Annotated in this window: 61 protein-coding genes, 1 rRNA gene, 1 other RNA gene, 2 pseudogenes and 1 riboswitch (1 of these 66 running past the window's edge); of the genes and pseudogenes, 16 read left to right on the top strand and 49 right to left on the bottom strand. The window is 43.5% G+C overall.

Annotated elements, in window-relative coordinates; genetic code table 11:
* The 11 genes from G343_RS0105245 to G343_RS0105295 all read right to left on the bottom strand — a co-directional run.
* Positions 1 to 142, bottom strand: a 16S ribosomal RNA gene (locus G343_RS0105245); the annotation flags it as partial.
* A gap of 521 nt (positions 143 to 663) precedes the next feature.
* Positions 664 to 1,260 carry a recombination mediator RecR gene (recR, locus tag G343_RS0105250; RefSeq protein ID WP_020007072.1) on the bottom strand — a complete coding sequence of 199 codons (597 nt, stop codon included), beginning with the start codon at positions 1,258 to 1,260 and terminating at the stop codon, positions 664 to 666.
* Positions 1,261 to 1,584 (bottom strand): YbaB/EbfC family nucleoid-associated protein, encoded by a 324-nt coding sequence (locus G343_RS0105255; protein WP_020007073.1) that lies wholly within the window; start codon positions 1,582 to 1,584, stop codon positions 1,261 to 1,263. It lies immediately after the preceding gene.
* An 80-nt stretch (positions 1,585 to 1,664) separates the two neighbouring features.
* Positions 1,665 to 3,305, bottom strand: a complete 1,641-nt coding sequence (dnaX, locus tag G343_RS0105260; RefSeq protein WP_020007074.1) for a DNA polymerase III subunit gamma/tau — start codon at positions 3,303 to 3,305, stop codon at positions 1,665 to 1,667.
* Between the two features lie 124 nt (positions 3,306 to 3,429).
* Positions 3,430 to 3,696: signal recognition particle sRNA large type (gene ffs, locus G343_RS15125), an RNA gene on the bottom strand.
* A gap of 47 nt (positions 3,697 to 3,743) precedes the next feature.
* Positions 3,744 to 4,466, bottom strand: a complete 723-nt coding sequence (treR, locus tag G343_RS0105265; protein WP_245541934.1) for a trehalose operon repressor — start codon at positions 4,464 to 4,466, stop codon at positions 3,744 to 3,746.
* Between the two features lie 63 nt (positions 4,467 to 4,529).
* Entirely contained in the window at positions 4,530 to 6,173 is a 1,644-nt protein-coding gene (locus G343_RS0105270) for an alpha,alpha-phosphotrehalase (protein ID WP_020007076.1), read from the bottom strand.
* 24 nt (positions 6,174 to 6,197) lie between these two features.
* Positions 6,198 to 7,655: a PTS system trehalose-specific EIIBC component gene (treP, locus tag G343_RS0105275; RefSeq protein WP_020007077.1), complete on the bottom strand. Its 1,458-nt coding sequence runs from the start codon at positions 7,653 to 7,655 to the stop codon at positions 6,198 to 6,200.
* A 154-nt stretch (positions 7,656 to 7,809) separates the two neighbouring features.
* A complete protein-coding gene (locus G343_RS14960; protein ID WP_020007078.1) occupies positions 7,810 to 8,754 on the bottom strand; it encodes a carboxypeptidase-like regulatory domain-containing protein in 945 nt (314 codons plus the stop codon).
* Between the two features lie 650 nt (positions 8,755 to 9,404).
* Positions 9,405 to 10,040: an NAD(P)H-binding protein gene (locus tag G343_RS0105290; RefSeq protein WP_020007080.1), complete on the bottom strand. Its 636-nt coding sequence runs from the start codon at positions 10,038 to 10,040 to the stop codon at positions 9,405 to 9,407.
* An 87-nt stretch (positions 10,041 to 10,127) separates the two neighbouring features.
* Entirely contained in the window at positions 10,128 to 10,529 is a 402-nt protein-coding gene (locus tag G343_RS0105295; RefSeq protein ID WP_020007081.1) for a hypothetical protein, read from the bottom strand.
* Between the two features lie 104 nt (positions 10,530 to 10,633).
* On the opposite strand from G343_RS0105295, the gene G343_RS0105300 reads away from it, so the two are divergent.
* Positions 10,634 to 11,518, top strand: coding sequence for an SAP domain-containing protein (locus tag G343_RS0105300; protein ID WP_020007082.1), 885 nt, complete (start codon positions 10,634 to 10,636; stop codon positions 11,516 to 11,518).
* A gap of 22 nt (positions 11,519 to 11,540) precedes the next feature.
* Here G343_RS0105300 and G343_RS0105305 read toward each other — a convergent pair whose 3' ends face one another.
* The 8 genes from G343_RS0105305 to G343_RS0105340 all read right to left on the bottom strand — a co-directional run bounded on the left by G343_RS0105305 (position 11,541) and on the right by G343_RS0105340 (position 18,745).
* Complete coding sequence (locus G343_RS0105305; protein WP_020007083.1) at positions 11,541 to 11,891, bottom strand: DUF2200 domain-containing protein; 351 nt, start codon at positions 11,889 to 11,891, stop codon at positions 11,541 to 11,543.
* Between the two features lie 59 nt (positions 11,892 to 11,950).
* Positions 11,951 to 13,654: an ABC-ATPase domain-containing protein gene (locus G343_RS0105310; protein ID WP_020007084.1), complete on the bottom strand. Its 1,704-nt coding sequence runs from the start codon at positions 13,652 to 13,654 to the stop codon at positions 11,951 to 11,953.
* A 173-nt stretch (positions 13,655 to 13,827) separates the two neighbouring features.
* Complete coding sequence (locus G343_RS0105315; protein ID WP_020007085.1) at positions 13,828 to 15,120, bottom strand: S8 family peptidase; 1,293 nt, start codon at positions 15,118 to 15,120, stop codon at positions 13,828 to 13,830.
* 48 nt (positions 15,121 to 15,168) lie between these two features.
* Positions 15,169 to 15,687, bottom strand: a complete 519-nt coding sequence (locus G343_RS0105320) for an O-acetyl-ADP-ribose deacetylase (protein ID WP_020007086.1) — start codon at positions 15,685 to 15,687, stop codon at positions 15,169 to 15,171.
* Positions 15,688 to 15,847: 160 nt separating this feature from the next.
* Complete coding sequence (locus tag G343_RS15350) at positions 15,848 to 15,988, bottom strand: serine hydrolase (protein ID WP_211211832.1); 141 nt, start codon at positions 15,986 to 15,988, stop codon at positions 15,848 to 15,850.
* 198 nt (positions 15,989 to 16,186) lie between these two features.
* Entirely contained in the window at positions 16,187 to 17,008 is an 822-nt protein-coding gene (locus G343_RS0105330) for a TIM barrel protein (protein WP_026366281.1), read from the bottom strand.
* Positions 17,009 to 17,061: 53 nt separating this feature from the next.
* Positions 17,062 to 17,979, bottom strand: coding sequence for a hypothetical protein (locus G343_RS0105335; protein WP_033426543.1), 918 nt, complete (start codon positions 17,977 to 17,979; stop codon positions 17,062 to 17,064).
* Positions 17,980 to 18,190: 211 nt separating this feature from the next.
* On the bottom strand, positions 18,191 to 18,745 hold the full coding sequence (locus G343_RS0105340) for a cysteine hydrolase family protein (RefSeq protein ID WP_026366282.1): 555 nt from the start codon (positions 18,743 to 18,745) through the stop codon (positions 18,191 to 18,193).
* A 118-nt stretch (positions 18,746 to 18,863) separates the two neighbouring features.
* Here G343_RS0105340 and G343_RS0105345 point away from each other — a divergent pair, with 118 nt between their 5' ends.
* Entirely contained in the window at positions 18,864 to 19,304 is a 441-nt protein-coding gene (locus tag G343_RS0105345) for an Lrp/AsnC family transcriptional regulator (protein WP_020007090.1), read from the top strand.
* 205 nt (positions 19,305 to 19,509) lie between these two features.
* Here G343_RS0105345 and G343_RS0105350 read toward each other — a convergent pair whose 3' ends face one another.
* Both G343_RS0105350 and G343_RS0105355 read right to left on the bottom strand, forming a co-directional pair.
* Positions 19,510 to 20,679 carry a serine hydrolase domain-containing protein gene (locus G343_RS0105350; RefSeq protein WP_020007091.1) on the bottom strand — a complete coding sequence of 390 codons (1,170 nt, stop codon included), beginning with the start codon at positions 20,677 to 20,679 and terminating at the stop codon, positions 19,510 to 19,512.
* A 34-nt stretch (positions 20,680 to 20,713) separates the two neighbouring features.
* Positions 20,714 to 21,580, bottom strand: coding sequence for a polysaccharide deacetylase family protein (locus tag G343_RS0105355; protein WP_020007092.1), 867 nt, complete (start codon positions 21,578 to 21,580; stop codon positions 20,714 to 20,716).
* A 175-nt stretch (positions 21,581 to 21,755) separates the two neighbouring features.
* Here G343_RS0105355 and G343_RS15625 point away from each other — a divergent pair, with 175 nt between their 5' ends.
* On the top strand, positions 21,756 to 21,896 hold the full coding sequence (locus G343_RS15625; RefSeq protein ID WP_020007093.1) for a hypothetical protein: 141 nt from the start codon (positions 21,756 to 21,758) through the stop codon (positions 21,894 to 21,896).
* 138 nt (positions 21,897 to 22,034) lie between these two features.
* Here the strand turns inward: G343_RS15625 and G343_RS15360 are convergent, their stop codons facing one another.
* The 4 genes and pseudogenes from G343_RS15360 to guaB form a co-directional block, all read right to left on the bottom strand.
* On the bottom strand, positions 22,035 to 22,130 hold the full coding sequence (locus tag G343_RS15360; protein WP_020007094.1) for a type I toxin-antitoxin system Fst family toxin: 96 nt from the start codon (positions 22,128 to 22,130) through the stop codon (positions 22,035 to 22,037).
* 61 nt (positions 22,131 to 22,191) lie between these two features.
* A pseudogene (locus G343_RS15130) lies at positions 22,192 to 23,159 on the bottom strand (Y-family DNA polymerase).
* A 666-nt stretch (positions 23,160 to 23,825) separates the two neighbouring features.
* A complete protein-coding gene (gene guaA / locus G343_RS0105375; RefSeq protein WP_020007096.1) occupies positions 23,826 to 25,370 on the bottom strand; it encodes a glutamine-hydrolyzing GMP synthase in 1,545 nt (514 codons plus the stop codon).
* A 14-nt stretch (positions 25,371 to 25,384) separates the two neighbouring features.
* On the bottom strand, positions 25,385 to 26,854 hold the full coding sequence (gene guaB, locus G343_RS0105380; RefSeq protein WP_020007097.1) for an IMP dehydrogenase: 1,470 nt from the start codon (positions 26,852 to 26,854) through the stop codon (positions 25,385 to 25,387).
* A gap of 79 nt (positions 26,855 to 26,933) precedes the next feature.
* Positions 26,934 to 27,034, bottom strand: a riboswitch (purine riboswitch).
* A 140-nt stretch (positions 27,035 to 27,174) separates the two neighbouring features.
* Between guaB and G343_RS0105385 the strand changes: the two genes are divergently transcribed.
* The gene (locus G343_RS0105385; protein ID WP_020007098.1) at positions 27,175 to 27,567 is read left to right on the top strand and encodes a general stress protein; all 393 of its coding nucleotides are present in this window, start codon (positions 27,175 to 27,177) and stop codon (positions 27,565 to 27,567) included.
* A gap of 41 nt (positions 27,568 to 27,608) precedes the next feature.
* Here the strand turns inward: G343_RS0105385 and G343_RS0105390 are convergent, their stop codons facing one another.
* Positions 27,609 to 28,202: a YfbU family protein gene (locus G343_RS0105390; RefSeq protein ID WP_169336665.1), complete on the bottom strand. Its 594-nt coding sequence runs from the start codon at positions 28,200 to 28,202 to the stop codon at positions 27,609 to 27,611.
* 312 nt (positions 28,203 to 28,514) lie between these two features.
* Between G343_RS0105390 and G343_RS0105395 the strand changes: the two genes are divergently transcribed.
* Positions 28,515 to 29,321 carry a general stress protein gene (locus G343_RS0105395; protein ID WP_020007100.1) on the top strand — a complete coding sequence of 269 codons (807 nt, stop codon included), beginning with the start codon at positions 28,515 to 28,517 and terminating at the stop codon, positions 29,319 to 29,321.
* Positions 29,322 to 29,356: 35 nt separating this feature from the next.
* On the opposite strand, the gene modB is transcribed toward G343_RS0105395, so the two are convergent.
* The 6 genes from modB to G343_RS0105425 all read right to left on the bottom strand — a co-directional run bounded on the left by modB (position 29,357) and on the right by G343_RS0105425 (position 33,513).
* Positions 29,357 to 30,043 (bottom strand): molybdate ABC transporter permease subunit, encoded by a 687-nt coding sequence (gene modB, locus G343_RS0105400; RefSeq protein ID WP_020007101.1) that lies wholly within the window; start codon positions 30,041 to 30,043, stop codon positions 29,357 to 29,359.
* Positions 30,024 to 30,797 (bottom strand): molybdate ABC transporter substrate-binding protein, encoded by a 774-nt coding sequence (gene modA, locus G343_RS0105405; protein ID WP_245541939.1) that lies wholly within the window; start codon positions 30,795 to 30,797, stop codon positions 30,024 to 30,026. The genes modB and modA overlap by 20 nt, the downstream gene beginning before the upstream one ends.
* 220 nt (positions 30,798 to 31,017) lie before the next feature.
* Positions 31,018 to 31,521 (bottom strand): DUF4188 domain-containing protein, encoded by a 504-nt coding sequence (locus G343_RS0105410; RefSeq protein ID WP_020007103.1) that lies wholly within the window; start codon positions 31,519 to 31,521, stop codon positions 31,018 to 31,020.
* A gap of 15 nt (positions 31,522 to 31,536) precedes the next feature.
* Complete coding sequence (locus G343_RS0105415) at positions 31,537 to 31,986, bottom strand: DUF3021 domain-containing protein (protein WP_020007104.1); 450 nt, start codon at positions 31,984 to 31,986, stop codon at positions 31,537 to 31,539.
* Positions 31,983 to 32,423, bottom strand: coding sequence for a LytTR family DNA-binding domain-containing protein (locus G343_RS0105420; RefSeq protein WP_020007105.1), 441 nt, complete (start codon positions 32,421 to 32,423; stop codon positions 31,983 to 31,985). The genes G343_RS0105415 and G343_RS0105420 overlap by 4 nt, the downstream gene beginning before the upstream one ends.
* 199 nt (positions 32,424 to 32,622) lie before the next feature.
* Positions 32,623 to 33,513, bottom strand: a complete 891-nt coding sequence (locus G343_RS0105425; RefSeq protein WP_020007106.1) for a VOC family protein — start codon at positions 33,511 to 33,513, stop codon at positions 32,623 to 32,625.
* A 249-nt stretch (positions 33,514 to 33,762) separates the two neighbouring features.
* On the opposite strand from G343_RS0105425, the gene G343_RS0105430 reads away from it, so the two are divergent.
* The 4 genes from G343_RS0105430 (at position 33,763) to G343_RS0105445 (ending at position 36,666) form a co-directional block, all read left to right on the top strand.
* Positions 33,763 to 33,981 carry a hypothetical protein gene (locus G343_RS0105430; RefSeq protein WP_020007107.1) on the top strand — a complete coding sequence of 73 codons (219 nt, stop codon included), beginning with the start codon at positions 33,763 to 33,765 and terminating at the stop codon, positions 33,979 to 33,981.
* Positions 33,982 to 34,005: 24 nt separating this feature from the next.
* Positions 34,006 to 35,445 carry a sodium:solute symporter family protein gene (locus G343_RS0105435; RefSeq protein WP_020007108.1) on the top strand — a complete coding sequence of 480 codons (1,440 nt, stop codon included), beginning with the start codon at positions 34,006 to 34,008 and terminating at the stop codon, positions 35,443 to 35,445.
* 4 nt (positions 35,446 to 35,449) lie between these two features.
* The gene (locus G343_RS0105440; protein WP_020007109.1) at positions 35,450 to 36,058 is read left to right on the top strand and encodes a hypothetical protein; all 609 of its coding nucleotides are present in this window, start codon (positions 35,450 to 35,452) and stop codon (positions 36,056 to 36,058) included.
* A 119-nt stretch (positions 36,059 to 36,177) separates the two neighbouring features.
* Positions 36,178 to 36,666, top strand: a complete 489-nt coding sequence (locus tag G343_RS0105445) for a hypothetical protein (RefSeq protein ID WP_020007110.1) — start codon at positions 36,178 to 36,180, stop codon at positions 36,664 to 36,666.
* Between the two features lie 336 nt (positions 36,667 to 37,002).
* Here the strand turns inward: G343_RS0105445 and G343_RS0105455 are convergent, their stop codons facing one another.
* Complete coding sequence (locus tag G343_RS0105455; protein WP_020007112.1) at positions 37,003 to 37,461, bottom strand: hypothetical protein; 459 nt, start codon at positions 37,459 to 37,461, stop codon at positions 37,003 to 37,005.
* A 148-nt stretch (positions 37,462 to 37,609) separates the two neighbouring features.
* Positions 37,610 to 38,119 (bottom strand): annotated as a pseudogene (locus tag G343_RS0105460) (transposase); the annotation flags it as partial.
* A 174-nt stretch (positions 38,120 to 38,293) separates the two neighbouring features.
* Between G343_RS0105460 and pruA the strand changes: the two are divergent.
* Together pruA and G343_RS0105470 are read left to right on the top strand one after the other, a co-directional pair.
* A complete protein-coding gene (gene pruA / locus G343_RS0105465) occupies positions 38,294 to 39,844 on the top strand; it encodes an L-glutamate gamma-semialdehyde dehydrogenase (RefSeq protein ID WP_020007114.1) in 1,551 nt (516 codons plus the stop codon).
* Positions 39,845 to 40,079: 235 nt separating this feature from the next.
* Complete coding sequence (locus tag G343_RS0105470) at positions 40,080 to 40,904, top strand: KilA-N domain-containing protein (protein ID WP_020007115.1); 825 nt, start codon at positions 40,080 to 40,082, stop codon at positions 40,902 to 40,904.
* A 111-nt stretch (positions 40,905 to 41,015) separates the two neighbouring features.
* On the opposite strand, the gene rpsR is transcribed toward G343_RS0105470, so the two are convergent.
* The 15 genes from rpsR to rpmH form a co-directional block, all read right to left on the bottom strand.
* The gene (gene rpsR / locus G343_RS0105475; RefSeq protein WP_156823570.1) at positions 41,016 to 41,258 is read right to left on the bottom strand and encodes a 30S ribosomal protein S18; all 243 of its coding nucleotides are present in this window, start codon (positions 41,256 to 41,258) and stop codon (positions 41,016 to 41,018) included.
* 57 nt (positions 41,259 to 41,315) lie between these two features.
* Positions 41,316 to 41,822, bottom strand: a complete 507-nt coding sequence (gene ssb / locus G343_RS0105480; protein WP_020007117.1) for a single-stranded DNA-binding protein — start codon at positions 41,820 to 41,822, stop codon at positions 41,316 to 41,318.
* A 28-nt stretch (positions 41,823 to 41,850) separates the two neighbouring features.
* A complete protein-coding gene (gene rpsF, locus G343_RS0105485) occupies positions 41,851 to 42,150 on the bottom strand; it encodes a 30S ribosomal protein S6 (protein ID WP_020007118.1) in 300 nt (99 codons plus the stop codon).
* Positions 42,151 to 42,288: 138 nt separating this feature from the next.
* The gene (gene ychF / locus G343_RS0105490) at positions 42,289 to 43,389 is read right to left on the bottom strand and encodes a redox-regulated ATPase YchF (protein ID WP_020007119.1); all 1,101 of its coding nucleotides are present in this window, start codon (positions 43,387 to 43,389) and stop codon (positions 42,289 to 42,291) included.
* 12 nt (positions 43,390 to 43,401) lie between these two features.
* Positions 43,402 to 43,596: a DUF951 domain-containing protein gene (locus G343_RS15365; protein ID WP_020007120.1), complete on the bottom strand. Its 195-nt coding sequence runs from the start codon at positions 43,594 to 43,596 to the stop codon at positions 43,402 to 43,404.
* 1 nt (position 43,597) lies between these two features.
* Positions 43,598 to 44,527 (bottom strand): mechanosensitive ion channel family protein, encoded by a 930-nt coding sequence (locus G343_RS0105500; RefSeq protein ID WP_020007121.1) that lies wholly within the window; start codon positions 44,525 to 44,527, stop codon positions 43,598 to 43,600.
* Between the two features lie 18 nt (positions 44,528 to 44,545).
* Complete coding sequence (locus G343_RS0105505) at positions 44,546 to 45,385, bottom strand: ParB/RepB/Spo0J family partition protein (RefSeq protein ID WP_020007122.1); 840 nt, start codon at positions 45,383 to 45,385, stop codon at positions 44,546 to 44,548.
* Positions 45,378 to 46,136, bottom strand: coding sequence for a ParA family protein (locus G343_RS0105510; RefSeq protein WP_020007123.1), 759 nt, complete (start codon positions 46,134 to 46,136; stop codon positions 45,378 to 45,380). The genes G343_RS0105505 and G343_RS0105510 overlap by 8 nt, the downstream gene beginning before the upstream one ends.
* Positions 46,137 to 46,234: 98 nt before the next feature.
* Positions 46,235 to 47,047, bottom strand: coding sequence for a ParB/RepB/Spo0J family partition protein (locus tag G343_RS0105515; RefSeq protein WP_020007124.1), 813 nt, complete (start codon positions 47,045 to 47,047; stop codon positions 46,235 to 46,237).
* A 16-nt stretch (positions 47,048 to 47,063) separates the two neighbouring features.
* Positions 47,064 to 47,777 carry a 16S rRNA (guanine(527)-N(7))-methyltransferase RsmG gene (rsmG, locus tag G343_RS0105520; protein ID WP_020007125.1) on the bottom strand — a complete coding sequence of 238 codons (714 nt, stop codon included), beginning with the start codon at positions 47,775 to 47,777 and terminating at the stop codon, positions 47,064 to 47,066.
* A complete protein-coding gene (gene mnmG / locus G343_RS0105525) occupies positions 47,774 to 49,657 on the bottom strand; it encodes a tRNA uridine-5-carboxymethylaminomethyl(34) synthesis enzyme MnmG (protein WP_020007126.1) in 1,884 nt (627 codons plus the stop codon). The genes rsmG and mnmG overlap by 4 nt, the downstream gene beginning before the upstream one ends.
* Before the next feature lie 11 nt (positions 49,658 to 49,668).
* Positions 49,669 to 51,048: a tRNA uridine-5-carboxymethylaminomethyl(34) synthesis GTPase MnmE gene (mnmE, locus tag G343_RS0105530; RefSeq protein ID WP_020007127.1), complete on the bottom strand. Its 1,380-nt coding sequence runs from the start codon at positions 51,046 to 51,048 to the stop codon at positions 49,669 to 49,671.
* Positions 51,049 to 51,062: 14 nt separating this feature from the next.
* Positions 51,063 to 51,842, bottom strand: coding sequence for an RNA-binding cell elongation regulator Jag/EloR (jag, locus tag G343_RS0105535; RefSeq protein WP_020007128.1), 780 nt, complete (start codon positions 51,840 to 51,842; stop codon positions 51,063 to 51,065).
* A 16-nt stretch (positions 51,843 to 51,858) separates the two neighbouring features.
* Positions 51,859 to 52,194, bottom strand: a complete 336-nt coding sequence (gene rnpA / locus G343_RS0105540; protein ID WP_026366285.1) for a ribonuclease P protein component — start codon at positions 52,192 to 52,194, stop codon at positions 51,859 to 51,861.
* 104 nt (positions 52,195 to 52,298) lie between these two features.
* A complete protein-coding gene (gene rpmH / locus G343_RS15135; RefSeq protein WP_083931361.1) occupies positions 52,299 to 52,436 on the bottom strand; it encodes a 50S ribosomal protein L34 in 138 nt (45 codons plus the stop codon).
* 463 nt (positions 52,437 to 52,899) lie between these two features.
* On the opposite strand from rpmH, the gene dnaA reads away from it, so the two are divergent.
* From dnaA to gyrB, 5 genes are all read left to right on the top strand, one after another.
* The gene (dnaA, locus tag G343_RS0105545) at positions 52,900 to 54,234 is read left to right on the top strand and encodes a chromosomal replication initiator protein DnaA (RefSeq protein ID WP_020007130.1); all 1,335 of its coding nucleotides are present in this window, start codon (positions 52,900 to 52,902) and stop codon (positions 54,232 to 54,234) included.
* A 162-nt stretch (positions 54,235 to 54,396) separates the two neighbouring features.
* Positions 54,397 to 55,530 (top strand): DNA polymerase III subunit beta, encoded by a 1,134-nt coding sequence (gene dnaN / locus G343_RS0105550; RefSeq protein ID WP_020007131.1) that lies wholly within the window; start codon positions 54,397 to 54,399, stop codon positions 55,528 to 55,530.
* 206 nt (positions 55,531 to 55,736) lie between these two features.
* Positions 55,737 to 55,952 (top strand): RNA-binding S4 domain-containing protein, encoded by a 216-nt coding sequence (locus tag G343_RS0105555; protein ID WP_020007132.1) that lies wholly within the window; start codon positions 55,737 to 55,739, stop codon positions 55,950 to 55,952.
* On the top strand, positions 55,949 to 57,046 hold the full coding sequence (gene recF, locus G343_RS0105560; protein WP_020007133.1) for a DNA replication/repair protein RecF: 1,098 nt from the start codon (positions 55,949 to 55,951) through the stop codon (positions 57,044 to 57,046). Before G343_RS0105555 ends, recF begins: the two co-directional genes overlap by 4 nt.
* A gap of 15 nt (positions 57,047 to 57,061) precedes the next feature.
* On the top strand, positions 57,062 to 57,671 hold the 5' end (the start) of the coding sequence (gene gyrB, locus G343_RS0105565) for a DNA topoisomerase (ATP-hydrolyzing) subunit B (protein ID WP_020007134.1). 1,310 nt of this gene lie beyond the right edge of the window; the window shows 610 of its 1,920 coding nt (coding positions 1-610); its start codon is at positions 57,062 to 57,064; the stop codon falls past the right edge of the window.

The raw sequence follows: 57,671 nt of genomic DNA on the forward strand, positions 1-57,671 counted from the left end.
CTGCGGGGCAGGTTGCCTACGTGTTACTCACCCGTCCGCCACTCGACCGCCGGGGTGCAAGCACCCCAGGGCCGCGTGCGACTTGCATGTATTAGGCACGCCGCCAGCGTTCATCCTGAGCCAGGATCAAACTCTCCATGATTGGAAAGCTTATCTTAAGCTCGATTGCGTTTCTATTGTCCGCCTCAATTTCGGGATGATTCCTCATCCCGTTTCTTCGGAATTAACGTTGACATATTGTCATTCAGTTTTCAATGTTCTCTGTTTTTTCGACTGCTTTAAATATTGTATCACAGGACAGAAATCGATGCAACATCTTTTTCACAATGATTAACATTTAAAGCGGCTTTTGTTGTGTGGACTTTTATTTCGTCCGACAAGAAAATACTATACACGTTTTAAAATATCTTTGCAAGCACTTTTTTAAAAAAAGTACTTAGAAATTATCATTTTTATCTTTATACCGCTGTGTGCCGGGCATCAAACTGCGTTAAATTTTGTAAGAATGAATGGCACATATTATCAGGCATTCAATCTATACCCTTTCAAGGGCAGTCTATAACATAGCAGGCAACATTTTTTAAACGCTTTTAAAAAACAACGGTCAGATCAAACAGTGTGCCGACCGCTGCTTCAAAACCGGGTTCCACACGCCTTCCCGGACTATAACTCTGTCCGGTATTCGATGGCCTTTGAGAGCGTAACCTCATCAGCATATTCCAAATCGCCTCCGACCGGGAGGCCGCTTGCCAGCCGTGTGGATTTTATGCCGATCGGTTTTACCAGTCTTGATATATACATCGCTGTCGATTCACCCTCTATGTTTGGATTGGTCGCCAATATGATTTCTTTAACCTCCTCATCCTTCAATCTTTCTATCAACGGGGCAACATTGATATCTTCCGGTCCTATCCCGTCCATCGGGCTGATCGCACCATGGAGCACATGATACAGCCCTTGGTATTCACGCATCTTTTCCATTGCGATGACGTCTTTCGTATCTTGGACTACGCAGATAACACTTCTGTCCCTGTTCTTATCACTGCATATATAGCAGGGATCTATATCTGTAATATGACCGCACACTGAACAGAACTGAAGGTCACGTTTAACTTCCATCAGACTCCTTGAGAAGTTAACCACATCATCTTCTTTCATATTAAGAACATAAAATGCCAGGCGCTGGGCTGTCTTCGGCCCGATACCCGGCAATTTCATGAAGCTGTCTATCAGCTTGGATATTGGTTCTGGATAATGCATCTACATCATACCTGGGATGTTCATGCCTTTAGTATGCTGTCCAAGACGCTCACTTGAAAGTTCGTCCGCTTTCGTCAACGCTTCGTTTGTTGCGGCAACGATAAGATCCTGCAGCATGTCGATATCCTCAGGGTCTACGACTTCTTCCTGCACTGCCACATCCAACACTTCTTTATGACCCGAAACAGTCACTTTTACCATGCCGCCGCCTGCAGCACCCTCCACTTGTTCTTCTTTGAGTTTTTCCTGCTCTTCCTGCATTTTCTTCTGCATCTTCTGCATCTGTTTCATCATGCCCTGCATATTGTTCATTCCGCCTGCCATATATATTCTCCTCCAAATTTCAGTTTATATAATCATCTACATATTATATACGATAATCTCTGTTTTATAAACAGATATCATCATCGTGTTTCTACTATATCATTACCGAAAATTTCCTTAGCGACTTCCGAAGGCTTTTTTTCATCGGAAGCCCCCTCCTGTTTATCCTTGCCTGCCTTTTTTTCCTGGATATAATCATGTCTTACCTGCAGCCAGCTGGAATCCGGTACACCGACAACTTTAACTTCCTTATCAATAATAGAAGGAATTAACCCTTCCAGTTCCTCGCGTTTTTTCTCGTCTTTGTTGATCAGATCACTGTGAAGGTCATTTTGAAATTTTAAAAGTACATGCGTATCACTGGCAGCCACCGGTTCTGAATCTCTGATCAGGGACCTGAGTGAATGATAGCCTTTCTCTTCAACATGCTGGTAGACTTTCGGCCAGGCATCTTTGAGTTTTACCAGGTCTTCCTTATTCGCTCTATCAAGCACTTTTTCAATCTGACGCAGAGAGAACCCTTTTGTATCTGCGCTTGCAGGCTGTGGTTTCTCTTCTGCAGCAGGTGCAGACTGCGGCTGGCTGGACAAACGTTTTTCAAGCTCTGTTAATTTTTGTTCTATATGGGAGAGATCGACCGCAGGCGCTTCAGATATCCGGTCATGTCTGTTGAGTACCTGAATGAGTTTTACAATCACAACTTCCAGATGAACGCTGGTATTGACAGAGAACCTCATCATGACCATCGCATCATTCAGCACGTCGATCATTTCATACAGCACCTTATCTTCTGTGTGGTAGAAGGCAACATTTTCATCTGCCTCCCCTGAGTGTTTCATCAAAATGATGTCCCTGATATGATAAACAAGCTCGTGAATCAGTCGCGTCGGGTCTTTCCCTTCATCAATGAACCGGTGATACATGATAAATGCTTCTCTCGAATCTTTCTGTTCAATGAGCTTCAGCCAACTGTCCAGCTCTTCTGATTTAATGCCGCCTGTAATCATAACCGCGTCATCCAGAGTAATAACATCATTGCTGTAAGCAATGACCTGATCCATGATACTCAGCGCATCACGCATGCCCCCTTCGGAGGTACGTGCAATATACTCGATGGCATCTTCTTCATGTTCAATACTCTCTGAATCCGCTACATATTTCAATCGCTCCACTATTTCATTCAGCTCAATCGCCTTGAAATCAAATCTCTGTGTACGGGAAATGATCGTTGCCGGTATTTTATGAGGTTCTGTTGTCGCCAGTATAAAAACCGCATGGCCGGGCGGCTCCTCAAGTGTCTTTAACAGTGCGTTGAAAGCACCTGTTGTCAGCATATGCACTTCATCGATGATATATACTTTATATCGCATTTCCGATGGGGCATATTTCACTTTCTCCCGCAGGTTCCTGATTTCATCTACTCCGTTATTACTTGCCGCATCGATTTCTATCATATCGTTGGCTGAACCTTCAGTAATGCTTATGCAGAGGTCACATTCATTGCAGGGTTCACCCTCTGAACTGAACCGGCAATTGAGTGCTTTGGCGAAAATTTTTGCGATACTTGTTTTACCTGTTCCACGAGGGCCGTTGAACAGATATGCATGTGATTCCTTATCCCTGATAATTGCATTGCGCAATGTTTTGGTCACGTGCTTTTGTCCAACCACATCCTGGAAGGCCTGTGGTCTGAACGCCCGGTATAAAGCCTGATATTCCATTCAACAGCACCTCCGTACATGATTATTTGTTCCATTATTATATCACAGGTCTTAAAATGACCCTAATAACTTAAACAATAAAAAAATGACCGTATCCGAAGATACAGTCACCAATATATGTAAACCGTGCACCGTTTCCTTGAGCAATCAAAACAAGCGTTACTCAAAGCACCAGCTCAATTCCGGCAGCCCTACGGCACATAGAATAAGCCACTTAATGCTGCTTCCTTCCGGACCTGACATAATTCATGACGTTCTATTGCATAGGACCGGAATATCAACACCGGTGATTTTGAGGCAGTCCTCACATCAAAAGCCCTCAGAAACGGAATTCAGTCCTGCTTGAGCGGATTGCAGGTGCAGGGCACCGCTACCTCCCCACTTAGCACGGCACACTACATAATATCAAAATAGGTCAATCAATGCAAGGTAAATTTATTAATCCCCATGGAATCGTCTGGAGAAGTCCACAAACTTAAACTCAGTGGCCAGATGTTTTGACACGTTGTACTGGAATGGTCTGGCATCATTCAGGTGGACGACTGAGCGGACCGTTGCCGCATAGGGCAGATGGGCTGTATTAAACAGCTCAATTTCTCCATCCGACATCGGATCAAATGTAATTTCTTTATGGGAATAGGCAATCACCAAACCGAGCTTCTGCTCAATATATTCGTATATCGAGTCTTCCGCAACCTTTTTGTTCAGTCCAGGCATCATATCCACGATAAAAAAATCGGTATCAACAATCTGAGTCATACCTGAAAAGATCCTCTGTCTGACCAGCCGCCATATTCTTTCCTCCGGTTCTATTTTCAGTTTTTCCATTACATTCGGGAATTCTTCTGCATCGTATTTTTCCAGCTCGATCACTTTGGTTTCGTAGCTTTTCGTCTTCAGCTGCTGTATTTCCTTAAAACTGGTCAGATGGGAGACAGTAAAATCCATCGAAGGATTATAGATAATTACTGACCCCTTACCTTTCATCTTCTGAATGTAGCCATTTTCCTGAAGGAGATCCAGCGCCTTTCTCACCGTTTCTCTTGAAACGTCGAACATTTCCACCAAACGATGTTCAGACGGCAGGACATCCTCTTTTTTATACTTGCCACCGGCGATATCGCTGGATAATTCCTGATAGATTTGGTTGTATTTGTTCATATTCATCCGCTTCACCCTGACGCTTTCTAACTTGTATTGAAATTACATACAGCTTACCGTTTTTCAGCGGTTTTGTCTATATAACATCATGGTTTCAAAGGGCCTGAGACCGGCCACTTTATCATCATAATTTGAAATGAGCACTTCCCCTTCTGTATTGACACCCTGCGGGTATGGAACTTTTACATCTCTGAAGTTAGCAATGACCGTAATCGTTTCCTCAGAATAATTGCGCTCATATACAAACAGATGGTCATCATCGAGGAGATAGGGCTTGACGTCACCATAAGTCAGTATGTCGTAGTGATGCCTCAATTCTATTAATTTTTTATATGTGTAGAATACAGAATTTTTATCTTCAAGCGCCTGGGCTGCATTGATTTTTTCGTAATCCTTGCCAACAGAAATCCAAGGCTCCCCTTCAGTGAATCCTCCGTAGCGGCTGCTATCCCACTGCATCGGAGATCTGCTGTTATCTCTGGATTTAGCCCCCAGAATATCGAGCACCATTCTGGCATCCAGCCCTTTTTCCCTCATGGTGTCGAAGGCATTCAGACTTTCAACATCCTTATACTGGTCAATGCGTTCATATTTAGGATTCGGCATGCCGATTTCTTCGCCCTGGTATATATAAGGTGTGCCTTTTAGACCATGCAGGGCGATGGCAAGCATCTTAGCGCTTTTGACCCGATTTTCTTCCGTATCATCTTTGCCGAACCTGGAAACAACGCGGGGCTGATCATGGTTGCACCAGAAAATCGCATTCCAGCCGTTTCCTTCATCCATCGCTACCTGCCACTCCATCAGTATCCGTTTCAATTTGATAAAATCAAACGCTGCGAGTGTCCATTTTTCACCGCCGGGATAGTCCACCTTCAAATGATGAAAATTAAACACTGAATTTAGCTCATTGCGGTCGGGATGCGTGTATTTCAAGCAGTGATCAATCGTCGTCGAAGACATTTCCCCGACAGTCATAATATCCCTGCCGCCGAACGTGTGGCGGTTCAGTTCATGAATATACTCATGAACTTTCGGTCCGTCGGTATAGAATTCTTTGCCTTCACCGTCAGAATCTTTGAATCCGCCTTTTGAAATCAGATTGATGACATCAAAGCGGAAGCCATCCACACCAAAATCAATCCAATAGTTGATCATTTCGTATATCTTTTGACGCATATCTTCATTTTCCCAGTTTAAATCAGCCTGGGTCACATCGAACAGGCTGAGGTAGTATTGATTGGAATCATCATCGTATTCCCATGCACTGCCGCCGAATTTTGATTCCCAGTTGGTTGGCGGAACATCATATGTGCCATCTTTCCATATATAATAATCCCGGTACGCGTTATCCTTAGAACTGCTGGATTCGACAAACCATTGATGGGCGGTGGAAGTATGGTTGATGACAATATCCATCATCACTCGGATACCGGCATCATGTGCTTTATCGAGCAATTCCCTGAGATCGTCTTTCGTACCGAACTGAGGATTTACTTCATAATAGTTGCTGATATCATAACCATTATCATACATTGGTGATTCGTATATAGGTGTCAGCCATATATAATCTGCCCCAAGGAACCGGATATAATCCAGCTTCTCTATCACACCCCTGATATCGCCCTGGCCGCTTCCGGAAGTATCATTGAATGATTTCGGATAAATCTGATAAACCACTGATTTTCTCCAGTCATTGGATGCCAACGTAAAAACTCCTTTATTGTATGATTAATCCACATCTACCATTTCTTTCGCTTCCTCTTTAACAAATCTTGAGAAGATGAGTGTAAGCACAAATGGTACGACGATAGCGATCAGCATACCGAGTGCAAACAGCAGCCAGAATCCTTCTGTAATCGATATGACCCCCGGCACACCGCCAACACCCACACTGGCGGCTGTGAGGCCATTCAAACCAAAAATTGCACCGACCACAGAAGTCGTAATAATCGCCGCGACAAACGGGTATTTAAGCGGCAGATTCACACCGAACATGGCAGGTTCAGTGACACCGAGCCACCCGGAAATACCGGAGGTCATTGCAAGACCTTCCTCCTTTTTCTTTTGCTGACGGCGATATACCATCCATGCCCCGAATGCTGCCGAACCTTGCGCGATATTTGAAATTGCGAGGATTGGCCACAGGTATGTGCCGCCGGTTGTACCGATGAGCTGAAGGTCCATCGCCAGAAACATATGATGCAGTCCCGTGATAACAAGCGGGGCGTAGAACAATCCATAAACAAAACCGCCGATAACGCCAGCTGTTTCAAATAACCAGACGATACTGTCTGATATCAGTCCGCTGCCGTAAAGGGTGATCGGTCCGATAATCGTATAAGTTAAAATACCCACGACTAATAGAGAAACCGGAGCCACGACAAGCAGTTTAAACATATCATGTACCCGTTTATTCAGAAATATTTCCACCTTGGCAAGCAGCCATGCAGCAACCAGTACCGGCAGCACTTGACCCTGATAGTTGAGCTGTTCAATTTCAAACCCAAATACATTCCATGTCGGAATATCCGCAAGTTCACCCGCTTCAGTATCGAATAGTCCGGACTGACTGGCGAGATCCGGGTGACACAAGGCCACCCCTAGTGCGATACCAAGGAGCGGAGAACCGCCGAACACCCGCATCGCCGACCAGCCGATCAGCACCGGCAGGAAGATGAAAGGCGCGACAGCGATGAAGTTGATCATGCTGGCTATTCCTTCAACACCCGGGAACATCGAAATCACCGACTCCGATTCCCAAAACAGCCCTTCGACGGTTAACAAGTTGTTAATCCCAAGCAGAAGTCCTGCTGTAACAATCGCAGGCAGAATCGGGATGAAGATGTCACCAAGCATTTTGATGAACCGTTGAAGCGGGTTCATCTTCTGTGCGGCAGCCTGTTTCACTTCCTCCTTCGATCCGGATCCGCCGCCTTTTCCGGTCTCTTCCTCGAATATTTTAAAAGCTTCATCAACAGTGCCCTGACCAATGACCACCTGGAATTGGTTGTTGGCTGCAAAGGACCCTTTAACCAGGTCGATGGAATCCAATTTTTTCTTGTCAACTTTGGAATCATCATTCAATGCAAGGCGCAACCTCGTTACGCAGTGTGTAGCTGCATCGACATTTTCCTCACCGCCGAGCGCCTCAATAATTTCCTTGACTTCATCACGATTGACCGCCATTCTCCCCACACCCCTTTTATTTAAATATCGCCGTAACTATAGCATGTATAGACAGAAATGTAAAGGCTTTCAAAAAGAGTAAAATTAAACTTTATTTATATTTTCAGACAAAATAAAAAGCCTGACATCTTATGCCAGACTCACCTGAAGCCGCCTAATATTTTCTCAATGACCGGATGAAAATGATCATAACGACAAGTGCTACTAACACTGCACCGGCCAGTATCAATGACATCGTCATGTTTTCATTATTTTCATTCTGATCAGCTTTTATCTGATTAGATGCTTCCACAGTTTCAGAATTATCTTCTCCGGTTGGCTCCACACTCTCCTCTACGGGTGCGTCCGCCAACACAAAAGTAATCCCGCGCTTGCCGCGGTCTTCAACTGTGATATCAAAAGAGGACTGTTGGGCTGTGTAATCTTCCGGCACATCAATCTGCAGTGTGTATTCCCCGGGAGACACACCAGTGAATTCAAACGTACCGTCTTCACCAGTTGCGGCCTGATCTTTGGCATCGCCCGTCAATGCCACAGTCACATCTTCAACACCTTCATTATCCTTCAGCACTTCGCCTGTGACAGAAAAAGACTGCGTCTCTTCTTGATTGATTACAATGTCCCTCGACTCTTCCTCAGTCATTTCTTCCACAGTCTCTTCTGTTACTTCTTCGGTTATTTCCTCAGTATATTCTTCGGTGTATTCCTCTGTAACCTCCTCGGTAGACTCCTCAGTATTCACCTCAACAGTTTCCTCCTCTGCCGGTTCGTAATAATATTCCTCAGTGGTTTCCTCATAGTACGTATAAGGTTCTTCAGTCGTTTCCTCATAGTACGTATAAGGTTCTTCAGTCGTTTCTTCATAATATGTATAAGGTTCTTCAGTCGTTTCTTCATATTGAGGCTGCTCATTTTGAGGGGGGACATTTTCATTCGTAAACTCCTGTGACGATTCTTCTGATAACTCCTGAGAATTTTCTTCAACCGGTTCATCTGAGTCTTCAAAACTCGTCTCATTTGTTACAGCCGAGACAGTCAGACCCGGAACCAAAATCAGGCATACTGAAACCAAAGTCAGCCATTTGATGATATTTCTCATGACAGCCTCCTAGATCTTTTCTTTTAATATACCAGATTTTTGAATATAAACCCATATTACCATCAAAGTTTTAATGGCGTCTTAACCATTCATACTGAGGTTGCTGAGGAAAGGGGCTGTTGCAAAATTTATAAAATAGAATCCATAATGAACTATTTTACACACAAACAATTTAATCAAGATATTATTAACTGTAGCTGTTGGCTATCTTAGAATGCCATAATAGGCAGGGACAGCTATCAGTCAGGTGTTAAAAAATACTATAAAAGAGAGGTAAATATGTATAAGCTCAAATCATTATTTGATTCATTATCTTTTTTAAAAATAGTTGTGATCGCTTTTTTTGGCAGTGGATTATTTACATTGATTTATCTTTTTGCAAAGGACGTGCTAAATACAATACCGTATTTATTTTAAGAAGCGGGGATGGGACATTAAGTATCTTTTAATTTAAAACCCGTACGTTTACAATCCGTGGGGGCATCGCGTGAACCTGTAGTCTCACGCTGATGCGATTCCCCTCGGAGTCTCACGCACGGGTTTTACTATTCATTATTCGATATTATATCTTTTTATAGAGTTACATCCCAGCCCCACTTTCTCCTTACAATTCATCCTGAGGCCGCACAGAAAGTCCGCACTGATTCTGGCTAATAAAACGACGGTTTCTCCCAATCCGTATCTGGCTCACTGACGCCCAGACTTTCACGGATGTACAGCGTATTATCTTTCAGCAGGTTCATGACCAGACGGACGACGGCCTGACGTGTTACCTGAGCTCCGACAAACGGTTCGCCCTTGACTGTCAGCATATAATCCTCATTGCCAGCCTGATCATACAGCCATGTCAGCCGGAGCAGCGTGTAATCCAGATCGGCATGCTCAACCGCCGCTGCAGGTGCTTTGAATGTCTGCAGGATACCGCCGATCATACGATCATTCCAGCGGCCGAAAGCACCGCCGACCTCGTCATATAACCCCAGCACCGTCGCACCAATGAGACGCTTCATGCCCGCACGTTCCATCGCTGATACTACAGATTCCGTCTCTTTTGTCCCCATCATATCATTAAGATATACCACGTCCACGCCCTGCATGGACTGCACGAGTTTATCCGTTTCATTAAAATCACCGTCAACCAATGTCACGTTGTCATTCGCATTGCTCAAACGTTTATGGGCATTTCTTGCGAATAATTTTAGTTCCGCTTCGGGCATCTCATCCAATATTGTGGGAATAAGAAAACTGGAAATCTGTCCGGCCGCGCCTAAAATTAAAATATTCATATTATGACTCACCTCGTCCTTTATCTTCAGTCTAGGAGGCGGACGGATAAGTCTAAAGTATTCTGTTTTAAATGCATATTACAAATGTCAAATGGTTTCAGTATCCCAGCTCCTGTAATCCGCAACGCTTTGATGGTCATAAAATTCCTTAACCCGCTTGATTGTGTCATCATAATTCAACCCGGTATTATTGACGAAAATTTTACCATAATCATATGACCCCTTTGGAGGCAGGGCTTCTATCCAGTAACTGCCATCGTCCATACCTATTACCTGGATGATCTCAATCTCCAAATCAGCGTTCATGCAACCCAGAGAAGCAAAAATTTGTTCATCCGGCCAGGCATGTTGTACGGCTTCCTCCACCTGTTCCCACGCCGGTTCTCTAACTTCACCTTCATTAGTCGTCAGCGACCAGTACTTTTCTCCTGATGCTGTATCCTCCGGCCCCGCGTCTTTTTTGAAAAAATCGAACAGTCCGATACACATCACTCCCTTATGATTTGGATTTTATTAATATTACTTATTGATTATAATAAACAAAAATGTGTATATCATCAAATGGAGAAGGATGGGAGAAGGATGGGAGAATCATGGGATTAAATGCTGTTGAAGTCCTTTACCTGCATTTTGTTCACGGCAGAATTCACGAGGAAGCCACACAGTATAACTTCTGGTTGACTCAATATTCAGTAAAAGCGGCAGATCTAATTAGAAGCCTGCTGGATAAAGGCGTAATTTTTGAAAACAATGATCTATCAGTTACCTTATGGAAATTGAAGGTCCCCGAATTAAAAACGCTGTTGAGACACAGCGGGATGAAAGTCTCGGGGACCAAGGGCAAGTTGGTTGAAAGGGCCATAGAGAACCGGCATTTAATTGATTTGAACCTGGCGGATCTAAAACCTGTATATACTGTCAAAAGTGATTATGACGCTTTCCTTAAAGACACTGAGTTCATCAATTATTTTCATTTCAATGGACATATCAGCATCTACGAAGCATATGAATACTACCTCACCCATCCGGATCGAACATCAAATGAAGTGGCTGCCGGCATACTGGCGGCGGATGCTGAAGAGAGCCTCCGCACTCCCAACAAGTACCGTGCCATCAAATCCTTTCAACTGCTGTCCCATTTCTATCTGCAGCAGCTGAATGACTTGAACAGCTCGATATATTATCTCAACAACTTCACCATGCTGATCATACTTCAATCAATGACGAATTATCACAAATATAAATCTATCATGCCCGGCAGCCACTTCAATATCGATAATTTCACCGCTGAAAAGTACAGGGTTCTATTGAAGACAAATCAAATGACACCCTATGGACTGAATCAGTCGTTGGTCGATGATACTGAAAACTTGCCTTATTCATATGAACAGCGAAAAATGGCTGCAAAATTCATCGTTGATTATATAATGGAAGATAACGAAGCTGAGAGTAAACTGAGAAGATTACTGGATGAATGAAAATTTTCTATATGAAAAGAGGTCATCTCCGCAACACTTTATCCAGCGTTTTTCCCTTTGCCAGCTCATCAATCAGCTTATCCAGATAGCGGATTTCCTGCATCGTCGGTTCTTCGATATCTTCCACCCGCACACCGCAGATCACACCTTTAATCATCGTCCGAGAAGGATTCATCTGAGGCGCTTCTGCAAAGAAAGTCTCAAAATCCGTTCCTTTCTCCAGTTGTGTTTCTAACTCTTCCTGGCTGTATCCTGTCAGCCAGCAGATGATTTCATCAACTTCAGTTTTCGTCCGCCCTTTTTTCTCTGCTTTCTTTACGTAATGGGGGTAAACTTTAGCAACATTCATCGTATAGATTTTATGTTTGACCAAGTCAGAACCTCTTTCCATTTAATTTTTAACCCGATTGTTTCAAAGTTAAGAATGAACCGTCATTTCATCTTCAATCCTCTGTATCTGTTGATAGCGGCACAGAATTCCTGCTTTCTGGGCAGCGCCATATTACCCGGATGCCCGCTGTGGGGTGAAATACCGTCGAGTCCGGAGGATTCAATCTTTTCATATACGCGGTCTGCGGCTTGCGATAACGTGCGCTTCTCGTCCAGCACTTCATCCTTGAAGTAATCGATCATCGCTGTGATGGCGTTCGTCTGACTGGTATCTGTCAGCTGCTCCAGACCGGAGATGTCGATGGACTCCCGGCCATACAGAATCGTATGCTTACCTTTGGCTTTCAGCCGCCCGTCTTTGCCGGATTTTGAAAAACTCTCTTTCATCGGCATCCTCGTCGGCAGATCACCGAATTCCCTATGGGAGGTATCGGCTCTTCTATAGCCGTCTGAATAGGCGATTGCCTTGGCGTCTTCCGTGACGTCCTTCAATCTGTACTCATCCATCATGAGCACATGATCCGCGGCTTCAAAGTAGTCTCCGGAACCGCCCACGATGAGTATCGTAGAGATCCCTAATGTGTCATACAATGGTTTGATTTTATCCGCAAACGGTGTAATTGGTTCCTTATCTGGCGCAATCAGCTTCTGCATACGACCGTCACGGATCATGAAATTGGTGGCGGATGTATCCTCATCAATGAGCATCAGAGAAGATTCCGCTTCCAGTGCCTCCATCACGTTCGTCGCCTGCGATGTGCTGCCGCTGGCATTTTCCGTTGAAAATTTGCGTGTATCCTTGCCGCCCGGGAGATTGTTGATGAACGGTCCAATGTTCACTTTTTCAACACTGCGTCCGTCTTCGGCACGGATTTTCACTGCATCCTGACGAGTGAGGACCATTTCCCGGCCGTCAGCAGGAATATGGTGATAAACGCCGAGTTCCAAAGCTTCGAGCAACGTGGATTTCCCGTGATACCCGCCGCCGACAATCAGTGAGATCCCTTCCGGAATCCCCATGCCCGCAACGGTTCTGCCACTTGGCAGTTCAATCTCTATTTCACGGCTTTTCGGACTTTGAAAAGGTACTGCATCCTTCAAGGGTCTGTCGGATACACCGCTCTCCCGCGGCAGTACGGCACCATTGGCGACGAAGGCAACCAGATTGCGGTCTTTCAGTTCTTTAAGAATATGATCCTGATCCAGCATCAAGATCACCTGATTTTTCATGGATTCCTGATCCAGGTTACGATACAGCAGCGACTGCCGGGCAGCCTCCGGCAGCATATCCTGGAATATATGGGCGGCCGCCTTGCCAAGAATTTTTCTGCCGGCAGCGGGCAGTCCCACTTCAATCCGCACCTCGATATCCTTCTCACCGATCACGACAGACGTCCGCTCCATTATTTCCTGGCCGCAGCGGTCGATGAAAATCTTGCCGTTCGTTCCCGAGCCTTTGGACTTTTTATTCACCTGCTGGATACTTTTCCAGAAAGCACGTGTCAGAAAATCAGCAACAGCAATCGTTTTGCTTTTAGAATCCAGCCATTCTTCAGGTATACCGGCAGTCTCACGAGCCATGATGACGCGCATTTTGGAAGGCGGCGCATAGGGATCAACCTGGACATGATCAACGGCAAGCCGAAACTTTCCAAAGTCATATATGCCTTTAATCTGTTTGTACATCCCATATTTCTGTCCGTCCAGGGAATTCAGCAGTTGATCGAATGCTTCAGCGCTTTTCATCTAAAAATCTCCTTTTCAATACTTCTAATTATCTTTATGTCAAAAAAATTCGCTATTGCAAAAAATAGCATACTTCCCGGCTCAATGAAACTCTTCCCTCACTCATTTCTGCGCCCATGTATTTTTACATACTCATTGGCCGGGAATCGATTCCCGGCCAATGGACATTTAATTTACTGTCCTGTGTCTGAAGATACCGTTATCCCATAATTTTGTGCCCGCTCCAACGCATCTATTCCATGAATATATCCCCATACATCATCAAGCGTTGGCTCAGAAGTGACTTTAAGAATCGCTTTTATATCATTCGGGCTCAGGTCGCCGTCCGCTTCCAGTATTAAGGCAATGATACCGGCGCAAATCGGAGTCGCCATAGAGGTACCGGATAACTGTACATAGTTTTCATCAATCACCTGTTCTGATAACTGGCTCTCAAGTGCAGAATCCGGCGCCAAAGGCGCAATGATATTGGTCCCCGGGGCATAAACATCAGGTTTTTCCAAGGCGTCAACCGTCGGGCCTCTGCTGGAATACTCCGCTATGACATCATCGCTTCTATCCACAGTATCCTGGTCTGCTGTAGCACCGACTGTGATGATAAACGGATCAATCGCCGGTGTGCCTATTGTGGAACGTTGTGGTCCATCATTCCCTGCCGCAGCACAGACAACGATGCCCTGATGCCATGCTTCACGGGCGGCCAGTGCCAACGGGTCATCCCTGAAAGATTCAGAGGCGGCACTGCCAAGCGAAAGAGAAATGATATTAATATCATATTCCGCTCTGTGATCGACACACCATTCGATTCCTTCGATAATGTTTGATAACCGTCCGCCGCCCTCTTCATCCAGGGCTTTAACACCGACAATAGACGCCCCTGGCGCCGGACCGGCATACTGTCCGTCAGACAACTCCCCATTGCCTGCAGCATCGCCTGCACAATGGGTGCCATGCCCATTATCATCATAGGGCTCGCTCCGACCATTCACTAAATCATAAAAACCCGTGATCCGCTCCGCCAGATCCTGGTGCGGGTGAACACCTGTATCAATCACAGCAATGGTCACTCCGCTGCCGGTTAAATTATATGTTTCATGAATGGCTGTGGCACCTGTGTGTTCACTGGCGATATCCAGAAAGGCGGTGACAACACGGTCGTGATAAACACGGTCGACCGCTTCATGATCTTTGATCTGCTTAATCATGCCCGGGGTCAGATGGCCGCGAATACCATTTATGGTACGCAGCTCTTTGTCCAGCTTGTTATGGGTATCGATATTACAAGTCTGAATCAGGTCATCTTTTGAAGCTTTCTCACAGTTCTTCTTGTAATAAACAATCACCGGTATCTCTGTATTACTTGTGTCATCCGGGTCGTGTCTGCGATTAATACGCAATTGTTCAACTAAACCAGGGTCCAGTTTCCGTCCGGCATCTTCAAACCATACGTTTTTTCTGTTACTCATTTTTTGCCTCCTCATCGGATGGAGATTTCGACAATTTTCTCAGTACAATCATTCGTATTGGATATTATTGATCGCTGCATCATAAGACGCTTTTGTCTTCTCATCAAATAATACCCACATGATGGAATCAAAAGCATCTGGATTATCGTTAGTGACCGCCCTGACCGTATCGACCGCAATCGATGCAGCTTTATCAACAGGAAAATGATACACGCCTGTGGAAATAGAAGGGAAGGCGAGTTTGCGAACATCGTTTTCCATCGCAACTTCCAGCGACCGGCGGTAACAGCCGGCCAATAACTCCTCTTCATTATTGGTGCCGCCGTTCCAGACAGGGCCGACTGTATGAATGACATAATCCACCGGTAAATCATATGCGCCAGATATTTTTGCGTCCCCGGTTTCACAACCGCCAAGTGCCCGGGTCTCTTCCAGTAAACCGGGTCCGGCAGCCTTATGGATGGCACCGTCAACGCCGCCTCCGCCAAGCAGGCTTTTATTCGCCGCATTGACAACGGCCTCCATACCTTCCACTTTTGTTATATCGCCCAATTGAGTTTGAAGCATTGTATCACTCCTCTCATTAGCATGTATACCCGCTCTCATCGAAAAAATTCATCGTTCAAACACAGCATATTTCAAAGTCTGTCAGCTGCTGTCTATTGAATCGGATTTATCCAATAGGATACAGATCACACCAGCCAGAATTGATACAGATCAAAATAGATTAAAAGAACATTCCAAATCCTGCATTATGATTCATGAGATTCAACATTGTAATTTCTGTTTCATACTGAAGTGCTGTGCGAAAATCTTCCGGAAGATAGGATCTGACATCATTATCCAGCTCTATTTCTCCTCTTCCCACAACTGAAAAACTCTCACCCATATTAATAATTTACTGATGGGCCCCCGCTCAAACACCATATCCTCTGCAAGTGAGTACAGTTGGAATGAATCCCCGCAGAGCTGAATCGCACAGTATTAAATCGCTTTCAAATTATGCGTCAGCCTCACAGCATGGTTCTCCTCTTTTACGCTATGCAGCACTTATGAGAGAACCTGGTCAGTCCTTTATTAACTCTTTCACCCAGTTCATTCCTTCATTGACGAATTTTTCTGTTGGATTTGTGTGAGGTGTGTGTTCAAAAACAAAAAACTTACCCGAACCAGCCGACAGTTTATAAATGATATCCTTGAGGTTAAAATATCCGTTGTTTAACTCCTGAGTCGGATGAACAGGCACCCATATATATTTATCGTCATGAAACGCTACATTGTGTAAATGCACGACCATTATATACTTCTGCCACTTTTCAATATACGCCGCTGCCTTATCGTTAACTGCTAATAAATAATCTCCAATATCAATACATATTTTTATGCCATATTTGTCCCATAATTCAACTGGAAAATGATCCAAAGCTCTAATCCCAAAAGAGGACCGGTTAAAACCCAGCTTGGGTTCGCAAACAATTGTTATGGCATATCTTTTTTGTAATAAATATAATCTCTTCAGCCCATTCTCAATAATTTCAACCGTATCGATATCTTTTTCTTCCTTAAAATAAGGGAAATGGACTAAAATATATTCTGCACTCAATTGGGACATATGCTTAACTTCCGATTCAAACTGTTCCCATGCTTGTTCAGGATTGTATTGAACTTTTTCCAGCAAATCATACTTACTTTGATTTCTATATAAAGGGGAATGCAGACCAAATGTTACATTCTTATCATTTAACAGTTCTAAGAAACGATTAAAAGACGCTTTCGTTGGAAACTCACCAATCTCAATATGATTTACATGCGCCTTATCAAATAAAACGGGGAGTTTTTCAGGATCGGTCATAATCACGCTTCCAGAAAGCCCGATACGATGAGACATTTTACGCGCACGCTCCTCCCAATGTTGATTTATTTTACTTTATAATCAGCCAATTACTCCGCTTCTATTACATTCAGCTCGTACATATACGTTTCTTCGAAACTGATGTTGATGTAGTCTGCCCCGCTTACTTGCGGGATATATGCCGGGGCGTCTTCTATCTCTGCCGTTTCGATGAAATTTCTCCCGTTGTAATAACTGATATAAGCGGGAACCGTAATGGCATAACTTGCCGATGGGTCATATTCCAGCGCTTCAGTAACTGCATAATCTTCATCTTCAATGAAGCGGCCATCATCATTGATTCTTTCTCCCATCGTCAGATTTTCTTCTGCCAGAAATTCCTGACCAAACATAATCTGTCCGGTTAGATTTTCCTCAACGAGCCTCCCCTCTCCGACGAGTGCTTCAGGTGTCGTATTGGCTTCCTCGCCTGACTCAGCATCTTCGAGAGCCTCATCATATAAGCTGATACGCTCTGTATCCGCCTGGTTCACACTGACAATCAGCCGATCCGCTTCAGGCACATTTTCTATGACCAGCGGCGTATTGTGCCCATAGTTATTCGTCTTGATAAACGCTTCACCATAATAATACGAAACATATGAGGAGGCGGTAACAGTGTACTCTTTCTCCGGATCATATGGAATGTAATCCGTCCGCGCCATATGTCCGCGCGGATCATCCACCCCGCTGTAGTTTATCCAGTATCCTTCGAGGAAAGACATATCATCCATTAAATCCACCGTTGGTGCATTTTCAGTATCTGATTCATTCGTGTTACCGTTACCTGCTCCATCACTTTCAGCCTGTGTATCTGCTTCTTCAGATGATTCTTCCACATTATCTTTTTCCGCTGTATTTTCTTCAGATGCCTCATCCTGATTCATTGTTTCCTCTTCCGAAGAACCGTCCTGATTGCATCCGACGAGGATGATACTGCTCAACACTATACATAATAAGCGTCGCATCCACTCACCTCTGCCCCTTTTTATACTTACACCTATCATACAATACTATTATGAAAATCTGAATATTTTTTTAATTGGATGACAGGCAAAAAACCTCCAGATTTACCGCTAAAAAATCGGCAGATCTGGAGACATTAAGTTGGATTAAGTTTACTCGGATTTAAATCGCTGAGAACAAAATATTCCTTAAATTCAACGGCCATTGAATCAGCTATTTGTTTTGCTTCAGGAATCCTCCTGCAGTGGTAATTTCCGCATACATGCCGTCAAGCGCACCGACAAATGAATGATGTACTTGCTGGGCGTCTACTGTTTCATCTCCACGAGAGATGCTTCTGGTGGCACAAGCATCTTCGATTAATGTGGTATCATACCCCAGATCCACTGCTGCACGGACTGTAGCATCGATACACATATGGGTCATCATACCCACAACGTATACTTTCTCTATACCTTTTTCCTTCAGCTTACTCTCCAGTTCAGTGTTCAAAAAGCTGTTTGGGAAATTCTTTGTGATTAGATACTCATTGTCAAACGGCTGAACAATCTCATTGATCTCAGCACCTTCTGTATCCGGGAGAAAGAAACCCAGAGACGGGTCCGCTGCAATATGCTGTACATGGAAGATATTTTCCTTATTGTTTTTCCTGAACCATTCAAGGATTTGAGCTGCATTATCTGCGGCCGCATCGGGATTAACCAGTTCCATTTTTCCATCTTTAAAGTAATCATTCTGTATATCTATAACAATTAACGCTGTATTCATTGATATCACCTCATATAATAATTTGATATAATTCAATGATAAATGTTCCATTGATTTTCATCTATAATTTGATGAAACACTTTTACAGCAATCCATTTCACCGCGAAAGGAATATCTTATGAAACTGGACAATATCGATTTTCAAATACTGCACCTGCTGTCCAAAAATTCACGCATGCAGTGGAAGGACTTAGGTGAACGCATCCATATGACCGGACAGGCAGTTGGCAACCGTATCAAGATGCTTGAAGAAAATGGCATCATTAAAGCCTATTCACTAATAGTGGACGAAATGAAACTGGGGTTGTCATATACTGCATTTGTAGTGATTTATATGGAATCTGCAAACCACAGACCTTTTTTACGTTTCATCGAAGAAAGTAAAGCGGTCATTGAAGCTCACCGTGTATCAGGCGAAGGATGTTACCATTTGAAATTGGAAGTGAGCTCCCAGGACCAACTGAATCACATTTTGAACAAAATCCTCAATTATGGTAACTATGCTTTATACCTGTCCATAAATGATATTAAAAAACAGGATCCTTTGGATGCTTTATAGCATATATCATCATTCAAAACTCTGCTGAGCGCAGATCTATATCCCTCTAATTGATCCAATTAAAAAGGCCGAGACAGAAAAATATTTCATCTAAAAATCCGTATGTTTAGCATCCTTTTAGGAGTCAAATGTACAGATTTTACTGTTCATGCTGAAGTATTTTATCGCTTTATAAACTTCTGCACCAGCTCCTTTTGTACCTGTGTTATTTTATATTCTCCATCAGGTCTTCAAGGAAAAGCATATCGTCAACCGGTTGTGTACCCGCTGGCTTGGGACGGGCAGATGAAATAGCTATAACGACCTCTTCGTACGGATCGATATGGATGACCTGTCCATGAATTCCAAAGGCCTGAAACGCTTTATGCTGCTTTGATTTTTCTGTCCAGGCAGGCCACCACATCATACCGTAATTAACGAATTCTCCATTATCTAAAGTTGTCGGCTGACCTGCCAGCTCGAACCATTGATCAGGCAAGGCAGATTTTTCTCTTGACTGTCCTTCTTCCAGAAAAAACTGTCCAAAACGTGCATAATCTCTTAATGTTGCTGAAAACCCGCTGCCGCCAATTTCGTTACCTTCAGGAGAGTCAAGCCACCATTCTGCTTTGCTTTCCATACCGTAAGGCTCCCAGATTTTCTCTGATAAATAGGCAGATAAGCTTTTATTGGTCGCTCCAATGACTATTTCACTCCCTATTGTCGTTTCGCCTGTTGAATAATTGTGAATGGTTCCTGGCTTTCCTGCGGAGGGAAGCTCTGCCATCACTTTAATTAACGATCCGGGCTCTTGCGAAAGTTGAGCCCTTAAAAATTTTCGCCGGTCCGAATCCGGATTTGTGTAAGTCTCATCCCATTTCACACCGGAATTCATTCCTAAGATATGACGAACTGTTGTACCTTCATAAGCACTGCCTTTAAGGCTTGGGACATACTTCACTGTCAAATCATCTATACTGTCTATATAACCATCTTTGACCGCAAGCCCTACCAGCGTAGAAGTGATCGATTTCGCCACTGACATAGACATCCATCGCGTATCAGGACCGTTGCCATGCAGATAATTTTCGTAAACCAGCTTTCCCTGCTTGAGAACAACAATGCCTGTAATGGAGTTAAGCGTTAAGTAGTCATAAATATCGTAAGACTGGTCAGCAAGCGCTGTGGTTTCATCCTTAATCTGTGATTTAAACGGCTGCAAAGATAGAGGTGATTTTTCCAAAGGGATCGGGGCAGAAGAAGCCGGTACTGTGCGTGTTGGGAAAAGACGTTCGATATTGCGAAATGTATTGATTGCCAAGTCAGGAAACATATCGCCATTATAAATATTATCCGTCGTTCCGATTTTTTCATCGGCATGTCTGTAAAAACCCATTGTCATCCTCCTCAATTTAAAGTTAGATTCACCTTTACGAATTATCCTTTTTTGCTTCTTCTTCGAAGTTATCATGGATTTCACCTAAAGTGGCAAACCACGCACCACGGTATTCCATATATTGTATTAATTTTTCCAGCATAGGCAGCATATGACCGCGTCCGATCGTTTGCGGATGAACAGTCAGTATAAAACACGCGCCCGCTTCCTGGTCACAGGCAAAATCAAATATTTCCTTCCAACGTTCATATAAACCAGAGACAGATTTTAATCCTTCCTGGGCAGCGGGTACAAATTCCTGTGTCGGAAAATCATCCAGCAGCCATGAGACCGGTATTTCTAAAAGCGTACTGTCTTCACCATAGACACTGGCTTTATCTTCGTTAACTTCAACGCGACGCGGCCGGTAGGGATGATGATCATTGCCCATCAGACTGCTGTCATATTCAAAACCATACTTTTCCAATATATCAAGTGTATTTGGACTGTAATTCCAAGCTGGAGACCTGTAACCTCTTGGTTTTACTCCAATTCTCGATAATGATTCAAGTCCCATCTTCATTATTTTCTCTTCCTCTTCGTAACTAAGGGGCGTGACGTTTTCATGCGCATAACCATGATGGACAATTTCGTGCCCATGATCTACGACAGATTGCGATATTTCTGGAAATGTGTCTACTGTATGACCAGGGATGCACCAGCTTGTTTTGATATTGTATTTATCAAGCAGTTTCAACAGCCTTGGGGAAGCTACCTCTGCCCCAAACTCCCCTCTTGCCATATATGCAGGAGAATACTGACCGTACATCCCCATCCAGACAGAATGGGCATCAAAATCTACACCTATGTTAACAGCAACACGTTTTCCTTCTGGTAATCTTACTTTTCCAGTGGTCTGCATTATTAATCCTCCATTCTGCATAAACATAAAAACCTTTAATAGTCTCGGAGCATTACCGATGACACTAAAGATTAAATGGATAATATGACTTTAGTTACAGGGGACCACAGAGATACTCGTCAAACTCTGATCTTTAAAATTTATATTGAAATAACAAATAAGGAGATTGAGAAATATGAAAATACTATTAATCGGTGCTACCGGTCTTTTGGGAACAGCTGTAATGAAAGAATTAAAAGAGGGACACGAAATTATTAAAGCAACCGAAATATATTTAATTTATCACTACAAAATATATCAGAAACGTCTCATTTAGTATTTTGATTTTGATTTTGATTTTGATTTTAATTAATTAGAATGATATAATATAAGTAACAAAAATCAGTTTCATGGAATCACCGAACCCCCAATCTATGCCAGTAGATTGGGGGTTTTTTGGTGTGGTTATTGTCGCCTACTTATTGTTACGCTTATCTAACCAATAGACAAAGAGCGCAACAATGCCCCCTGCGACAATTGGGGCAATGATGTTAACAAAAATCAGTTCCATGGTGTTCACCTCCTTCCTGGTCGATGTTCGCCCAGGAAGTATAGGCGACTATGATATTGTATCATTTTTTATGTCCCGCAATAAGATTCGATCGGTGCTTTAATGTGGATGCACCGGTTAGACTGGTCGCCCGTAATATACTGGCTTCACCGAACTCGTCTTTTGATTGTATCAATTGTGTCGTACAGTTTTTCTTCTTTTAAGTTTGCATCTGTTTCAAACAGTGATAACTGCATCACTGAATCCAGTATAAAATGAGTGAGTGATATATTAACTGTTCTATATAGTCCATATGGATCCACCACCGTTTTAAGATAGTTCCATATCATTTCAATTAATATATTTGAATTGTTTGTGCCTGGGTTTATCGTCAATTGTTTTCGATATATCTTTCCATCTTTTGTACCGATAGAAAAAGAAATTGTCCGTGCGAGCTGTTTGGCTTGTCTAACACGGTAAGTTACTTCATCAACGTGTTCCAACAAAATCACATACAACTCATTAAATTTATAGTCTCGCAGTAGCCACCTGACTTTCCGCAATCGATGGACGATGTATAGTAGATTCTCTCCAATGCCGATGGCACAATGTATCCGTGTAGCATCATAAATCTCTGCCTTTAAGCACTTCGCAAAGGCTCTCGGTGTACTAGAGAATAAATGATAGCTATCAATAATCTCCATAAAAAATTCATCTATGGAATATTGATGAAAATCTTCCGGATGAACATATTTTAATGCAATTTCAGAAATTCGAGTGGAATATTCAATATAGATCTGCATAGAAGGATTTTTAATATAAATATCGTTTCGTGCAGGAATTTCATACAAGCGGGAACCGGTTTTAATCCCTAGTTTTTTAAGTCAGGTGTTGCTGCCAGAACCACTGAGCTTTTTTTCGTATTTCCAACGACTGCTAATTTAGTAGTTAAAGGATCTAGCCCTTTTAAGATGCATGATACACTTGCAAAAAACTTTTCTGATCCACACAAAGAATATCTCTATTACAACATAAATTATAATTGTACATAGCCGCCCCTATTAAATCGAACGTAAGTTCTATTTATAATATATCATAATTGAGATAGATATTATAATTTTTTCAGAAATGGGTAGAAGCTTTAGTTCAATTGAAATCGCTATTGGAATATTTGTTCACAGAAACAATAGTATTAATACTTAAAAGGGCATAAAAGAACAGTTCCATCAAAATGCCAATATCGGAACTGTTCTTTTAGTTGCATTTATTTTCTTATGCAGCTCTCACCACTTCTTAATTTAAGAACAAAACTATGAACAAGAAGATAAGATAGGGACTAAGAAAAAGAAAAGTACTTAAGATGATGAAGTTACGCTTTTTTAACGTAACGGCTATTACCACTCCAATCAAACCACAAATAAACGTGCCAACTACGGTGGCAAAAGCTCCGTATTCTACAAAGAAAAACCAGTAATAAGACAGCAAACCTAAAACAAAGATTATCCACCAACTAATATAAGCGATATTTTCTCCTCCCCAATTTTATTCTATATTTCTCTCGCTAAGCTTTATAAATGCAATAGAAAATAATAGATAATGAGTCTCTTCGTATGAGATATCATTCCAAACTTGCCTTTAATCTACCTTTTTTCAAAAAGTTATTCATAAATAAACCCTTTAACAGCAGCAGTTAAAGGGTTTTTATATATTATACAATTATTCCCACTCTATCGTTGCCGGCGGCTTGCTTGTGATGTCGTAAACGACGCGGTTGATGTGTTTGCTTTCGTTCACCATCCGCTTCGAGACGCGTTCGAGGACATCCCAGTCGATTTTGGCGAATTCGCTGGTCATACCGTCGACACTGGTGACGGCACGGATACCGATTGTGTGCTCATATGTTCTGTAGTCGCCCATGACACCGACGGAACGAATGTCGGGCAAGACTGTGAAGTACTGCCATATTTCCCGTTCGAGTCCTGCTTTACGAATCTCGTCTCTTAAGATCCAGTCGCTTTCTCTGACGATCTCGAGCTTTTCTTCTGTAATTTCACCTAAAATCCGAATGCCGAGCCCAGGACCGGGGAATGGCTGCCGCCACACAAGGTGTTCGGAAATACCGAGTTCGATGCCGAGCTGCCGGACTTCATCTTTGAACAGTGTGTTCAATGGTTCAAGGAGGTCGAACTGCATTTCTTCCGGCAGGCCGCCGACGTTATGATGGGACTTGATCGTTGTTGCGGTTTCTGTTCCCGACTCGATGATGTCGGTATAAAGTGTACCTTGGGCAAGGTAGTCTGCGTCTTTCAGCTTGGCTGCCTCATCGTCGAATACATAGATGAATTCGTTACCGATAATTTTGCGTTTTTGCTCCGGATCTGAGACCCCTTGCAATTTATCCAGGAAACGGTCTTTGGCATCAATTTTGATGATATTCATATTAAATCCTTCACCAAACTGCTCCATGACCATGTCGCCTTCGCCTTTTCGGAGCAGCCCGTGGTCGACGAAGATGCATGTCAGCTGATCGCCGATGGCTTTATGCATAAGTACAGCAGTGACTGAAGAATCCACACCACCGCTCATGCCGCAGATAACTTTGCTGTTGCCGACCTTCTCACGGATCTTTTCGACTTCGATATCGATGAAATTTTCCATTGACCATTGACCGTGGCATCCGGCGATATCACGGATGAAGTTCTCAAGGAAAGTATCGCCATTTATGGAATGTCTGGATTCAGGGTGGAACTGAACACCGTAAATATCTTTTTCTCTATGCTTGATCCCGGCAAACTTACATGACGGTGTATGCGCAATCTGATCAAACGTCTCCGGAATCTCTGTCACTTTGTCGCTGTGGCTCATCAGCACAGTTTCCAGTGCTTCCAGTCCTTTGAAAACCGGCATTTTTGGATTGAGCTGGATCTCTGTGGCGCCAAACTCCCGTTCATTGGATGGCACGACTTCCCCGCCGTTCATCTGTGTCATCAGCTGCATGCCGTAGCAGATGCCAAGCACCGGTAAGCCGAGTTCAAAAATACCCGGATCTGCTGTATAGGCATCGTCCGCATATACTGAACGGGGACCGCCGGAGAGGATGATTGCTTTTGGATTCAATGCTTTGATTTCATTTAAAGTGATGCTTGGGTTATGCAGTTCACTGTAGACGCCAAGATCTCTGATCCGGCGGGTGATCAGCTGGTTGTATTGGCTCCCGTAATCGATTACCAGGATCAGTTCCTGCTCTTTAGCCATTTCCATGTTCCAATGTTCTCCTATCTAGTGTAGTTTGGCGATTCTTTAGTGATCTGTACATTGTGGGGATGGCTTTCTGCCAGCCCGGCACCAGTGATCTTGATCATCCGGGATTCTTCTCTCAATGCCTCAAGATCTTTAGAGCCGGTGTAACCCATGCCGGATCTCAATCCGCCCATCAGCTGATAGACTGTATCGCTTAACGGGCCTTTATACTCAGTGCGTCCTTCGATACCTTCCGGTACGAACTTTTTGGCTTCAGTATCTTCCTGGAAGTAACGGTCATTCGACCCTTTTTCCATCGCGCTGAGTGAACCCATACCGCGGTACGTCTTGAATCTCCTGCCCTGGAAAATTTCCGTCTCACCCGGTGATTCGCCGGTGCCGGCAAACAGGCTGCCCAGCATGACGGCATGACCGCCGGATGCAAGTGCCTTGACGATGTCCCCGGAAAGCTTGATGCCGCCGTCGGCGATGATGGTTTTGCCGTGTTTGCGCGCTTCTGTTGCACAATCATAGACGGCTGTAATCTGTGGCACACCCACACCTGAAACCACACGGGTTGTACAGATCGACCCGGGACCGATGCCTACTTTAACGACATCGACGCCAGCATCAATCAGCGCTTTTGTGCCTTCTGCGGTCGCCACATTGCCGGCAATCAGTGTAACATCCGGATATCGGCCGCGCACCTCTGCGATCACATCAAGCACACCGGCCGAATGACCATGCGCAGTATCGATAACGAGCGCGTCCGCACCGGCTTCCAGCAGTTCATCCGCACGTTTTTTCGTATCTTTGGCGATACCGATGGCAGCAGCAGCCAGCAGTCTGCCCTGGCTATCTTTTGCTGCATCCGGGAATTCAATTACTTTTTCTATATCTTTAATCGTAATGAGACCTTTAAGGATATCATTGCCATCCACCAACGGAAGCTTCTCGATTCTGTGCTGCTGAAGAATCTGTGCTGCATCTGCCAGCGTTGTATCTACACTGGATGTAATCAGATTTGTCTTGGTCATCACATCATCGATCGGTTTGGAATAGTCTTCGATGAATCTCAAATCACGGTTAGTAATGATACCGATCAATTGCTTCTCATCCGGGTTATTGACGATGGGCACCCCTGAAATACGGTACTTGCCCATCAAATGTTCAGCAGCGAAGACCTGTTCTTCTTTTGTCAGGAAGAACGGATCTGTAATGACACCATTTTCGGAACGTTTAACTTTCTCCACTTCATCCCGCTGCTGCTCGATAGACATATTTTTGTGTATCACACCAAGACCGCCCTGTCTCGACAGGGAAATTGCCATTGCAGATTCTGTCACCGTATCCATCCCTGCACTCAGCAGAGGGATGTTCAACTTGATACTTTCTGACAGCTGGACCGAGAGTGACACTTCATTGGGTAATATTTCCGAATGTGCCGGCATCAATAATACATCATCAAATGTTAACCCTTCTTTTTCAAACTTCCTTTCCCACATTCCTATTGCCTCCTATTTTTAAAATCGCACACCTTAAAAAGTCATGATAGGAACAATCCAAATACAGCCTCAATCGACGCATATTCAATTGTTATTTCATAGCAGCCTTATTTAAGGTAAAGCTTAGAAACTCATAATCCATATCATTATGATTATATGAAATAAAATATTTAATTATACATGATACCAAACAAACTGCTTGGGCACAATGATTCACACACTTTATTTACACCTTTTATTATACTGCAGGTGCGTTTGGAAATAAAGGATACGGGAATAGTAGACTACGATATACAGCAGACTGCTAGGGGGTTTTTAATTTGAATTACTTTGAACTGTATGACAGTGAGGAAGCAGTGCTCAACCGCATTGAGCAGTTAAAATCAGAAGGTTTCTACGAAGCGGATATTCATCTTCTCGGCAGAGATGATATGGAATTTACAGCATTGGATTATACTGAGGTAGTTTATCATAAGCATATGCTTGAAGAGCATGGATTGCGGGAAATTCTTTCTAAAAACGAATCTGCTGAGCGGTTTCTGAATGGATATGATCTCAGTGAAGAGGAGATAGAAAGATATCTGTTTAAAATCAGCGAAGGGAACTATATGATATATTACAATGATGATGTCCTTCAGGAGCGGGACGAAGAAAAAGAAGGCAATGACCGCTCATCTGAAGCGGACCTGACTGACAATGAGATTGATAGATAAACGGATGAAAAAGGCGGCACAAATTTGTGCCGCCTTTTTCATCAATCCTCCTGATACGCTTTATCCTCGCTGACCATCATGCTTTCTTCATCTTTAATGTTGAATACCGAATGGTTTAAAATCGTTTGTTCACCGCCGACAGGGATACATATATCTGCAACCTGCCGGGCATTTAACAGACCCGTATATTCGGAGGAAAGATAAGTCCTGATCATTTCCCGGTAATGGGCAAGGGAGAGTTTGTCATGCGACCTGTTTTCAGTCGGCAAGTTTGAGCTATAGTACCGTCTTAAGAAACAATAATAGGTGAAATAAGGTTTTTCTATCTCATTTTTATAATCAAAACCGTCAAAATCAATGTGGTAATTTTCCTTCAAATGCTTTTGCATCCCGCTGTCCATCATATTCACAGAACGTTGTACTTTGTTAAAGATATCAAGAAGCAGGTCCAGCTCATCCGAAACTTCTTCAGAAACCTCCTCAGTTTTAGTATCAACTGCTTCAAGCACTATCGGATACTTTTTCCTGATTCCCTGAACCAGGATGTCCATGTAGTAGTTATATGAAATTTCACTTTCCTTGTCCAACAGACTTAACATTTTAAATTGATTAAATAGAATGAGCCTAACGCTCATATGTTTCAGAATCTCCAATTTACCATTCCCCTTTTCAGCATATGTAGTTTTCAACCCAATAAAACCAACAACAATGCAACACAAATGTCTATCTGTTACGGGAGCAGCCCGTCTACCATCCCCTCTATTCATAATCTCCCCATTGATATTATTCCACAACCATAATATGGAAGTCCATTGTTTTTTTATGCTTTGTTTATATAAATTTTAGACGGGTAAAAGATTATTACAATATATCTTATAAATAAAGGAACAATCGTGCATAAAAACCTACTGGAAACTGGTACTTTTATAAAATTGGAGGGATGTTCCATGAGTAAAATTGAGACGTTCAATAATGAAAAAGAATTGTTGGGGAGAATCGAACAATATAAAATTGATGGTGTTAAAGAGGACACGATGACAGTGATATCGCAAGACAAACTGAAAAGTCCGTCATTCGAATACACGAACATCAATTTCGTCTCTTCAGGCGGTACAGCTTGGGATAAGATCGTCTCGTTCGTCTCTTCCGATGAACCGGGTGACCGGGTGCTCTCGAATCTCGATTTGAAAGAATCGGAGCGCAGCGAATACAAAACCAGATTGAATAGCGGGGAAATCATTTTCGTTGTAGAAGGTATGGGAAATAACGGGACCGATGCACAGGATGAATCAGACAATGAAGAACGCACCAGCAGCATTCGCCAGTCTGTTGAAGATGTCAGGCGAGACGAAAGAGATACTTCAGCAGCAAACGATACTGATGATGAGAGCAATATTGTGCAGAATGCAGATGCTGTCGCACATGAGGAAAAGAGTTCTGTCCTTCATGAAACCGATGTAAATGTTGACGACAGAGAGGCTTCCCTGACCACACTGCCTGAAACAGAAGAAAATGAATCGCTCAGAGAGATGCCTTATGATGATGGTATCGACCGGGTGGATATGAGCAAATATCAGCTTGAAGATGAGGAAGAAGATCAGGAAATCGTCAATAAAGAAATGTTGGATGCTCCAATGGACCGTACACTGGTGGATACACACAACAATCCGGACATTGCCAGAGAAATTGAGGATGAAGAGAACGAAATAGTCGTCAAGCATTCAGACGGTACTGCATACACCCCCAACAGATAATCCGCACATCAATAGCGCCCAAACATATTTGGGCGCTATTTTACATTTGCCCGATGCCGGATAAACATCATCATGACAAAGGAGATGACTACCATTGCAATCACCCATGCCCAGGCAAGTGTCATGTTGCCCGATTGGAGGGCAACATAGATGGCGGTCGGCAGGGTCTGGGTTCTGTCAGGGATATTTCCTGCAATCATCAATGTTGCGCCAAACTCCCCGAGCGCTCTTGCAAAACTTAACAGTGCGCCGCTCACCAATGCGCCTGCCGATAAAGGCATCGTGACTCTGAAAAACACCTGCAGCGGACCGGCACCATCCACACGTGCGGCATCTTCAATGTCACTATCAACATTCAGAAAACCCGTTTTTGCTGATTGATACATCAGTGGAAATGCGACGACGGTACTGGCAATGGCAGCACCGTACCAGGTGAACATTACGGATTGATCAAATAGCCATTCAATGCCGCTTCCGATCACGCTATTGTTACCAAAGACGACGATAAGCAGGAAGCCGACCACAGTCGGCGGCAATACAAGGGGCAGCATCAGTATCGTTTCTACAATCACTTTACCTCTAAAGCGTGCCCCCGCCATTAATCTGGCAGCCAGTGTGGCGATGATAAATACAATAACAAGCGCTGTAACTGCCACCCTTATCGATAAAAATACCGGAGTAAAAAATTGATCTGCTGTAACATTACTGAACAGTAAAACCATAAGACTCAAACACCTCTTTAGCAGCCTCAGATTGAAGAAAATCATGAAAAGCTTCCGCAGCCGCAGGGTTTTCTGAATCAGCCATAACACCTGACGGATAAACAATCGGGTCGTGTGATCCCTCCGGCGCTGCTTCGGCCACTTCTACCCCCTCACTGACCTGGGCATCCGTTGCATACACGATACCTGCATCAGCATTACCTGTTTCGACATATGTCAGTACAGCCCGGACATCTTCTGAATAAACCAGTCTGCCTTCTGACGCCTCTCTTATCCCCATAGATTCAAGCACCTGGACACCATACCTGCCTGCAGGCACCGTTTCAGGATTGCCGATCGCGATATTCTCCGCTTCATTCAGATCATCAAATGATGAGACATTATCATTGTCCTCAGGCACAATGAGGACAAGCTCATTTTCAAGCAGGTCCACAGCATCATCCTCATCGATATACCCTGCTTCTGCCACCGTTTGAAAATGCTCGGTGTTTGCAGAGATGAACAAGTCAGCTGGCGCCCCCTGGATAATCTGCTGCTGCAGTTTGCCGGAGCCGCCAAAATTATAATCCACCTGGACTTCCGGATATTCATCGTTAAATACTTCAGCAGCATCATTCATCGCATCCGTGAGACTCGCAGCGGCAGAGACTGTAATCGTACCTTCAATCCGATCACTATCTGATGTTTCATCATCAGCACAGGCTGTCATCAACAAAATAATGCCGCATATCACCAGTACTTGTATATATCTCACAGCTCTCAAAATATATCCTTCTTCCATTAGTATCTATAGCTCAATATTATTGTTAATGATTCATAAAGTAAATAGAACAATTTTACATTGTGCCGATGCTTACATTCCTCACTGGTCTCCAATTCCTGCTGCAGGTCAAAATCACGAAGTGGGAAATTAACTTGACCGATAGCTGGGTCCCTTTCCTTTCAATCGTTCCATTATCATGCTGCTCAGTCCGTCATTCATTAACCATAGCTTCATCTGAATCCTCCGTTTGGTCCCGCTTCAATCTCTGTCTGGCAGTCTGCGTCTTACTGGTCACTGCTTGAACACCCTTCGCGCTGCCTAATCCAAAGTCGGGCATATTGATATAGAGGGCCTCCGATTCGTCAGGACGGATGATATGCGTTTCATGATACAGTCCGACACTATCTGACTTACGGATTCTCTGATTGAAAGTACGCCAGGCCTTCAGATGCTGCTGCACTTTTGCATACTTAAGCAGTGCCCCGGAAGATTCCCAATATTGAACGGACAGAATAGTCTTCCCGGTGATGAATGTTTCACTGCCCAGGTAACCTAAGGACGGGGTTTGTTCGAGCTCTTTTACCATTGCGGGGAATGCCGTTATTACCGGCAGCCATTGATTGATCCGGAGCAAATGGTTAATACGCGTGCCAATGATGAACACCACAACACCCGAATCTTGGCTGGCCGTGAATCTGCCTGTATTCAATGTCATAGTTTAACCCTTCTTTCATTTTTGAAGTTTTTCATTAATACCGCTGACCATCTCCTGATGTTTCCGGCGATTGATATTCCAGATGAAGATATAAATAACGATAAATGCACCCACATATATCGTTATGCCGAGCATCTCAAGCGGAAACCATCCAGCCAGTATGGCAAGTACGAATAACGACACCATGATGACGAAGAAATGCAATATTGTTGCCGCTGCCAGGCTCAAATCGGTATGGGTGAATATCATGAAACCAACCTGGAAAAGGATGCCGATTGCTGCCCATACGACCACCGCAATCAATGTCACCTGAAAATTTGTCAAGTATTCATAATATATCTCTCCCATAAATGAACCGGGGTACAATGGATAATAGTCCCCTTGACCAAATAGCCCCGAGAATAGCAATGACATGACAACACCGATAAAGCATCCTGTTTTAATCCCTTCCTTTACCCGTTTCATAAGTTTATCTTCTCCTTTATATCCTTCAGATATCGCCTTGAAGAATATGTGAATTCACCGTTCTGCATGAATATTTGGACCATGCCCCGGTTCGTAAATGACAGATGATCCACATAATCAAAGTTTACAATCTCAGATTTGGAGATTTTAATGAATGTTGCCGTCAATATTTCTTCCACCTGATACAATCTCTGATTCACAACATATTCCCCGCCCCCGGTTTCCATCATCAATACCTTGTTGACAATATAAAATCTGAAAATATCATTTATATCGATGAGATGGATCTCTTTGCCGCGCCTGCCGTTCAATTGTGCCGGCTGTTTCAAATGTTCAATATAATCGATGAGCTGCCTGACTTGGCCATCAACCTGATTCGTTTGAATCGTAATCGATATTTCCGAAATGTTCTCGTCGACATCAATATGCAGTTTCATGCGCATGACCCCCCTCTGCATCTTTATTAAAACACGTTTTCAAAATTGTATAAATACAATTTAACCATGTGGTTGTTTTTCTGCTTCAAGTGGTTAAAATGAGGCGCTGATACTATGTAACCATTAAAAATGCCCCTGTCATGAGATAGATGGCAGAGGCTGAGCGCGTATATATTCGTTGAACTGGATGCTTGTATCATTATTCCCGATAAGCGCTTTCCAGCGTGGCAATATCAAACTTCTTCATCTTGAGAAATGCTTCCGTCACACGTTTGACCTGATCTTTGCTCCCTTTTTCCAGCATCGTTTTCATCACTTCCGGATAGACCTGCCACGACAGTCCGAATCGATCTTTCAACCAGCCGCACTGTTCCGCTTCCGGTTCTGCAGAAAGCTTTTCCCAGTAATAATCAACTTCTGCCTGATTTCTGCATTTAATCAGAAATGAGATGCCTTCGTTAAAGTTGAAGTCATGTGCCTCGGCACTGTCCATCAATGAAAACCATTGGTTTTCCAATTTAAATCCCGCATGCATCACATGGCTCGGCAGATTCGGTTCCATCCCTTCCGGATAATTCATTACCCCGCCGTCTTCTGTATCCTTGAACACATCCATATAGAAATCCATAGCCGATTGTGCACGTCCGAGATTGTCATTGATAAACATTATCGTCGGCAGCACCCTGGCCCGATGATTACCGCCGGACAGAAAGAATTGCCAGGAAACGCCATACTTATCCTCGACCCAGCCATATTTCTCGTTGAATGGATGTTCTCCGAAAGCCATCAGTACTTTACCATCCGTCACCAGCTGATCCCATACTTTTTCAATCTGTGGCAATTCATCTTCCGTATACATGAACAAAAACGAAATCGATGGATTCTTGATAAAATAAGGGCCCGCACTGATCGCCATGAAACGGTATCCCATCAGTTCAAAGGATACTTCCTCAGCATCGCCGGACGGCGTATCCTGCAAAGTCGACTGGGAAATGATTCTGGAATCCGGGAAAACATTTGTGTAAAACTCTGCGGCTTCCATCGCTTCATCGTCATACCAAAAATGTGGCACTATCTTTTGATCCGCCATAAATCCATCTCCTTTACTTAATGTAATGAGAGTGTATTACAGATGCTGGTCTAATTTTTATCCTGAGCAATCTCCATAAAAACCCTCCATACAATGTGTAAAAAGTAAATAGCTATCTATATAATGACACGATTTTCTTACAAAAACAATATATAATCAGGTTTATTAACTGGATGAATTCTTGTATACTTTAACTTAAATATAAAAGAAAATAAAATATTCAGAAATTTATATCAGGAGGCTGGTCATATGGCAAAAAGATCGAAGTTAAAAGATCCCGGTTTACTCATGGTACTCATCCTGGCTGTCTATTCCGCATTTGTCTTTGCATGGTGGCCGATGGAAATATATTTGGCTGGTATTTCCCTGGTGGCCTGGCTGATGTTCTTTGGACTGTTCATCTGGTTTACACTGACTGTCATCTACACTGTTTGGATTGAGAGAATAGAAAAAAACGAAAGCGACTGATATCAGGGAAGGGGGATTTGATGTATGCAGGTTACTGAAGGGATCATTCTCATTATCTACTTAATATTTATGACATTGATCGGTATTTACTTTTATACAAGAGCCCGCCAAAGTGAAAGTGATTATTTTACTGCGGGACAAAGTATCAATACATTCGTCGGCGCGTTTGCTATTTTCACAGCGATCACCAGTTCGAGCTCACTGATGGGGGCGGTGGGATCAGGGGTAACCCTGGGACTGCCCTATTTCTTCACCTATGCATTCGGTGTGCTGGCGGCTCTGCCTCTGGCCATGTTTTTAATTTCCGGACAGGTCCGCCGGGCTGGGGTAAAAAGTATGCCTGAGTTTTTCCATCAGCGGTTTGGAAAATCCGTACAGATACTCGCAGCAATCATTGTCGTTGTCAGTATGACCTTTTATATGGTGCCTCAGCTGACCGCAGCGGGATTGATCGGATCCTATGTTATGGGCATTGATTACACCATAGCTACTATCGCCCTAGGAATCGGTTTCACTATATATGCAGCCCTCGGCGGTATGTGGGCGATTACATATACCGACTTGGTCCAGGGAGCGATCATGCTGGTCGGTACAATTGTGCTGGCAGGCTTCATCTGGGTGGATTTTAACACTATAGGCAATATGCTGAGCAGTGCTCTGGAAATTGATCCTGAGTTTGGGGATATCACACAGCCCTGGATGTCCTATTTCGGACTGTTCATTGCATTTCTTTGGTTTGCGATCATCTCACCATCCGTTGTCATGCGGAACTTCGCCTCTCGCGATGCCCGAACAGCACGCCGTTCTTCAATGTGGGCCACTTTGATATATATCATACTGTTTTTAGGCGGCTTCTTTATCACTATTGCCGGGGTCACACTGGATATGGTGGATACGCTGGAGAACACAGATATGATTTTCGTCTCGGTCATTGAATCCTATCTGCCGCCGATTCTGGCCGGAACCATGCTGGCGGGGTTACTCGCAGCAATCATGTCATCCGCTGATGCCATGCTGCTTGCGATTTCTGCCGGGGTGGCGCACGATATATATAAAACACATATCAATCCAAAAGCGAGTGAGCGTTCCGTTACACTGCTCGGCCTGATTGTCATGTTTGCTGCCATTATCATTGGTATTATAATTGCCATAGACCCGCCCGGCATCATTGCTATCATGGTTGGCTGGGTCGGCGGATTCCTGCTGTCTGCCTTCGGATTTCCTTTTGTACTCGGCATCTGGTGGAAACGCGCCAATAAACAGGGCGCATTCGCAGGTATTCTGGGCGGCGCAGCCACCTTCGCCATCCTGGTCTCCCTGCAGATACTTCCGACAAACGCCGAACCGATTATTGCAGCTCCAATTTCGCTGATCCTGGTTATTGCAGTCAGTTTAATGACAGCACCGCCTTCGGAGGAAACGCAGGCCCAGGTCGACAGATACCATTCACACTTGGATAATTAGTCTAATGGAAGAGGAAAATGCAATGCAGACAGATAAGAAAGCTGAAAAACGCATCAGCCGCATCGGGGATAAAAATATTTCTGATGCCTTGCTTTATAAATCCATCTATAAAACTCTGGGCATCCAGCAAAAACTCAATCGGTCGATAAATCCGGATTATGTACGTGATCACACCACCAAAAAAGAGATGCTCTACCATCCTTTTTGGATGGCTAAAAACTTGATTGTGGCAGATCGTCCGCCCTTTCCGCCTAAAAAGATCCCCCGGATCATCTTTGTCGATGCAGTCTCGGGCTACCGCGGTTTATTTTCACACGTACCGCCAATTAATACAGAGTCAATCGCAGACAAAATGCTGACCGCACCTCAGATTACAGAAGAAAATCTTGAGAAATATATAAAAGATGTACAGGAAAAACAGATCAACCGCTCCTATATTCTAAAAAAACCCAGACATGAAAATAAGGCAACTGAGCTGGTTTATCTGCCGATTTGGAAAGTGAAAGTCAGCAGCAGTGAGCTGGACCATACTTTCTATATAAATGGAAATACAGGTGAATCAGAGCAGTTCATCAGCGAACGATGGTGGAATGGTAAGGATTTGCTCAAGTAACTGCTTTGGGATTTGGGCATTGAAACCAAATTAAGAGGTTCTACGGTCTCTTATAAGCATCCTGACGTCGATAAGTCGGTGCAGGCAAAGAAATTAGGTCTGATTATGAGTGAGGAAGGTTGAAAAATGAGGTTGCAAGACAGATTGAACCAGGAAAAGAACAGTCAACGCTTCAAATGATTGGGAGCAGTTCGAAAGAGAGACATCTGGAAAACAAATTGTCAGAAGTGAAAAAGCAAAACGGACTGTTGAAAGACAGGATGATAGAGATAGAGAAGTCGCAAGAAGAACGGAACGTGAAGATAGACAGCCTATTAGAAAAGCTAGAGAAAGGGACGATGGATTGGAATTATAAAGTAAAAGAAGCCACGGAGAATGTCAGTGAGCAGTTGCTGAATACGCAAAGAAGAAACTTTGAAAAATTGGAAGGAAGCTTTCAGAATCAAAATAAATTAAGCAAACAATTCCATAAGATTCAGGGATACTCATATTTTGTTTTGACGATTATTGCGATGGTATTGTTTATTGCTTTAATAGCCAGAACGCTTGCGATTGGGGTATGGGAAGGACTTTTTCTATCACAGTTGTGGGCTTTAGAAGGTTGGTAGTGGGGTGTATTGGCAGTAGTGATTCTTGCAGGGCTGGTGGGGGACTGGTGTATTTAATTATCAAAGGGAGTGAAGATTTAACGCTGTAGCTGACATTTATGCCGAGAAAACTTTTGGTCGGAAAAGCACCCCTGAATAAACTAAAAAGCCGGTAGGCAGATACCGTGAGGTATCAAAAATGCCTACCGACAGCTTTTGGGTTTTTAGGGGTGCCGTTGGTTCACACCAAAAAGAAATTGGAATAAATTAAAAAATTATAGCGAAGAGGACCATGCCAATTATAATGCCTAATATAAAAATCATGATTAATGAGGTAGTACTTTTATTCTTTTTCATTTATTGGTTTTCCTTTGGCAAAAGTTTACTTGGTATAGCACAATATCCACTACCATCACATCTTTGATTTACTTGACCATTTGGATAAACAAGTACTTCTGTTTTAGAGGTTAATGGTAAATTAGACAATGTATTGTGAACATGGCCGATACCCTGTGAAACCCAATAATCAGCAGAATATCCTGTTACATAGCGAACGCCGCCTGAAACTAAAAAGCCAACAAGAACACCTCCAAATAATATGGCTATTGTCCCTGCTGCTTGTGTTTCAAATTCAGTATCTGGATGTTTAAGCAGCATTTTTTCTATCTCATATTGAGTGGTGTTCTCTATTTCAATTGGAGCGTTTGGAGATTCACTTGCTTCGACTTTTTGATTTTCTCCGTTTGGATTCAGAACCGTAGAAATGATCAGGACAATTGTGGCAATTAATGAAAATTTAATTAAATTTCTTTTCATGAAATTCTCTCCTCCTAAAATATTTTTAGTATTTCCCCCTTCTGGAATTAATTTTATTAGAGTATATTTCTGGAAACAATGTAATATACAGAAAGTTCACACTTTTTGCACAAGTGAATAAAAAAATTAAAAAAAGGCTGGGACAAAACTAGCCCAAAATATCTTTAAAAAGGTTGTTATTTTCTAAGATAGGACTTGTCTTTTCGGCGGTGTACTTTCTCAAGTTCACCATGAATCCAAAACCCAATTCATTTTCCACGTTGTCTTGACCTCTGACAGACATACGTGTGAAACGCAAATTAGCCTTCAGAAATCCGAAGACTGGCTCCACATCAATTTTACGTCTGCCGTAAATTTCACCAGTTTCTTCCTCCGAAAGCTGTTGTCTTGTGTATGCTTTTTGACTTTCCCACTTCGCATTATAATAAATTTTTCGGTTATCTCCTTTCTTTGCTTTGGTGCATTGGGAACACAATGGGCACCCTGAACAGTCTTCAGCCTCGTAAACTCTGAAGGTTCGTGTATAACCATACCAGTCTGTTGGGCGGGAGAGATAACGGAATGTGACTTTTTGGTCATTCGGGGAGATAAAATAAGCGTTTTCCGCGTTATATTCCCAATTGGCGGCATGGAAATGATCGGTAGTACCACGCTTTTTCAGTTTAATGGGTTTTGTCCCAGCCCCCTTGTTTTTGATATGCTTTATACTTGTAAAGCATCAATGGTCGCAAACATTGGGAGAACGGTCATTTCAATTTTATAATTGGAAAAAATATTCTCAGTATATTATTATATATATGAGAGCGATATCATAACCAAGGAGGATTTTTAAATGGTAGTATCTTATAGTGCCGAACCGGCAACAGACTTTTCAAATGAGGAAAATAGAAAGGCATTTAAAGCTGCTTTAGAACAAGTGAAAAAGGACTTTGGCAGTAAACGTCCGCTAATCATTGGCGGCGAGCATATAGAAACAGAAGACCAGTTCACATCATATAATCCTTCAAATAAAAAAGAAGCAGTCGGACATGTTTCAAAAGCGACGCCCAGACACATTGATGCTGCCATGCAGGCGGCCGAAGAGGCGTTTGAATCATGGAGCGAATGGACACCGCATCAACGTGCAGAATTATTTATGAGAGTTGCGGCAATTATCCGACGGCGCAAACTTGAGTTCTCTGCTTTAATGGTATACGAAGGCGGAAAACCTTGGGTTGAAGCGGATGGCGATACAAATGAAGGCATCGACTTTATAGAGTACTATGCCAGATCAATGATGGAACTGGCAGACGGTAAGCCGACACTTGACCGTGAAGGTGAGCACAACCACTACTTTTATCAGCCAATGGGGCCGGGAGTGACTATTTCACCCTGGAACTTCCCATTCGCGATTATGACCGGAACGACTGCGGCACCAGCGATCGCAGGCAACACTGTACTGTTGAAACCGGCAGAGGACACACCACTTATTTCCTATAAATTGATGGAAGTACTGGAAGAGGCAGGTCTGCCTAAAGGTGTGGTTAACTTCGTCACCGGTGATCCGGCTGAAATCGGTGATTATATGGTCGATCATCCAAAAACCCATTTTATTACTTTCACCGGTTCAAAAGCGACTGGCCTGAGAATTAATGAGAGAGCTTCAGTCGTGAGAGAAGATCAAGGGCAGACATTCCTGAAAAGAGTCGTTACAGAAATGGGCGGCAAAGACACCATCATTGTGGATAAGGATGCCGATCTGGACCTCGCAGCGGATTCAATTGTCAGTTCCGCGTTCGGATTCCAGGGACAAAAATGTTCCGCTGGTTCCCGTGCCATCATTCATGAAGATGTGTACGATCAAGTCTTGAACAAATCCATCGAACTGACAAAAGAACTGAGTGTCGGTGACCCTGTCAATGACACCTATATGGGACCGGTAATCAGCAAGAAACAGTTTGATAAGATCAAGGAATATATTGATATTGGTAAAGAAGAAGGCGAACTGAAAATCGGCGGAGAGACAGATGACTCCACAGGCTATTTTATCAATCCGACGATATTTGCCGATTTAGATCCAAAAGCACGCATTATGCAGGAAGAAATATTTGGCCCGGTGGTTGCATTCGCTAAAGCGAAAGACTTCGATGAACTGCTCGAAATTGCCAACAACACTGTATACGGCCTGACAGGTTCAGTCATCACAAACACACGTGAACATTGGCATCTGGCCTGCCGTAAATTCAACGTCGGCAACCTGTACCTGAACCGCGGCTGTACAGCTGCTGTAGTTGGTTATCATCCATTCGGCGGGTTCAAACTCTCCGGTACCGACCAGAAAACCGGCAGCCCGGACTATATGCTCAACTTCCTCGAACAAAAAGTCGTTTCAGAAATGCTCTAAACAGCAAATTTTGTATAGATTAGCAGAAATAACTGCGGCTGATGATATCAGTAATCATCAGCCGCAGTTTTATATTTAGTCATACATCCGGATTAATTCCCTTGTAACCGTCAAGTAGAACTCAACGCTTTACCCCAAATAAGAACTACTTGACGGTTACATCTATACGCATGTGACTGAAAAGATGATGGATAACCTGGAAAAGGTAATAATTTAGAATCAAGGAGGAGTTTGAATGAAAAAGATTAACGCTAAAGGTACTGAAATTACATTTTTAAATGAAGAAAATGAGGATTATATAAGCCTTACCGATATAGCCAAGTTTAAAAGTGATGAGCCAAATGATGTTATAAAAAACTGGTTACGGTCAAAAGACACTATAGAATTCTTGGGAGTTTGGGAACAAATTAACAACCCTAACTTTAAACCCGTCGAATTCGACGGGTTTAAAAAGAATGCCGGAACTAATGCATTTACTTTATCTGCTACCAGATGGATTGAAGCTACAAATGCCATAGGTTTGTTTACTAAAGCTGGCCGTTATGGTGGAACTTTTGCTCAAAAAGATATAGCTTTTGAATTTGCTTCTTGGATATCAGCTGAGTTTAAACTTTATATTATTCAAGATTATCAAAGACTCAAAGAAAAAGAAACATCACCTGAAACTATTGATTGGCAATTAAAGAGACTGCTGACGAAAACAAATTATACTATTCATACTGATGCAATCAAAGATAATTTAATTAACTCCAAGCTTTCTAAAAAACAGATAGGATTCACATATGCCTCAGAAGCAGACATTTTAAATGTCGCTCTTTACGGAATGACAGCTAAAGAATGGAAGTTAAGTAATCCAGATAAAAAAGGAAATCTTAGAGACCATTCAACAATTGAAGAATTAATAGTTTTATCCAACCTCGAGTCAATGAATGCTGAATTATTAAACCAAGAATTATCACAAAGTGGAAGATTGAAAAAGTTAAATGAGTTGGCTAGAAAACAGATGACATCATTATTAAACTCTAAAAGTTTAGAGTCTATCAAAAGAATAGAGGATTAAAAAAACTCCGTTTTCCGACACTTTGCCCTGAAAGTGCCCTGAGAATAGAAAAAAGATATAATAAAAACCCTTGAAACATTGACGTATCAAGGGTTTTCTTAATTCTATCTATTACTGTTCTTCCCTTACATATGGAAGCAATGCCATATGACGTGCGCGCTTGATCGCTACTGTGAGCGGGCGCTGATACTTGGCTGATGTACCTGTCACACGTCTTGGAAGAATTTTACCACGTTCTGAAACGAACTTTTTAAGAAGGTCTACATCTTTATAGTCGATGTGCGTAATGTTATTAGCTGTGAAATAACAAACCTTTTTACGGCGGCGACCGCCTCTTCTTGGACCTGCCATGATTAATCCTCCTATCTGTGTTTTTCGTAACCCTTAAAGGGCTGCCCAATTTCAATTATATTAGAATGGTAGATCATCATCACTGATATCAACCGGTCCGTCTGCATTTGCAAATGGATTCTCTTCAGCTTTGTCCTGGCTGGACTGCTGCTGAGCCGGTCTCTGACCAGTGGATTGGTTCCCATAAGCACTTGTATAACTGTCTGCGGAATTATTATTGTACTGCTGCTGTTGATTACCGCCTTGGCCTTTTGGTTCAAGGAATTGTACACTGTCACACACTACCTCAGTTACAAAAACTCTTTGGCCATCCTTATTGTCATAAGTCCGGCTCTGAAGTCTTCCATCAACACCCGTCAGACTTCCCTTTTTCAAATACTGGTTGACGTTCTCTGCCTGTTTGCGGAAAACAACACAGTTTATAAAATCGGCACCGCGTTCTCCATTTGCATTCGTGAAAGGACGGTTAACCGCTAAAGTAAAAGTTGCAACGGAAATGTTGTTTTGACTTACTTTAAGGTCAGGGTCTTTTGTCAGACGGCCAACCAATACAACACGGTTCAGCATGTAATCAACTCCATAGTGTTTTTAACTGCTAGTTTTCTTCTGCTTGTTCATCACGAACAACGATATGACGAATGATATCGTTGCTGATTTTGGCTAAACGGTCGAATTCTGCTGTAGCTCCATCATCTGCTTTCACGTTGATGATGTGATAGATACCTTCTTTGAAATCTTTGATTTCATAAGCCAGACGACGTCTGCCCCACTCTTTGGATTCAACAATTTCCGCGCCGTTTGAAGTCAGTGCATTATCAAAACGCTCAACGAGTGATTTTTTTGCTTCTTCTTCTATATCCGGACGGATGACATATAAAATTTCATATGGTCTCATCTTCTACACCTCCTTATGGTCTTTAGCGGCTTATTTCGTAAGAAATAAGCAAGGAATAATTTTCATTACTCACAATCTGATATTATACCAGTGTTTTGGCATTTTTACAATATATCTAAGATGATGAAGAATATATTTTTACACATTGAATCTGAAGTGAACAACATCGCCGTCTTTCATGAGATATTCTTTGCCTTCCAGACGGACCTTACCCGCTTCTTTCGCCTTTACCATATTTCCGTTTTCCACCAGATCATCGTAGCTGACTGTTTCTGCACGGATGAAGCCCTTTTGGAAGTCCGTATGGATGATGCCTGCACATTCCGGCGCAGTCATCCCTTGTTTGAATGTCCATGCTTTGACTTCCGGCTCGCCTGCCGTGAAGTAGGTGGCAAGACCTAAAAGATCATAGGAAGTCTTAATCAGTTTATCAAGCCCGGATTCACTGATTCCAAGTTCTTCAAGGAACATTTCTTTTTCCTCTTCGTCAAGGGCTGCAATTTCTTCTTCCACCTTTGCAGAAATGACAACGACTTCGGAACCTTCCTGATCCGCATATTCTTTTATCCGTTTATAGTTTTCATTACCTTCTAGAGCGCTCAGTTCTCCTTCGGCAACATTTGCCACGTAGAGCACCGGTTTCTGAGTGAGCAGATGGAAATGCTTCACCGCTTTTTCCTCTTCGTCGGTGAAATTTAACGCGCGTACAGGCGTCTCATTTTCCAATCCCTCTTTAATCTTTTGGAGCACTGCAGCTTCCGCCTCTGCGGCTTTATCTTTTTGCCTTGCCATTTTCTCCACCCGCGGCAGCCTTTTCTCAACACTTTCAAGGTCCGCCAGTATGAGCTCCAGGTTGATGGTTTCCATATCTTCAATCGGGTCGATTTTACCGGAGACATGGGTGACATTCTCATCGTCGAATGCACGCACAACCTGACAGATTGCATCTACCTCGCGGATATTTGCCAAAAACTTGTTGCCCAGCCCTTCACCTTTGGAAGCGCCTTTGACAATTCCGGCAATATCGGTAAATTCGAATGCCGTCGGTATCGTTTTTTTCGGATTGACCATTTCTGTCAGCGTGTCCAATCTTGCATCCGGCACTTCCACGATACCGACGTTGGGATCAATGGTTGCGAATGGATAGTTTGCGGCGACCGCGCCTGCTTTCGTTATCGCATTGAATAATGTGGATTTACCAACGTTGGGCAACCCCACAATTCCTGCTGTTAGAGCCATTTATAATCACCTTTACACTTCATTTTTTTGCTTTATTTTCTTCATTCTCTTCTCAAAATCACGCCTGGCCATCATAATGACACGGTCGCATTCTGTACATCTGATCTTTATATCCGCACCCATTCTTGTGATTTGGAACAGTCTGCTGCCGCAGGGGTGGGGTTTTTTCATCTCTACAATATCATGCATACCATATTCTTTTTCCATACTATTCATCCTCTGTCTGTTCAGTCTCTTTCGTCTCAAAATCCTGAATATCCATTTTAGGGATGGAAATATAGATACCTTTAGTTGCAAGATGGTTCTTGATTTCTTTTCTCATTCTTCTTGTCGCACCGAAATGTTCCATCGGTTTCGTTTCAATCAGTACCCTGATATTTGCTTCACCATTGGTGATGCCCTGGAGGCCCAGTACTTCCGGTTCTGACACAAGTGCATCATCGTTCTGCCAGAAATCTTTGAAAAAGTCTGCAAGTATCTGTTCGATTTCATCCAGATTTTCCTCAAGTGAAACATTCACTTCAAACATGGATATCGCGTTGAAGCGGGAGAAGTTGACCACTTCGGTGATTGAGCCGTTTGGAATGACAATCAGTTCCCCTTCCCATCCCTGTATCTTTGTAGCTCTGAGACTGAAGGAGATAACTTCACCTTCTCCGATCGGTGTCCCGCTGGTATTTATCCTGACAAAATCATGTTTATCAAACTGATTTTCCAAAATGATGAAGAACCCTGTAATCATGTCTTTGACCAGGCTCTGGGCACCAAAACCTATGGCCAGACCCACGACACCGGCACCGGCGAGCAGCGTGCGCACCGGAAGATTGAACGCTTCCAGTATCATCATGACAATGACGAACCATATGACGACTGTCGCAGCATTCTGCAGTACATTGATGAGGGTCTGATTGCGCTTCACGTTATCATTGTTCTTTTTTGATTTCGATTTAATGCTGAAAAAGTTATTGATGACTCTGTTGGCGATCTTGACCAGAATAAGTGCGACAATGATAAGGCCGATGGCTGCCAAAACTCTGCTGCCTATATCAATCCAAAGTTCCGGGTTGCTCACATAATCCATAATCTGTTCAACAAATGTAAGAGAGTCTTCAGCTACGTTGTTTAGTATCGGAAACAATTTTTTACACATCCATTTCTATGAGTTTTCTAAGATTGAAATGATTCTTTTGAATTCTTCTTCATTTTTGAATTCCAGTGAAATCGTGCCTTTTCTGCGTTGTTTTTTGATCTCTACAGCTGTACCAAAACGTTCTTTGAGCCTGGACTCATGCTTTTCAATAAAAAGCGGCTTTGACTTCTGCGTTGTTTTTTTCTTCTTTGGTTCCGTAAGTGCCTTTACGTAATCCTCCAGCGCTCTGACGCTCATCTCTTCATCCACCGCTTTTTTTGCAGCCGCTTCCTGCTGCAATGGATCCTTCAACGACAAAAGTGTTCTCCCATGTGCGCCGGAGAGGCTGTTTTCGCTGATCATTTTTTTCACAGCTTGAGGGAGATTTAATAATCTCAACATATTGGCAATGTAGGGTCTTGATTTTCCCAGGCGTTCGGATACCTGACCCTGCGTGATCCTGAGTTCGTCCATGAGCTGACGATAGCTATTTGCTTCTTCCAGCGGACTCAGATTTTCTCTCTGTAGATTTTCGATGATGGCCAGCTCCATCATCTCATTATCGGTAAGTGCTTTGACAATAGCAGGAATCGTTTCCTTCTCAGCCATTTTACTTGCCCTGTAACGTCTTTCCCCGGCTACAATATCATAGCCTTTTACCGATTTTCTAACAATGATGGGCTGAAGGATGCCATGCGCTTTAATGGACTCCGCCAGTTCATTCATCTTCGTCTGGTCGAAATCAGTTCTTGGTTGATATGGATTCCGTCGGATTTCACCCAAGTTGAGTTCTATGATCGCTTCATCATTCTGATTACTTGTAAATAGGGCATCCAATCCTTTCCCAAGTCCCTTCTGCCTACTCATGACCGGTCACCTCCATCGCCAGATTATTGTATGACCTGGCACCCGTTGCACCTGGGTCAAATATATTGATCGGCATACCGTGGCTGGGAGCCTCAGAAAGCCTGATATTTCTGGGTATCACTGTATCATACACTTTTTCACCAAAATGTGCCCTCACCTCTTCGGCCACTTCATAACCAAGGTTTGTTCTGGCATCGAGCATCGTTAATACGACACCTTCAATCTCCAGATTCGTATTGAGATGGCGTTTGACCAGATTAACCGTACTGAGCAGCTGACTGAGCCCTTCCAATGCATAATATTCACATTGCACCGGAATGATGATGCCGTCCGAAGCTGTAAATGCATTGATTGTTAAAATTCCCAGTGACGGCGGGCAGTCGATGATTATATAATCCCGGGAGCCGGATAACTCTTCAAGTGCCCGTTTTAATCTCATCTCACGGCTCATCACGGAGACCAGTTCAATTTCTGCACCAGCAAGGGATATGTTTGCCGGCACCAGATCCAATGATTCAATACCAGTCTTTAAAATAACATCGTTGATGGAAGTTTCATCTGCAAGGACATCATAAATGGACGCCTCTGCATTATTCTTTTCAATCCCAATGCCGCTCGTCGCATTCCCTTGTGGATCGGCATCCACAAGCAGTACACTGTGGCCGCTCTGTGCAAGTGAAGCACACAAATTAACGGCAGTCGTGGTTTTTCCAACGCCGCCTTTCTGATTCGCAATCGCCAGTATCTTCATCGCAGTTCGCGCTCCTTATAAAATCACATAAACGTATTATATCAGCCAGCTGATAATTGTAACATCAAAACAAAACACCCACTGTATTTTGTGAGTGTTTACTTGTATATCTTTATGGTCACTTCATGAAACTTATTCTGCTCTACAGTTTCTGAGGAAACATCGAACCCTCTGGCTTTCATTTTATCAATTTCGCGGTTTAGATCATTCAGCATGAATGACACATCGTCATTAAAGTTCATTTCATCATTAACGTTGGACTGGCGGTTTTTCACGGCGGCTTCCGTATCTTTAACTGTCAGCTCCTTCTCTCTGATATCCTCCAGCATCCCTGTCTGCTGTTCATCATCAAGGCTCAGCAGACTCCGGGCATGGCGCTCTGTGATTTTCTGCGACTGCAAGGCGTCGATGACGTCATCGGAGAGTTTTAACAGCCTGAGTTTATTCGCTATGAAAGACTGACTTTTACCCAGGTTTTTTGCCAGATTTTTCTGGGTAATACCATCCATCTTAAGCAATTTTTGGTACGCATTGGCTTCTTCAATGGCAGTCAGGTTTTCACGCTGGATATTCTCAATCAGGGCGATGGCTGCAGATTCGGTGTCTGTCAAATATTTGACGATGACTTCAGCTTCCTCACGGTTCAGCATTTTAAGGGCTCTGAAACGCCGCTCGCCTGCGATGATTTCATACATACCTTCTTCTATCGGACGGACTGTTATCGGCTGAAGCAGGCCGTGTTCTTCTACGGAGGCGGCGAGTTCTTTGATCCGGTCGCGGTCGAAATCGGTACGCGGCTGGTACCTGTTGGGTACAATATTCTCCATCGGCAGATGCTGCAGGGAAACATCTTCTGATTTGTCATCACTTTTATCGATGAGACCAAAGAGTCTCGAGAAAGGTTTTTTCATCCGGATCACCTGCCTGTTATTTTAATGGGAACTTATTCGGGGTCCCCGCTTTTCTGGGATATTTTTTTGGCGTCTTGTGTGTCTTTCTAATATCCAGTATATGCCGTTCACTATCTTCTTCCGGCAGCGTAAAACTGTATGTTCCGGACACTTCGCCGCCAAGAAGCTTCAGAACAGATGAACTGTCTTCCAGCTCCTGAAGTCCTTTTTTCCCTTTCAGCACGATGAAATGACCGTCTGTCCGAAGAAGCGGGAGACAAAGCTCTGAAAGTACGTTCAACTGGGCCACCGCTCTTGCTGTGACTACATCGAACATGTGGCGCCCGTGATGCGCACCGAACATTTCAGCTCGCTCATGTACAAGATGTATTTTATCAAGGCCCAGTTCTGCTGTTAACTGATTTAAAAAACGGATGCGTTTATTTAAGGAATCCACAATGGTGATTCTAAGGTCCGGCCGCACTATTTTGAGCGGTATGCCCGGGAACCCTGCCCCGGCGCCCACATCACATAAACGCGTGTTCGACTCAAATTCCACGTGAAACAAAGGCGTCAGTGAATCATAGAAATGCTTGAGATACACTTCCTTTTTTTCTGTCACTGCAGTCAGGTTAATTTTTTTATTCCATTCGACCAGCATGTCATAGTAGGTATGGAACTGTGTCACCTGTGCCTGTGTCAGCTCGATGCCTTTTTCAGCCAGGGCAGTGATGAATTCCCGTTCGTTCATGCTTCCACCCGTTTAACGTTACCCTGCTCGATGTAGACAAGGAGAATGGAAATGTCTGCAGGATTCACACCGGAGATCCTTGAAGCCTGGGCAATGTCGAGCGGTTTTACTTTCTTGAGTCTGTCCCGGGCTTCAGTAGCCAGGGAATGCACTGCATCGTAATCGATATCTGCCGGAATTTTCTTTTTCTCCATGCGGTTCATTTTATCTACCTGAGCAAGTGATTTTTTAATATATCCATCGTACTTGATCTGAATTTCTACCTGCTCAAATTCTGACTGCGCAAGCACGATATCCTCGCCGAGAATTTCCATGATGGATTCATAATTCATTTCAGGACGTTTCATCAGATCATAAGCTAAGATGCCATCTTTGAGCTGAGTGCCACCTCTCTGTTCGATGATCGATTGTGCACGTTCATTCGGTTTGATACGCACTGTTTGCAGACGGTTCATTTCCGCTTCAATATTTGCTGATTTTACGTTATATGCGTCGTAGCGTTCATCAGAAATCAGCCCGTATTCACGGCCTTTTTCCGTCAGACGCAGATCTGCATTATCATGACGCAGAAGCAGGCGGTATTCAGCTCTCGAAGTCAGCAGACGGTAAGGCTCACTCGTTCCTTTAGTGACAAGATCATCGACCAGCACACCGATATAAGCTTCGGAACGGCTGAGGATCATCGGTTCCTCCCCGAGCAGCTTAGCCGCTGCGTTGACGCCGGCAATCAATCCCTGGCCTGCCGCTTCTTCATAGCCGCTGGTACCGTTGATCTGCCCTGCAGTAAACAGGTTCTTAATCTTTTTCGTCTCAAGTGACGGCCATATCTGTGTCGGTACGAGTGAATCATATTCTATGGCATAGCCTGCACGCATCATGCGCGCGTTCTCCAGTCCCGGGACTGTTGAGAGCATTTGACGCTGGACATTTTCAGGCATGCTTGTAGACAGGCCCTGAACATAAACCTCTTTGGTATTTCTGCCTTCTGGTTCAAGGAAGATCTGATGGCGCGGTTTATCATCAAATCTGACCACCTTATCTTCAATAGATGGGCAGTAGCGGGGACCTGTGCCTTTAACCATGCCGGAATACATTGCTGATAGATGCAGATTATCGTTGATGATCATATGGGTATTTTCTGTTGTATATGTCAGCCAGCAAGGCAGCTGATCCAGTATAAAATCGGTCGTTTCAAAACTGAACGCCATCGGTGTATCGTCCCCCGGCTGGATCTCCGTCTTGTCATAATCGATAGAGTCTGAATTGACACGCGGCGGTGTGCCTGTCTTAAAGCGCACAATGTCAAAGCCCAGGTCTTTCAGCTGATCTGCGAGTGGTACTGAAGGCATCTGATGATTCGGACCGCTTGAGTATTTCAAATCACCAAGGATGATTTCACCTCGCAGAAATGTGCCGGTGGTCACAATGACCGTTTCCGCATCGTAAATTGTACCGATGTTCGTTCTGATCCCTTTTACTGTTTCATCCTCTATGATGATTTCGTCCACCATGCCCTGCAGAATATCAAGGTTCGGTTCATCTTCAAGTACACGCTTCATCTCCTGCTGATAGAATACTTTATCCGCCTGCGCCCGCAGTGCTCGGACTGCCGGACCTTTGCCCGTATTCAGCATCCGCATCTGAATGTGTGTCTTATCTATTACTTTTGCCATCTCGCCGCCCAATGCATCCACTTCTCTGACAACGATCCCTTTTGCCGGGCCGCCAACAGAAGGGTTGCATGGCATAAATGCGATATTGTCAAGGTTAATCGTCAACATCAATGTGCTGAGCCCTTTGCGTGCAGAAGCAAGTCCCGCTTCAACACCTGCATGTCCTGCACCAATGACTACCACATCATATTTCATATTATCTGTCATCTTTTTCCTCCTTATTTTCCAAGACAGAACTGACTGAACAGCTGGTCGATCAGCTGTTCGCTGACATCCTCACCAATCACTTCCCCGAGCAGTTCCCACGTTTTCACAAGGTCTATCTGGATGATATCGACCGGTATGTCCATCTCCGCTGAATCCATTGCATCTGATACTGCTTGTTTTGCCTGCTCCAGCAGGCTGATATGACGGTTGTTGGAAACATATGTTGAATCCGTCGATTGAATGCTCCCATCAAAGAACAGATCGGCAATTTTTTCTTCCAGCTCATCAACACCCGTACTGTTAACGATGGATGTCTTAACGACAGGCATGCCCGGGTATCTGGATTCCAGATCTGCGATATCCAGACGGTTGTCAAGATCCAGTTTATTGACGATCAGAATGACCTTCTGATCCGCAATTGAATCCAGGATTTCCATATCCTCAGCCGTCAAAGCCTCATTATTATTCAACAGGTAAAGAATCAGCTCGGAGTTTTTCAATGCCTCTCTGCTGCGTTCCACCCCGATTTTTTCAACGATGTCATCTGTATCCCTGATACCTGCAGTATCCACCAGTTTGAGCGGAATGCCATTGACGTTCACGTACTCTTCCAGAGTATCTCTTGTGGTACCGGCAACTTCGGTCACGATTGCCTTGTCGTCCTGGATGAAATAATTGAGCAATGAACTTTTACCCACATTGGGTTTCCCCACAATCACTGTCGATAAGCCTTCTCTTAAAATCTTGCCTTCTGAACTGCTCTTCAGCAGCTGTTCGATCTCCTGCTCCACTTTTTTCGCCTCATCCAGAAGAAACGATGTTGTCGTTTCCTCGACATCATCGTATTCCGGATAATCAATATTCACTTCAACCTGTGCGAGTATATTCAGAACACTTTGCCTTAAGCTTTCAATGTACGTTTTCAACCTGCCCTGCATCTGCTGATTGGCTACTTTTGAAGCTTCGGTTGTTTTGGATCTGATGAAATCCATGACCCCTTCAGCCTGGGACAGGTCGATTCTGCCATTTAAAAAGGCGCGCTTTGTAAATTCACCCGGCTCAGCCATACGTGCCCCGTGTTTCAGCGTCAGCTGCAGTACACGATTCACTGTATGAACCCCGCCATGGCAATTGATTTCAACTATATCCTCTCTCGTGTAAGTCTTCGGTGCCTTCATCACTGCCGCCATGACTTCCTCCACCGTTTCAGCTGTTGAAGGATCGATGATGTGCCCATAGTTGATGGTATGGGTATCCACTTCTGACAATGACTTGTTCCCTTTATATAGCTTATCTGCAATTTCCAATGCATCTATGCCGGATAAACGTACAATTGCAATAGCACCTTCACCCACAGGGGTTGAAATACTGGATATAGTCTCTAATTGCATAATGCAGTACTCCTTTATTTCTTCTCTATTACAATGTATCTGTAAGGTTCCTTACCTTCCGAATACGTTTCGATATCATCAATCTCAGTCAGCACATTGTGCATGATCTTGCGTTCAAAGGAAGGCATCGGTTCCATTCTGACCGGTTCGTTACTGCGAACCACTTTTTTGGACATATTGACTGCCAGATTCTGCAGTGTCTCTTTGCGTTTTTCACGATAATTTTCCACATCGATGATGATGACACCGTAGCTTCTGTAAATGGAATTAAAATAATTCTGTGCGATTTCCTGCAGCGCATTCAAGGTCGCCCCCCGTTTACCGATCAGCTTGGCAGCCATTTTAGACTCCAGGTTGATCCTTACTTCATTGTTATGAATAACCGTCTCACTTTTGCTGTCAATATTCATCTCGCTGATTATACTGTCAACGTAGCCCTGTGTGTCACGGACGGCCGCTTCAATGGATCTGTGATCCTCCCTGTTTACGGACGTTTCGGCTTCATCGTGAGCTGCGGTTTCCTTTTGTGGTGTATTTTCATCCCGGGCATCCAAAGGCGCACTGTCCGTCGTTTCCCTGAGGCGACCAATCAGCGTATCAATGGTGCCATAAGCTTTCAGATCAGGGTTGATGACGGTCAATTTAACCTCAGCATCTTTACTGCCAATGCCGAATAACCCCCTCCTGCCCTGGTCCATCACGTCAATTCTGATATCCGATTCGGTAACGTTTAACTCTTTTAAACCTCTGGCTATTGCACGATCAACAGTCGCTTCCTTGTAAACCCTGTACATAGCAGTAACCCCCGTGTCATTTTATACATCTCGCAATTTTCAGCACATGTAATAATGATTTCTCCATTTGATGATAGTCCATTTCACTGACAGGCTTTCTGGCAATCACTACATATTCACGAGGCACGAGCGCTTCCTGATATTTTTGGAAAAATACCCTGACACGGCGTTTGATCTTATTTCTTTTTACAGCATTGCCGAGCCTTTTGGATACACTGATGCCCAGGCGCATATGATCTGTTCGCGGATTGTCGACCAGATAGACTACAAATTGTCTGTTCGCAAAAGATCTGCCTTTTTTAAAGACAAGCTGAAAATCTCGTTCCCTTTTAATCCTGTATCTTTTCTTCATCATTATTACGCTCTTTCTTATGATATTCCATTATACAAAATTCTGCTGAAATAATAAAATGACTTGCCATAAAAAAAGATCACCTGTTCAGATGATCTTGGGGATTAGGCTGAAAGGACCTTTCTGCCTTTTCTTCTGCGACGCGCCAATATCTTACGTCCATTCTTTGTGCTCATTCTCTTTCTGAAACCGTGCACTTTACTGTGTTTACGTCTATTTGGCTGGTAAGTACGTTTTACCATATGAATACACCTCCATCATACATTTTGCCTGTGTATAGATTCTCAATTTTGGCTCTCAAATTGTAACTACTAAAGGATAACAGAATCATTGGGACTTTTCAATACAAACCTCTACATGTCTGACAGATTCTCGCCTGTGGATAAAAGAAACCTGTGGACATCGGCTGTGGATAACACTGTGTTCAATCTCACGATATCCACAATGTATACCGGTAATTATCCCCATCTTAACATTTGTGGATAAACAACCTGTGGATAACTGTCGACATTGTGGGTATCTTTTAGCAAATATTGATATCATTGATGAAATCCGTTATAATTTTGAAGACGTATTTTGTGTAAAACTCATGTATAAATATTACTTATCCACAAGTTGTTAACAAACTGTGGATAGTTTATCAAGCTGAGTGGAAAACTTTATCCACAGCCTGTGACTATGTGAATAAGAAAAGAGGACAAACTTATGAGCAGCATAAAAGAAATATGGGATAATACCCTGGAAGGAATCAAGGATGCGATCGCCAATGCCAGCTACCAGACCTGGTTCAAGGAAACCTCTATGACTCATCTGGATAATGACAAAGCCGTGATCAAAGCAGACTCCCAATTTCAACGGGACTGGCTGGAGAAAAACTACAGCGAACTGATCCAGGATAATCTCTATGAAGTAATGGGTGAAAAACCTGAAATCCAGGTGATCACCGAAGCACATCAGAAGGAAGAATCTGCATATGGTTCTATGCAGGAGACGCCGAGACCGGAACCTGAAATCCCAGTGCATAAACAACTGAACGGCAACAATACTTTTGAGACATTCGTCATCGGCAACGGCAACCGTTTCAGCCACGCTGCATCGCTGGCCGTTGCTGAAGCACCGGCTAAAGCGTATAACCCGCTCTTTATATACGGCGGAGTCGGACTGGGTAAAACCCACCTGATGCATGCCATCGGCCATTACGTACTCGAACATCGTCCGAATGCCCAGGTGGCCTATTTATCCAGTGAAAAGTTTACCAATGAATTTATCAACTCAATCAGAGATAATAAAACCGAGGAATTCAGAAACAGATATCGTAATGTGGATGTTTTATTAGTAGATGATATTCAGTTCCTCGCAGGCAAGGAATCCACTCAGGAAGAATTTTTCCATACATTCAATGAACTGCATGAAGCCAACAAACAGATCGTCATTTCAAGTGACCGGACACCGAAAGAGATACCGACCCTTGAACATCGGTTAAGGTCCCGCTTCGAATGGGGACTCATCACCGACATCACTCCGCCGGACCTTGAAACCCGCATTGCCATTCTGCGCAAAAAATGTGAAGAGGAAGAAGTTGAAATCCCGAATGAAGCAATGATCTACATTGCCAATCATATTCAGACCAATATCAGAGAACTGGAAGGTGCACTGACAAGAGTTGCCGCCTACTCCAAGCTTGTCAATCAGCCCCTGACACCTGAAATGGTCTCTGAGGCACTCAAGGATCTGGTCACACAAACAAGCGCAAAGAAAATAACGGTCACTGATATCCAGGAGGCCGTCGCGGAATTCTATGATATTCAAATCGAGGAGTTTGCCTCCAAAAAACGCACAAAATCCATCGCTTTTCCCAGACAGATCGCAATGTATCTGGCGAGGGAACTCACGGATTATTCCCTGCCTAAAATCGGGGAAGTATTCGGGGGCAGAGACCACTCTACAGTTATTCACGCACATGAAAAGGTTTCGAAAATGTTAAATGAAGATGAGATTTTCAAACAGGAACTTGAAGAGATCGAAGGTAAAATCGGCTGACAGATGTGAATAATGTGGATAGATGTTACACTATGGCAAACACCTTATCCACATGTGGATAACTCCGTACAGCTGCTTTCATCCTGCTTATCCACAAATCCACAGCACCTGCTATTATTATTACTTTAAATTATTAATCTATATATAAGGAGTCATTCGCATATGAAAATCAGCATTAACCGCCAATATTTCATTGAACAATTAAATCATTGTCTTAAAGCAATATCACCGAGAACAACTTTGCCGATCCTAAACGGCATTAAACTGGAAGTAAAAGATGATAAGCTGCTGCTCACAGGCAGTGATTCTGAAATATCCATCGAAATTACAATTCCGACAGAAATTGATAATGAAGAAATATTGGAAATTGATGAACCTGGTGCCATTGTTCTGTCCGGCAGATTCTTTGTAGACATCATCAAAAAACTCTCCGGAGAGTTTGTACAGCTGGAAACAAATGATTCATATCAGACGAAAATAACAGCCTCAAAATCAGAATTTAATCTCAGCGGCAATGATCCGGATCAATATCCGCTTTTGCCGGAAGTCAATGATGATGAAAGTCTCGTCCTGCCTTCAGCCGTCCTTAAGAATATTATCAGCCAGACGAACTTCGCAGTTTCTTTGTCTGAAACACGTCCTGTCCTGACCGGTATCAATTGGCAGTTCAGCAATGAAGGTATCCGATTCACTGCGACTGACTCGCACAGACTTGCGCTCCGCAAACTGAACGGAGAACAGTTCTCCATGGACACGATGAATGCAATCATTCCAGGGAAATCCCTGACTGAACTGAATAAGATCATCAATGATTCCGACGATGAAGTTGAAATTCATTTCTCTCAGAATCAAGTGCTCTTCAGCTACGGGAATATGAGATTCATCTCGAGATTGCTGGAAGGCAATTATCCGGATACTTCAAGACTTTTCCCTGAAAACTATGAAACGAAAGTGACTGTGGAAAACTCGGACTTCTACCATGCGATTGACAGGGTGTCCCTGCTGGCCAGAGAAGGCGGCAACAACGTAATACGCATGACAGTCGAAGACGGCAGAGTTGAACTTTCTTCCAATTCGCCTGAAGTCGGTACGGTGAATGAAGATGTAAATACCAGAAGCATAGAAGGGGAAAACCTGAAAATCTCCTTTAACTCCAAATATATGATGGATGCGCTGAAAGCCATCAACGATGATGAAGTAACCATCGATTTCTTCGGCACAATGAGACCTTTCACATTGAGTGCAGCAGAATCTGACGATGTGATCCAGCTTATCCTCCCAATTCGTACTTACTGAAGTTAAATATTATCTAAATGTGTATTTAAAAATTCGGCTGAAGCCCAGAAATTAAAAAAATGGGGTTCTCAGTCGAATTTTTATTTTTAAAGGGTTAATACCCTTATTTTATAAAAAACGCTTCTAAAGCTTTATTTGACCTTGTGAAGTGAAATTTATCGTAAAATATAGTATAATGTAATAGTGAGAGTTAGGAGGATGAGTGCATGGAAAGTATCCATTTCGAGGAAGTCATTACATTGGGCCAGTTCCTCAAACATGAGGGCATCATCGGTACCGGCGGAGAAGCAAAATTGTTTTTGGCTGAATATGAAGTAATTCTGAACGGGGTGCCCGAGGACCGCAGAGGGAAGAAGCTGCAGAACGGCGATGAGATCGATATCGGGGGATTCGGTCACTACAGGATTGTCTACCCCGCATGATCCTGAATAACATTCATCTTGGAGACTTCAGAAACTACGACACACTGGCACTTGATTTTCATTCCAAACTCAATGTTTTCATTGGTCGTAATGCCCAGGGCAAAACGAATCTCCTTGAATCCATCTACTTTCTCGCGCTGGCAAAAAGTCACCGGACAGCGAAGGATAAGGAACTCATCCGGTTCCATACTGAGGAAGCGTTCGTCAACGGGAGTATCACAGCTTCATACAGTGATCTGCCGCTGTCGATCAGCGTCAGTAAAAAAGGCAAGCGGGCGAAAGTAAACCATATGGAAGTCTCCAGGCTGAGCCAGTATATCGGTCATTTGAATGTCGTTCTTTTTGCGCCGGAAGATTTGAATATCGTCAAGGGTTCACCTCAGGTGAGACGGAAATTCATCAATATGGAATGCGGACAGATATCAAAAATCTATCTCAACAAATTGAACGGTTATCAGAAAGTCCTGGCTCAGAAGAATAATTATTTAAAACAGAGAAACGTCGATCCCATGATGATTGATGTCTTAAACGCTCAGCTTGCAGAATATGCAAGTTTAATTATTTTAAAAAGGCAGCAATTCATCGAAACGATAGAGAAATATGCTGCAAGGATCCATGAGGATATTTCAAACGGCAGGGAAACACTGTCGGTCAGATACAATTCCAATATCATGTATGAGTCTGCTGATTCAGCCTCTCTTGAAACAGAAGTGAAAATGATATTCGACGATGTGCTTGAACGGGAGATTGAACGCGGTCAGGCATTGATCGGGCCGCACCGGGATGATATTTCATTCCTGATCAATGATTTCAATGTACAGACCTACGGTTCCCAGGGGCAGCAGAGAACGACGGCGCTGTCTGTAAAATTAGCTGAGATTGAACTGATTCAGGAGGAAGTGGGAGAATACCCGGTACTGCTGCTCGATGATGTACTCAGTGAGCTCGATGAAACCAGGCAGTCCCAATTGCTGACATCGATCAGGAACAGGGTGCAGACATTCGTGACAACAACATCAATCAGTGATATTAATCATGAGATCATGGACGAAATGAAGTCTTTCAATATAGAAGATGGCAAGGTCAAAGTTTAATGGGAAGGTGATAACATGGCTGAAAATAACGCAGAACAATATGGTGCCGGCCAGATACAGGTGCTTGAGGGGCTTGAAGCGGTCAGAAAACGTCCCGGCATGTACATCGGTTCTACAGCCTCAAAAGGGCTCCACCATCTTGTGTGGGAAATTGTAGATAACAGTATTGATGAAGCGATGGCAGGATATGCAACGACAATCAATTTAACAATCGAGGAAGACAACTGGGTTAAAGTCACCGATAACGGCCGCGGGATTCCGATCGATATCCAGGAAAAGATGGGACGTCCTGCAGTGGAGGTCATTTTGACTGTGCTCCATGCCGGCGGTAAATTCGGCGGCGGTGGTTATAAAGTCTCAGGCGGTCTCCATGGTGTCGGTTCTTCTGTAGTCAACGCCCTGAGTGAGAAACTGGAAGTGTATGTGCACCTGGATGGTAAGATCCATCACCAGACTTATAGTCGCGGTGTCCCCGACTTTGATCTTAAAGTAATCGGTGATACGGATAAGACAGGCACGATGATCCGTTTTAAAGCAGATACGCAAATATTCACTGAAACAACAGAATATGATCTGGACAGCCTGCAGCACCGTACGAAAGAACTCGCTTTTCTTAATAAGGGTC

It is taken from the genome of Salinicoccus albus DSM 19776 (genome assembly GCF_000385175.1).
Taxonomy (GTDB): Bacteria; Bacillota; Bacilli; order Staphylococcales; family Salinicoccaceae; genus Salinicoccus; species Salinicoccus albus.

Excerpts from the sequence above, each read along its gene's own strand:
- recR (WP_020007072.1), bottom strand. The coding sequence starts at position 1,260 with ATGCATTATCCAGAACCAATATCCAAGCTGATAGACAGCTTCATGAAA.
- G343_RS0105255 (WP_020007073.1), bottom strand. The coding sequence starts at position 1,584 with ATGGCAGGCGGAATGAACAATATGCAGGGCATGATGAAACAGATGCAG.
- dnaX (WP_020007074.1), bottom strand. The coding sequence starts at position 3,305 with ATGGAATATCAGGCTTTATACCGGGCGTTCAGACCACAGGCCTTCCAG.
- treR (WP_245541934.1), bottom strand. The coding sequence starts at position 4,466 with ATGAACAAATACAACCAAATCTATCAGGAATTATCCAGCGATATCGCC.
- treP (WP_020007077.1), bottom strand. The coding sequence starts at position 7,655 with ATGGCGGTCAATCGTGATGAAGTCAAGGAAATTATTGAGGCGCTCGGC.
- G343_RS14960 (WP_020007078.1), bottom strand. The coding sequence starts at position 8,754 with ATGAGAAATATCATCAAATGGCTGACTTTGGTTTCAGTATGCCTGATT.
- G343_RS0105290 (WP_020007080.1), bottom strand. The coding sequence starts at position 10,040 with ATGAATATTTTAATTTTAGGCGCGGCCGGACAGATTTCCAGTTTTCTT.
- G343_RS0105295 (WP_020007081.1), bottom strand. The coding sequence starts at position 10,529 with ATGTGTATCGGACTGTTCGATTTTTTCAAAAAAGACGCGGGGCCGGAG.
- G343_RS0105300 (WP_020007082.1), top strand. The coding sequence starts at position 10,634 with ATGGGATTAAATGCTGTTGAAGTCCTTTACCTGCATTTTGTTCACGGC.
- G343_RS0105310 (WP_020007084.1), bottom strand. The coding sequence starts at position 13,654 with ATGAAAAGCGCTGAAGCATTCGATCAACTGCTGAATTCCCTGGACGGA.
- G343_RS0105315 (WP_020007085.1), bottom strand. The coding sequence starts at position 15,120 with ATGAGTAACAGAAAAAACGTATGGTTTGAAGATGCCGGACGGAAACTG.
- G343_RS0105320 (WP_020007086.1), bottom strand. The coding sequence starts at position 15,687 with ATGCTTCAAACTCAATTGGGCGATATAACAAAAGTGGAAGGTATGGAG.
- G343_RS0105330 (WP_026366281.1), bottom strand. The coding sequence starts at position 17,008 with ATGTCTCATCGTATCGGGCTTTCTGGAAGCGTGATTATGACCGATCCT.
- G343_RS0105335 (WP_033426543.1), bottom strand. The coding sequence starts at position 17,979 with ATGCGACGCTTATTATGTATAGTGTTGAGCAGTATCATCCTCGTCGGA.
- G343_RS0105340 (WP_026366282.1), bottom strand. The coding sequence starts at position 18,745 with ATGAATACAGCGTTAATTGTTATAGATATACAGAATGATTACTTTAAA.
- G343_RS0105345 (WP_020007090.1), top strand. The coding sequence starts at position 18,864 with ATGAAACTGGACAATATCGATTTTCAAATACTGCACCTGCTGTCCAAA.
- G343_RS0105350 (WP_020007091.1), bottom strand. The coding sequence starts at position 20,679 with ATGGGTTTTTACAGACATGCCGATGAAAAAATCGGAACGACGGATAAT.
- G343_RS0105355 (WP_020007092.1), bottom strand. The coding sequence starts at position 21,580 with ATGCAGACCACTGGAAAAGTAAGATTACCAGAAGGAAAACGTGTTGCT.
- G343_RS15625 (WP_020007093.1), top strand. The coding sequence starts at position 21,756 with ATGAAAATACTATTAATCGGTGCTACCGGTCTTTTGGGAACAGCTGTA.
- G343_RS15360 (WP_020007094.1), bottom strand. The coding sequence starts at position 22,130 with ATGGAACTGATTTTTGTTAACATCATTGCCCCAATTGTCGCAGGGGGC.
- guaA (WP_020007096.1), bottom strand. The coding sequence starts at position 25,370 with ATGGAAATGGCTAAAGAGCAGGAACTGATCCTGGTAATCGATTACGGG.
- guaB (WP_020007097.1), bottom strand. The coding sequence starts at position 26,854 with ATGTGGGAAAGGAAGTTTGAAAAAGAAGGGTTAACATTTGATGATGTA.
- G343_RS0105390 (WP_169336665.1), bottom strand. The coding sequence starts at position 28,202 with ATGAGCGTTAGGCTCATTCTATTTAATCAATTTAAAATGTTAAGTCTG.
- G343_RS0105395 (WP_020007100.1), top strand. The coding sequence starts at position 28,515 with ATGAGTAAAATTGAGACGTTCAATAATGAAAAAGAATTGTTGGGGAGA.
- modB (WP_020007101.1), bottom strand. The coding sequence starts at position 30,043 with ATGGTTTTACTGTTCAGTAATGTTACAGCAGATCAATTTTTTACTCCG.
- G343_RS0105410 (WP_020007103.1), bottom strand. The coding sequence starts at position 31,521 with ATGACATTGAATACAGGCAGATTCACGGCCAGCCAAGATTCGGGTGTT.
- G343_RS0105415 (WP_020007104.1), bottom strand. The coding sequence starts at position 31,986 with ATGAAACGGGTAAAGGAAGGGATTAAAACAGGATGCTTTATCGGTGTT.
- G343_RS0105420 (WP_020007105.1), bottom strand. The coding sequence starts at position 32,423 with ATGAAACTGCATATTGATGTCGACGAGAACATTTCGGAAATATCGATT.
- G343_RS0105425 (WP_020007106.1), bottom strand. The coding sequence starts at position 33,513 with ATGGCGGATCAAAAGATAGTGCCACATTTTTGGTATGACGATGAAGCG.
- G343_RS0105430 (WP_020007107.1), top strand. The coding sequence starts at position 33,763 with ATGGCAAAAAGATCGAAGTTAAAAGATCCCGGTTTACTCATGGTACTC.
- G343_RS0105435 (WP_020007108.1), top strand. The coding sequence starts at position 34,006 with ATGCAGGTTACTGAAGGGATCATTCTCATTATCTACTTAATATTTATG.
- G343_RS0105440 (WP_020007109.1), top strand. The coding sequence starts at position 35,450 with ATGGAAGAGGAAAATGCAATGCAGACAGATAAGAAAGCTGAAAAACGC.
- G343_RS0105455 (WP_020007112.1), bottom strand. The coding sequence starts at position 37,461 with ATGAAAAGAAATTTAATTAAATTTTCATTAATTGCCACAATTGTCCTG.
- pruA (WP_020007114.1), top strand. The coding sequence starts at position 38,294 with ATGGTAGTATCTTATAGTGCCGAACCGGCAACAGACTTTTCAAATGAG.
- G343_RS0105470 (WP_020007115.1), top strand. The coding sequence starts at position 40,080 with ATGAAAAAGATTAACGCTAAAGGTACTGAAATTACATTTTTAAATGAA.
- ssb (WP_020007117.1), bottom strand. The coding sequence starts at position 41,822 with ATGCTGAACCGTGTTGTATTGGTTGGCCGTCTGACAAAAGACCCTGAC.
- rpsF (WP_020007118.1), bottom strand. The coding sequence starts at position 42,150 with ATGAGACCATATGAAATTTTATATGTCATCCGTCCGGATATAGAAGAA.
- ychF (WP_020007119.1), bottom strand. The coding sequence starts at position 43,389 with ATGGCTCTAACAGCAGGAATTGTGGGGTTGCCCAACGTTGGTAAATCC.
- G343_RS15365 (WP_020007120.1), bottom strand. The coding sequence starts at position 43,596 with ATGGAAAAAGAATATGGTATGCATGATATTGTAGAGATGAAAAAACCC.
- G343_RS0105505 (WP_020007122.1), bottom strand. The coding sequence starts at position 45,385 with ATGAGTAGGCAGAAGGGACTTGGGAAAGGATTGGATGCCCTATTTACA.
- G343_RS0105510 (WP_020007123.1), bottom strand. The coding sequence starts at position 46,136 with ATGAAGATACTGGCGATTGCGAATCAGAAAGGCGGCGTTGGAAAAACC.
- G343_RS0105515 (WP_020007124.1), bottom strand. The coding sequence starts at position 47,047 with ATGAAAAAACCTTTCTCGAGACTCTTTGGTCTCATCGATAAAAGTGAT.
- rsmG (WP_020007125.1), bottom strand. The coding sequence starts at position 47,777 with ATGAACGAACGGGAATTCATCACTGCCCTGGCTGAAAAAGGCATCGAG.
- mnmG (WP_020007126.1), bottom strand. The coding sequence starts at position 49,657 with ATGACAGATAATATGAAATATGATGTGGTAGTCATTGGTGCAGGACAT.
- mnmE (WP_020007127.1), bottom strand. The coding sequence starts at position 51,048 with ATGCAATTAGAGACTATATCCAGTATTTCAACCCCTGTGGGTGAAGGT.
- jag (WP_020007128.1), bottom strand. The coding sequence starts at position 51,842 with ATGTACAGGGTTTACAAGGAAGCGACTGTTGATCGTGCAATAGCCAGA.
- rnpA (WP_026366285.1), bottom strand. The coding sequence starts at position 52,194 with ATGAAGAAAAGATACAGGATTAAAAGGGAACGAGATTTTCAGCTTGTC.
- rpmH (WP_083931361.1), bottom strand. The coding sequence starts at position 52,436 with ATGGTAAAACGTACTTACCAGCCAAATAGACGTAAACACAGTAAAGTG.
- dnaA (WP_020007130.1), top strand. The coding sequence starts at position 52,900 with ATGAGCAGCATAAAAGAAATATGGGATAATACCCTGGAAGGAATCAAG.
- dnaN (WP_020007131.1), top strand. The coding sequence starts at position 54,397 with ATGAAAATCAGCATTAACCGCCAATATTTCATTGAACAATTAAATCAT.
- G343_RS0105555 (WP_020007132.1), top strand. The coding sequence starts at position 55,737 with ATGGAAAGTATCCATTTCGAGGAAGTCATTACATTGGGCCAGTTCCTC.
- recF (WP_020007133.1), top strand. The coding sequence starts at position 55,949 with ATGATCCTGAATAACATTCATCTTGGAGACTTCAGAAACTACGACACA.